Genomic DNA, 57671 nt, shown 5'->3' with positions numbered 1-57671 from the left:
GTCCTCAGCAACCTGTCTTTTCAGCACAACTTTGTCGCCCAGCGGGACAATTTTCGTTCCGCCTGTCGATTTGGCCTTCTTCGCCATGAATGACCACTCCCATGATGGATGTCTAATTGCTTGTGCGGTGAGTCACCACGAAATGCTGTGCTCTCTCAACACACACTGTTCCTTAGTTTCCCCTCCCTGCTACAAATGGCGTGCCAAGACTCACAGTTCGACATATCACATTGTTGACAAAAGAGATACGCGATTCACTCATTTTTCGAACGCGCGATTTTGGCGGGGAAAGACTTGCCATCACAGCTTGTGCTGTCAAACTGGCAGCATGTGGTTCGGTCAATTTGAGATTTGCCATTTTTTGCCGGACTGTCAGATTTGATGAGTCCGAAACACGTCGATTTTCGTAAGCGAAGCTGACATTCCGGTGTGGGAATGAGTTCTGCATCCTCACTGAGGACAACGTTGGCCGGAGAGGTGGAGAGCATTCTTGACTCGACACAACGTTACTGATTCCGATTCAGGAGATTCTCGGATGAATTCCGCTATTGTGAGATTTCTGATCGCTGCGTTTGTGCTCGCCACTGCGTCACTTGGTGGCGCGAACACGACTTTCGCAGACGAAAAAGCAACGCCGAGCGTGATGGTCGACGCGAATGTCGTCGCCGACATCGTTGACTCGTGCGAAAATGGGTCGTTGCTTTTCAGTCAAGGTGATTGCCTGGCTGTTCGCTGTTACACAAACAGCCCGTATACGCATGTTGGTATCGTCATAGAAGAAGGTGATCAGAAGATCGCTTATGACAGTATGAATGGAGTCGGCGTCCGGAAGATGAGTCTCGAAGACTATCTGACGACTCAAGCTCCGGACACGGTGCACGTTTTTCATCCCATCCGCAAACTCACTGCGTCAGAAGCCGCAGAACTCAAGGGACATCTGGAATCACAGCTCGGTCGACCGTATTCGGTGAAACATCACATCACGGGAAAACGCAATGCCGGCCTTCACTGTTCTGAATACGTGACGGATGCTCTCGTCTCCATTGACTGGCTGAAAGTCAGCAATCCTCCGAGAGTTTCCCCAGCGAGCCTCGCTGAAGGAATCGAACTCAACGCGATCTATCTGGTTGGCCCGGTCTATGAAGTTCCCGGTGAGATTGAGCCCATTCCTGAACCAGATGGAGTCTGCGAGCGAATCTGGGTCGACGTGAAGTTATGCACGCTTCAATGTTGCTCGAAGCTGTCCGGCTGGATTCTCTGCCGGTAGGCGTCTTACTTGTCTACTGAGTATCCACAGAACTGTCAGGCTTCACGGACTTGACGCTGAGCGAACACTCTCTGCAGTGGAGCGAATGGGATCATTAGCGCGATCCAGACAATTCCCAAGACAGCGACGTAGTGCATCGGCAAGAGCACCGGCACGAGGAATCTGCCTTCGACGGACCATGTCGCGCCGATGGCGATTGCGTTAATCGCAAGCAAGGCCAAGCAAACTCTTCCGCTCGAAGTCCAGAGTGCTGGCCAGATCCCGAGCAGAAACAGGCACAGGATGACTGCCTCTGTCAGGTTTCTCGGCCGAAACTCCTCTTTGATCTTCATCGGAATCAGAGCGATCGCACGACCCGGTTGATGGAAGATCCATTCTTTCGCTTGTGTTCGACTCCACTTTGCTTTGGCGACTTCTCTTTCGACTGGCGTCTGATCATCGCTGACGACTTCATCGAAGAATCCGGAGTGCTCAAGGTTTCGCCAGACACCGCCGGATTCCCAAACTTCATCGCCAAACGACGCGGAAAGTTGAACGAGCCCTTGAGTTCCCATGGGCATGAATTCTCCTGTGACTGCGATATTTCGAACGCACCAGGGAACGATGGCGAGAAGCACTCCAGACATCGCACAGGCGACCAGCAGGGCAGACCGCTTTGCTGAGAATCCCAGACGCATCCAGATGAGCAGGAGGAGCAGACAGATTCCCGGAAGCCAGAGAATCATCAGCGTCCTGACCAGCACGGCGAACCCAATGAGCAGACCGATGGCAACGGAAAAGAGAATGTCATCGATGCGGGATCGAAATTTGTGGAAGCGTAACTTCAGGATCACGACGCAAATCAATGAGACGAAAAACATCGCCATGGCTTCAGTCAGAATGGCCCGTCCGTAGAGTCGCGTGCGAACATCGACTCCTAGAAACAGGATGATCGAGAGCCCCGCAGCGGTCATTCCGAAATCCTGCCGCACACACACCGCCAACAATGCCCCCGTCGCTGCGACGAATGCTGCGTCCAGAATACGCGTCCCCCAAAATTGTCGACCAACCAACCGGTTGATGTAGCTGATGGCCCATGGATAGAACGGAGGTCTCGTCGTACTGATCTCGCTTTCCCGATGAGGGAGCCGAAATCGTTCGCTAGTTTGGGCTGCGACGTCATATGGCTCTCGGAATTCCGGGTCGTTGAGATCGACTCGAAACCCGCGTCCGTGTGCAAGTTCCCAACCCAATGAATCGTAGTCGACTTCATCGCCGGAAGTTGAAGGAGGGATGTTCAGATCAAATTTGAACTGATAATAAGCGATCAGTGTTGCCCACATGATCACGAAGACCGCTCCGCCAAACAACCAGTTGGACTGACCGAGACTTATTCGAGTCGGCCTTTCGATCTGATCATCGACCACTCGAGTTTCCTCGTTCGAGAATGCAACGCAATGAATGATTGAATGCTGAGTTCGATTCGACCACGACGCGTGTTCCGCCCATGGCTCCCACGATTCTGCCTAGCTGATGTTGAAACTGTTCGAACTCTGCCAGATACCCGGACCGAATGGCATCGACGACTGCAATCTGATCGCCTCCACCTTCGAGATCCCGAAACATGACACTCCCTTCGAATGGGAACGTTGCTTCGGCGGGGTCGATCACCTGAACAAGCCGCACATCACACTTAAGTTGTCGAAGCCTCGCAAGAATTCGATTCAGCGAATTGAGATCCCCGAAAGCATCCGTCAACAGAATCACAACGGACTGTCGGCTAATGCGCTCGACCGCTTTTCCTAAGCCGATCCAGTTTTCGTCATCTTCAGAATTCTGATCGCTGCTACCTGTAGCTGACTCCAGAATGTCCTCAAGTGCATCAAACCCTCGCTGTAAGCCAGCACGTCCGAAGATTGAGCCAAGATGCTGTTCTCCGTCGAATGTCATCAGCCGTGACACGTCACGCTGCTCCGACGTGACCCACATTAATGCAGCAGCCAGAGTGATTGCATATTCAAGCTTTGACATCTCCGAGCTCTGCGAGCAATACGTCATCGAGCCACTGTTGTCGATCACAATCGACACTGCCAGTTGATTCTCGTCCTCGAACTGCCGGACATAATATCGGTCACGTCGACCCGAGAGCTTCCAATCCAGAAATCGGACATCATCTCCGGGGGAATAGTCTCGGTGTTCGGCGAAGTCGACGGAGAATCCTCGATCCTGTCCGCGATGACTCCCGCTGAGAAGTCCCTCGACGACGATTTTCGTCCGCAGCTTCAGCGACTCGATTCCTGAAAGCGTCTCGGGAGTGATTCGTCGCTGTTCCATTTGAGTCTTCTTTTGAAGCCACTCAAAGCTTCGTGATTGAGAAGTCTTTCACACCGTTGAGGAGTCACAAGCCATTACAAGACGAAAGATGCGACCGGAAGCGAAAGCAATCAAGTTCTCAGCGTTCTGATTTCGAGAGATATTTTTGAAAGACTTTCTGAACCGGCCCCTGCGTCGGTGGCGGAACTTGTTCGATCAGTTGGGCCAGAACGTCGTCGATGCTGACTCCATCTGCTTCGGCGTTGTAGCTGAGGACGATTCGGTGCCGCATAACCGGCCTGAAGACTGCTTGAATATTCTCATACGAAGCAAAACTCTGACCGTGAATCGCAGCGTGCCCTTTGGCTGCTGCTACGAGACACTCCGAACCTCTGGGACCTGCTCCCCATTGAATGTAGTTTTGCGTGGCGGAGACAGCTTCTGCGTTTGATGGTCGCGAAGCACGGACGAGTGCGATCGCATAGCGGACGTCGTGATCGGCGATCGGCATCGCATCGACTGTCTCGGCGAACCTTAGAAGATCTTCAGTCGAGAGCACCTGCTTGAGATGGACGGCCTTTCGTCGCGACTGCTGACGAACGATTTCCAGCTCCTCGTTCTCGCTGGGATAGTCGACTCGAATCTCCATCATGAATCGATCGAGTTGAGCCTCGGGAAGTGGATAAGTCCCTTCCTGTTCGATTGGGTTCTGTGTCGCCAGCACAAAAAACGGCGAGGGAAGAAGATGTTTGTGTCCCCCCGCTGTGACCTGCCGCTCCTGCATTGCTTCGAGTAGAGCGGCTTGTGTTTTCGGAGGAGTTCGATTGATCTCGTCGGCGAGGACGACTTGGGCGAAAATCGGTCCTTCGATGAATCGAAATTCGCGGTGTCCGGTTTCCCGATCTTCTTGAAGAACTTCAGTCCCGGTGATATCAGCTGGCATTAAGTCGGGGGTGAATTGAACGCGATTAAAAGTCAGCCCGAGTGTCTCGGCTAACGCTTTCACAACGAGCGTTTTCGCCAGCCCGGGGACGCCGACGAGAAGCGAGTGCCCCCCGCATAGAATCGAGAGCAGAATCTGGTCGATGACCTCACTTTGCCCAACGACAACCTGCCGCAGTTCGTCCCGAAGTTCACTCATTGACTCGCGCAGCGACACCAAAGAATCGAAAGTCGCTGAATCGGGCTGTTCTGCAGGCATTTGAAATCCATCGTCGATGAATTGAAACGAATCGGCTTCAGCGAGAGTCAATCTACTGTTCACTTCGACAATCGAATTCGGAAACTGCCTCTCGAATTCTGGGAGTTCCCGGTCAGTTCACAACCGGGCTGTCTGAATTCTCGCTCCGTAGAGCATGGTCCATTGACGACCTTCTCGCAAGGTGCCAGACTCCTCGAAGGGCATTATTGTCGTCGATCAAAACCGCAAAACACAATGCTGTTTGAGTACCAACGACAGCCCCTGACTGCCACAATTTTCCACCCGACGAATCACCACAACTCAACACAATTCGGCTTGTAAACCTTCCATATGTTGGGGCACTATTGATCATTGGGATAACCAATTGATCACATCCTCCAAGTGCTGCAACCGTCAATCCGAGTAGCGATCACAATCAGACTGGACTGAAGCAATGGCGAAAATTTGCCCCTATCTCCTTGTTCTTGTTTGTTCGGTTGCTGTAGGTGAAAACTGGCCGCAATGGCGGGGACCTCAGAACGACGGGGTTTCAACAGCGACCGGTATTCCAATGGAGTGGTCACAGACGGAAAACGTCGTGTGGCGTACTCCTCTTCCCGGTCCGGCTGGAGCAACTCCAGTCGTTTGGGATGACAAAATCTTCGTCAGCTCGATTGAAGGCAACGATCTCGTTTTGCTCGGACTCTCGACAGACGGAGAGATTCTTTGGAAGCGCAAGGTTGGAACTGGTAACAAAGATGCTCGAGGAGGAGAGGGGAACTCAGCATCGCCCTCCCCTTGTACTGACGGCGAACTGGTCTGGATCTTCTTCGGGACCGGACACCTCGCATGCTTCACAGTCGATGGTGAACCGGTCTGGGACTTCAACGTTCAGGATCGTTATGGCAGGTTTGATATCCAGTTCGGAATGACATCAACGCCCGTTCTGCACGATGACGCACTCTTCCTGCAACTGATCCACGGGACAATGCGTGACGACTACACCGTCGGCAAGATCATCAAACTCAACAAAAGAACCGGTGAGGAAATCTGGGCTGTCGATCGTCCCAGCGATGCAAAATTTGAATGCAAGCACTCTTACGCGTCACCGTTTCTGTATGACGACGGAGAGACACAGTTCCTGGTCACTCATGGAGCTGACTACACAGCTGGTCACAGCCTCGAAGATGGAAAAGAGCTTTGGAGATTTGAGGGACTGAACGGCCCGTCACCCTACAACACTGGCAAATTCGACCCAACGTTCCGATTCGTTTCATCCCCCGGCATCAGCAACGGCTCGATTGTGATTCCCACTGCGAAAGCGGGTCCGACAATTGCCTTGAAAGTGTCAGACGCGCTGCAGGGCGATGTCACCGAAGAACCCGCAGCCTTGCGATGGTTTCTCGACAAGACGCCGGATGTTTCCATTCCGCTGATTCACGATGGCCTCGTCTATTTCTTCCGCAAAGACGGTCGAGTTTTCTGTTGCGACTTGGAAACCGGCAAAGAGCACTACTACGAACGCACGCATACCGCTCAGCATCGATCCAGCCCCATCTACGTGGATGGACATTTGATCTGGTGTGCGAAAGATGGACATTGTACGGTCCTCAAAGCTGGTCCGGAATTCGAGATCGTTTCGGAGATCGAGATGAACGAACCGATCACAGCCTCCCCGATTGTCGCCAATGGAACTCTTTATTTGCGGACGTACGACGCCCTTTATGCAATCAGGTCGCGTGATTCACAGTAACTGCGTACTCAAATCATCAACCTGATTCGACTTTCTATGACTGACTGTTCCGTGCAACTCGACTCAAAATCCGAGTGCGACCACCATTCTCACTCTGCAAGCGATCAGACGCGTCGACTGTCCGTGACGATGTCTCTGGTTTTCATCTACTTCCTTGCAGAGCTGTTTGGAGGTCTGTGGACCGGGTCACTTGCGCTGCTTGCAGATGCGGGGCATATGTTTTCGGACATGACCGCTCTGGCCATCAGCCTGTTCGCAGCTTGGATGGTGAGTCGAACCTCAACCGCTCAGCAGACATTTGGTCATCTGAGAGCCGAGATTCTCGCAGCGGCATTTAATGGATCGCTGCTGTTCCTCGTGGCGGGCGGCATTATGCACGAAGCCTGGGAACGATTCATGGACCCGCAACCGATTCTCGGTGGCCCGATGCTTTGGATCGCAATCGGGGGTCTCGTCGTCAATCTCATTTCACTCAAAGTTCTTCATGGCGGACACACGCACGATCTCAACATGCGAGGAGCATGGCTGCACGTGATGGGAGACACTCTCGGTAGTGTCGCGGTGATCCTGGCAGCTGTCCTCATCTACTTCTTTCAATGGAACTGGGTCGACCCACTGATTTCGGTCATTGTCTGCCTGCTGATCCTCGTCTCATCATGGAATCTCGTTCGTGAAGCAATCCGAGTGCTGATGGAATACGCTCCCAATGATATCGACGTGAGCGATATAGAATCTCATTTGCAGTCACTTTCGAATATCCACGGCGTCCACTGTCTTCATGTCTGGACAATCTCAAGTGGCCTCACTGCCTTGTCAGCACACGTTGTTGTCGATTCTCAATGTTCGCATCGAGAAATGCTCCGCGAGATCACCGAGCTACTGAAGTCCCGATATCGGATTCACCACCTTACTCTCCAGATTGAATCCGTTGATGACCCGATCTGCAGTGAAAGCAGCCTCGTCGATTGCACCACAAATGGCAGATCGAACGGCAATTGAAGTCACCGTGGCGTATCCTCATCTTTAAAGACTGAGAACGAATTGCGAAGGAGATATTCTTCATTGTCAATTTGCTGATTTTGCAGCTTTCAGCAAATCTTTGTTCGCCCTGACGTGAGTCCGCTTCGATACGATCATCCTCCGAGCTGTATCAGTTGATACGTGCCTGTGAGGAATGCCCTGCTCACCCAATAAGAGCATTTTCTGATCTTGTATGCACGATCTCGCACGAGAAAGCTCAGCATCTTAATCTATGAAACAGTGCAAGCGAGTGCATAGGTAAGAGCAACTTGCTCTAGGTGGACGATCTGCGGCAGAAACTGGTCGATTCTTTCGTTTTTGGACCGCTTTCTGTACGGTTTGATGCAGCTTCGAGCAATCTTGACTCATGCGAATTTGCAAAAGAGAGCTTCACAAGCTCAGATAATATTCATTCGTGCCACGATCCATTGGATCGACGATTTCAACCAAGGAGAACGCCGTGAAGGCCATGCTGCTCACTGAATACAAACACCTCGAAGTCACCGAAATGCCTGAACCAGAAATCGGGGATCGTGACGTACTGGTTGAAGTTCGGGCTTGTGGAATCTGCGGAAGTGATATCCACGGATACGATGGCAGCAGCGGCAGGCGCATTCCGCCGCTAATCATGGGGCATGAAGCAGCTGGCGTGATCACGAAACTCGGACCGGAAGTCGAAGGATTCAACATCGGCGATCGTGTCACTTTCGACTCGACAGTTTCGTGCGGACAGTGCCAGTTCTGTCGATCAGGTTCCATCAACCTGTGTGACAACCGCACCGTGCTGGGTGTCTCTTGTGGAGAGTACCGTCGGCACGGTGCGTTTGCTCAATACGTCGCTGTTCCGCAAAACATCCTCTACAAGATTCCAGAGAACCTGCCATTCGAACACGCAGCGATGATCGAAGCGGTTTCCATCGCTGTGCATGCCGCAAATCGCACTCCAATCTCCCTCGGCGATACTGCATTGGTTGTCGGGAGTGGAATGATTGGCCTGTTGGTCATTCAAGCAATTCGACTCAAAGGCTGCGCGAAAGTCGTCGCTGTCGATCTCGATGACAATCGATTGAAGCTGGCGAAAGAACTCGGAGCAGACGTCACCATCAACGCTAAAGATGGCAACGTGGTCGAGCAGGTTCAGAACCTCACTCATGGAAAGGGCGCTGACGCGGCGATTGAAGTTGTCGGCGCATCTGCCACGATTGATACCGCCATTCAAGCCACACGTAAGGGCGGATCAATCACTCTCGTCGGAAATCTGGCTCCCAAAGTTGAAATGCCGCTGCAAGCCATTGTAACACGAGAGCTTTCGATTTATGGAAGCTGTGCCTCGAATGGCGAATACCCGGCATGTATCGATCTCCTCGAACGGGGTGACATTAAAGTCGAACCGCTCATCACAGCGAAAGCATCGCTGGAAGAAGGCCCCGGCTATTTCGATCGTCTCTATCAGGGAGAACCCGGAGCGATGAAAGTCATCATTCAACCCAACGGGGCTGAGTAATCGTTGATTCGGTGACCACGTCAGGACGAATTGCTCGAGCCCGTTGGCAATTTAGATTGTGCAACTGAATCTCAAAACAAAAGAAGCCGGAGGAATTTCCTCCGGCTTCTTCTTTACGCATTGATGTCACGACCGAAGTCGTGTGACATCATCGGAAATCAGGCAGCAGCGTGGCGGTCTGCGTATTCCGACATCAATTGCAGGAACTGACGTCGTCGCTGCTTACGGACGGTCAGCCCCCAAGCCACGATTCCAAGGACCAGCAAACCAATGCCGCCTGACATCAGGATGGTACGAAACTCGGAAATCCAGTCCATGGTTGACAATGCAACCACAAAACCGGCAACGGCTGCAAACACATGGGAAGTCATCTCAACACCTCTTCGAAGCAGTAGAATAAGAGAAAAATAAGGAGGGAATTCGGTCGAGCAAGGAGTGCTCGTCAGCAACATCAAGCGAACAGATCAATTCAATAGATCAACGTCTCTCTGTGCGAGGTTGCTGAAGCTGTGTATTAAAAGCTCTATGGTGATATACGTATTTCGCCCCGATTTATCCCAATCTTTTCCGGCACTTTCTCACAAGAGAACGGAAATTCTTAACTCTGAACATTCGAACATGAACGAATCAACATAGCTCCACACGTACCCTTCTCCCGACAGGAAACAGATCAACCGTGGTGAGCGCGTACCTTCAGCGCAACTGGTCGCGTTTACGGTTTCTCAAACCTTGCAAAAAACAGACTTCTTCCGAGCAATGCTTCGTTCGCAAATGCAAATTTGCGAAGTCACATCGGGAAGTTTTCTGGCATCAAAGAAGTTTCAACTGAATGAGTTGTTCGGGGCGAAAACTAACCCTGTTGCCGGGGAGCGATTCCGCCTTTGATCTCTTCGATCTTTTCATCAGGAGTGACCCCGAGAACAAGATCGAAGTTCGCGCTCAGCTCGCCAATTGTGGAGTCGGGAATCGGATTGAAGTCAACGAGAATGGATTCTCGCTGGAATGGATCACGGATCGCTCGGAAGAGACCATCTTGCTGATTTTGAGGATGGCCATTGATTAACAGCTGTGTGGTGAGTTCACGTTTGCCGTTTCGACTGACAGCAACATGAATGTGTGGTGTTCTGCCCGGATACGGAACCGGCTTAACGGTCCGGAAGTAGTACCGCCCGGTGGAATCCGTCAGAAACCGGCCGTAGCCCTGAAAGTTGGTGTCTCGGTTGGTTCCGTTGTCGCTTCCGGAGTGCAGATAGACTCCGTTGTTATCGACCTGCCAGATTTCGACAAAAGCATTACGCAGTGGCGACCCCGAGGGCGTCATCACTTTTCCGGTCAGGTGAACAATTTCACCAACTGCCGGTGTGATTGAGTTGTTCAAAACCAGCAGATCGTTGTCTGTATCAAGCGGAAGTTTATCCGGGTAGAAGGGACCTTCCGTCATCTTGGGAGTCTGGATCAGCTCTTCGGCGAAAGCACCGGGCTGCCAAAGACTTGGGAGACACAAGCCGCCGATTGAAAGGGAAGCTGTTTGGAGGAAGAAACGTCGATTCAATGAGGACGGCACACCAAACTCCATGTTGGGGGAAGGAAGCTTGTACCTGTCTTTGAACCCCGAATGATGCAGAAAGTTCCGATCACATTCGGTGAATTCGATTACAGACGGGTCAATTCCGCAATCTTCAAGGGGAGGGTCAAAACGTATCGACGGATTTCTGGTCATGCTCAGCAGAAATCGGCCGACTAATTTCCGATCAGGAGGATGGAAGATCGTCAAGAAAGCGGAAGTCGCAGTCCATCATAAGCGAGTTCAACATTCTCCGGAAGCTGAGAATTCGTCGTTTCATGATCCAGCGAATGCGAAATATGAGTCAGATAGGCAAATTTCGGGCGGATCTTTTCGATCACCTCAAGTGCCTGTTCGACATTAAAATGTGTCGGATGTGATTCGTACCGAATTGCGTCGAGCACGAGAAATTTGAGCCCTTCCAGAAGAGGCCAGGTCTCCGGCGGAATCTCGCTCACGTCTGTACAGAACGCGACGTCATTGATTCGATAGCCAAGAATCGGAAGCCGTCCATGAATCAATCGCAGCGGCTGGATTTTGAGGCCGCAAACCTCGATTGGGTCGAGACCAATGCGTTCGAATCGGAGTTTCGGCTTTGAGTGCCACGTCTTCGCGAGTTCCTCGTCGAAGGCATACGAAAACGAACGTCGGAGTGTCTTTTCGACAATCTCTTCACAGTGCAGCGGGACAGCCTTCTTACTCTTGAATCCAAAGATCCTCAGATCATCCAGCCCCATAATGTGATCAGCATGCGCGTGCGTGAACAGGACCGCTTCGATCATTTTGATCCGAGCTTGTACCAGTTGCTCGCGAAGCTCAGGCGGAGTGTCGATCAAAAATGATCCCTCAATGGTCTCCACCAGCACGCCCGTGCGAGTTCGCGTGTTCCGCGGGTCGGTCGATGTGCAGACCGCACAATCACACCCAATCATCGGGACCCCCATGCTTGTGCCGGTCCCCAGAAGTGTCATCCATGACTTTGATGCGTCAGTCATCATTCTCAGCTTCGCCAATCAACTCAGAAACACCATCCGCTGTCACAAGCAGCATTTTGTCCGTCAGCGGATGATCGGTTCTCTGGTAGTCGAGTTCAACCTGATGACGAATCTTACTGACGATCTCCGGACTCTTCATCGACACTGCAACAAACAAATCCCGACCCGGAACACCGACTGCGAGATCACTCTGTGCAACGTCGCGTAAACGCGTGAGAAACCGATCACTCAACAGACGGACTGTATTATAGGTGTCCGGCTTATCGGGAATCATCATCGTGGCGCCCCCTTCATCCGATTCGGCGACCGCCATTTTCATGGGTGATTCTTCGAAATAATCATCGAGGTTTTCGATCGCCATCGAATGCAGTTCATCAACGCTCAGATTCCACTGTTCGCGTAGATCAGTCCGGACATACCAGTAAGCATTGGCTTCATCGATCACATATAAAACGGCGAGTCCAGCAATCCACGGATTCCCGACGATCCCGGGAAGGTTCTTTCTCCAGGAGGATTCCGAATACAGAATCGGCATGATTCGATCGCGCACCACTTCCAGCGGCGGCGACGATTCGCTGTCACCCCAGCCCTGCACTTGTACAGCTGTCGTCAAAGCAGGCAGAAGTATCTTCTGGAAGTCTTCCGGGTGACTCAAATATGCACGATAGAAATTTGAGAGGCTCAAAATCGACGAACCGATTCGAATTTGAAAATCGTCGCTGAGCTCAATCTCAAGAAGCGGAAACTTGGACTGGGCCAGCTCCAATGCACGCTTGGCGAAGATTTCGGGCGGATCACTCGGTTCATCGGAGACTTCCAGCGAGTTCAGTACCATCCGTGCGAGGTTTTCGAGTTCCGGATCACGTTGCCCATCGTGAAGCAGTGTGATCACGAGCATGAGGCTCGGACGACGGATCGACCACATCGACCAGCTCCGCCAGTTTCTGGTCGCAAAAAGACCTTGCTTCCACCCCGTCGGCGTTTCCAGCGACGCGTCTCCGGAAAGTGCTTCGTCAGCATCAAACTCAAAATCGGCCCCTGCCCTCACTCCTCGAACTTTTGGAAACTGATCGACGATGTCGCGAAGTGCGGGAAACTGCCGCGATGTCTCTTCGTCAATCCAAATCGAATTGATCGCGAGAAAAGCATCAGTGTCTGGGGGACGTAACGCAAAGACTCCGTCGTTTTCATCCAGTTCCCACTGCGGCGGGTAGTACATCCGAAACCAGTTCGCAGGCCCCAGCAGCGTCGACCAATGTTGAGGGGGATTACTCAAAACCGATGATTCCCGTAGTTGGCGAGAAATCTTCAAACTGTCATTTATCGAGTTTCGACGACAGACACACTGCAACCGCTCGAATGAACGTGCCTGCCCGAATCGATGAAAAGGAACCGTCTTGTTTCAAGCAGACGGCTTTTGCCCCGACGAGGAAGCACTGACATAAATCATACGCAATTCGTGAAGTGCTTGTTCGAGAAGTTGCCCTTCTTCGTCGTCCAGTTGGCCTTCCGTCTTCTTCTCCAGAACTCCGAGAAGATCGATCAGGTGCTTTGCGATACGAAGATCTTTGCTCGGCTTGCCGTCCGGTCCGGGGATCATTCCCATCGCTGCGAATGCTTGCGTCGCGAACATCTGCACAAGTGTCGTGAACGTCGCTGGTGGAAAGTCTGCTTCGTCGATTTCATCTCCATCAGCAGCGGCCGCGCTTGCTTCAACTTCAGCGGTCTCATCTCGGCCAGCATCGAGTTTCGCATCCTCAGCTTTCACTCGATCTTTCCAATCCTCGTCAGAAACCACTTCGATCTGCGGCTTGTCGGTTTGAGGCTTATCAGAATCAGAAGGGTTTGACATGTCATCACTCTCAAGTTGTTCGCCGCTCGTGCGGCACAGGTTCAATGACTGGTGATTGCCAGTCGGCTGAGGGACTTCCGGATCGATCAGCGAGGATCGTCGCCTTGGCCTTCATTACTCACCGAAACGAGTAATCCCATTCGCGACCGGTGCATCTTCTCGCTGTTGGAATTCGCTGGCAGTTTACAGGATTGCGTTGACCGTCAGGTGTTCAAACACTCTCTGTTTCAGATTGCCTGAAAGCCAGCAAATTTCGCAACACGATTCATACAGGATAGAAGTCCAACACCTCACTCACAAGGAGGTTTGTTGATCGAGACGCTTGACCCGTCTCTCCTTACAAATCATTCTCGGTCGACTTTTCAATCATCACGTCAGAGACATTTCGCTCTCCTGGAAAGATGAACGGCTTCATGATTCACAAACTTCCCGCCGGACAGACGGTTTATGTTGGCTTCCTTGTTGCCAGCCAGTTTCTGATCAGTTCATTTGTGAGTGTCTCGCTCGCAGATGGCCCGCAAGACAATTCAGTCGAATCCGTCCGTCCTGTCCCTCCGCCAGGAATTGAGCTTTCGGAGGAACAACGTCAAGCACTGGCCACTCAGTTGTCAAAAGTCAAAGTAGCCTTCAGTGAGTTGCAAAGCTCTAAGAATACGCGGACTCAAGAACTTCTTCCCGACGTTGAAGTCTTAATTCGTGCTGTTCATGAAGCTTTATCGCTGAACTCATTCTATCAGGAACGAGACCTCAAGAACGCCCACCAGCTCCTCGATCTCGCATCCGAGCGCATTGTCGAACTTCAAAACGGAACCGCAAGTTGGACCACCGCCAAAGGACAGGTCATTCGCGGATTTCGCTCCGGTCTCGACGGAACTGTTCAGCCTTATGGGCTGGAAATCGCTGACAACTACGATACGCAGCACATTGTTCCGGCACGCTGCGATATCTGGTTTCACGGTCGCGGAGAACGATCACTGGAATTGCAGTTCCTCTCTCAACGCCTTCGACAACCGGGACAATATCCTCCGGAAACCGGAATCGTTCTGCACCCGTTCGGACGTTACTCCAATGCGTTCAAGTTCGCTGGAGAGGTCGATGTCCTTGAGGCTCTCGAACATGTCAAACAAGAATACTCCATCGACCCCGACCGGATTTCTGTTCGAGGTTTCTCCATGGGAGGAGCAGCTTGCTGGCAATTCGCAGTCCATTACGCTGACCAATGGTTCGCTGCCAATCCCGGAGCTGGCTTCTCAGAAACGCCAGACTTTCTCAAGACCTTTCAAGGGGAAACGCTAAATCCACCCTGGTATGAAGAGAAGCTTTGGAGAATGTACGACTGTAACCTCGTCGCGAAAAATCTCATGCAGGTTCCGACGATTGCTTACAGCGGTGAGATCGATCGACAAAAGCAAGCGGCAGACATCATGGAAGCGGCTTGCGAAGCGGTCGGGATCGATCTTGTTCACGTGATCGGACCGGACACCGAGCACAAGATTCATCCGGACTCCAACCAATTGATGCGCGTCGCTCTGGATTCACTTGCTGAACATGGACGGGAACGATTTCCCAATCAGGTGCATTTGACAACATATACGTTGAAGTACAACCGCATGGGGTGGCTCTCTTTGCTTGGACTGAAGGAGCACTGGGAAAAGAGCACGATCGACGGGCAGTACGAAATCGACAGCAAACAGAATGCGTCGCAGATCAACATCGAGACATCGGGAGTCACGGAGTTTCAAATCGACTTTCCGCCCGGATGGTCCCCGTTCCAACAGGGGAGCGAGGTCTCGATTGTCATTGATGGGCAATCCCTCCCAACGACTCACCCGCGATCCGACTGGTCGTTCTCAAGTTGCTATCGGCTTGACGGCGATCAATGGACGAACGTCACACCCGATGAAACTTCTTCTGCTAAACATTCGACAACCATCAGCAAACAACCCGGACTGCAAGGCCCCATCGACGATGCCTTCATGAGTCCATTCCTGTTCGTCCTGCCAACCGGAACGGATGAGAACGCGTCGGTCGAAGAGTGGGTGAAAGAAGAATCAGAACATGCGATTCACGAATGGCGAAGACAGATGCGTGGGGATGTTCGAATTCGGAAAGATGTCGACGTCACCGAAGAAGACTACGCTCAGTACAACCTCATTCTCTGGGGAACGCCAAATTCAAATTCCCTCATCAGCGAGTTGATGCCGCAACTTCCGATCGGATGGGGAGAGTCAGGAATTCAGATCGGCGACGAAAGCTACGCCGCAGCTGAACACGCACTGACGATGATTGCCCCCAATCCGAAGAACCCCAGCAGATACATCGTCTTGAACAGTGGATTCACGTATCGGGAATACGACTATCTCAACAATGCCCGTCAAACTCCGAAACTCCCGGACTGGGCTGTGATCGATACACGTACGAAGCCGAATGCACGCTGGCCGGGACAAATTGTCGCTGCTGACTTTTTCGACGAACAGTGGTCATTGAAGAAAGGCGACTAAGTCCCTCGATCTAAATGCTTAGTTATTCACGAGGAAGTCGTGACAGTGCAGAGTTATTCACGAGGCAGTCGTGAAAGCGCTTCATCGCTTCCAACGACAACGAGAATGTCCTCAGCCTGCAAAGCTTCATCGGGACGAGGAAAGACTGTTCGGAATTTCTTCTCTTCACCTTCCTCCGTCGATGAAGAAATGAGTCGGCGGATGACAACCAGGTTAACGTGATACTTATTACGAAGCGCGAGTTCAGCGATCGTCTTTCCTTGAAACTGCTTCGGAACAGGAAACTCCAGGAGAGTGAACTGGTCTGCCAGCTGAATGAAATCAATCAGCTGCGGGTTGGCAAGTTGCCGAGCGAGATGTTCGCCAGCTTGCTGTTCCGGCTGAATGACGCGGTCCGCTCCGATCTTCTTGAAGATCTCTGCATGGAACGTCGTTTGCGCTCGACAGATCACTTCGGGAATTCCGAATTGCTTGGCGATGACGGTCGCGAGCAGAGCTGCTTCAAATTGCTCGCCGATCGCTACCACGCACACATCGACTTTGTCGATTTCCTGGCTTTGAAGGACAGCTTGATCGGTCCCATCCGCACGGACGGCGAGATCGACGAAGTCTTTCACTTCGTTGACGAGCCTCCCGTCGCGGTCGAGAGCAATCACCTGCACACCTGAGGCAGCCAGATCTTTCGCCAGCGCCATTCCAAATCGTCCGAGTCCAATGACGGCTGCTTTTCGCATCGCAGTTGCTTTCTACTCTTTAAACCAATTGGTGTGTTGGGGTCTCGCCTGAACTCAGATTTAATTGTTCGCTGAACGTCGATAAGTACTGAGTGCTTTAACCTAAAGTCACCCGCTCGACGGGATAGTCGTATCGTGCACTCTTACCCTCACCAGCGAGTGCGAGGAGTAACGTAAGCGGTCCAATTCGGCCGAGAAACATTGCGACGACAATGACGAATCGCGACGGATAAGACAGCGACTGGGTAGTTGAAGTGACTTCCCCGTATTCCCCTGTCACGGTTGTCGAGACTCCCACCGTCCCGACGGCACTGGTCGCTTCGAACAGGTGATCCAGGAACAATTCCGGTTTGCGTTCAAAGATCACCAGCAAGATTGTTGCTGTCATGACCGTCAGCATGAACACAAAGACAATCACGAGAGCGCGATTCACAGTTGTCGAGGAGAGAGTTCTGCCGAACGCTTCGACCTTCTCTCGTCCGCGCAGCACGGTCAGCAACCCGACGACTGCGACCGCAAAGACGATCGTTTTGATTCCGCCGCCAGTAGATCCAGGAGAAGCTCCGATAATCATCAGCAGAACGGCGATCAGCTTCGTGGATGTTTGAAGTTCCCCCAAATCGACCGTATTGAAACCAGCTGTTCGAAACGTCACCGATTGAAACCAGGCATCAGCCACAGAGAAACTTTCATCGGAAATGCTGCCTGTTCTTTCAAGAAGCAAAATCATCACCGTGCCGCCGAAGAGCAGCCAGAATGTCGTCCCGACAACTAACTTCGTATCCAGCCGCAGCCGAATTGGTGGTTGTGTGGGACGATTGATTCCGTTCTTCCTAACCCGACGCAACTTGGAAGCTCCCACAGCGACAAGGTTGTAAAGAATGGAAAATCCGAGACCGCCGACGATGATCAACGTACAAATGATCCCGCTGACCTCCCATCGATCACTCATCCCGACGAAGCTGTCTTCAGTGAGGGCAAACCCTGCATTGCAAAACGCACTCACTGAATGGAACAAGCTCATGAAGCATCGTTCGCCGAACGGGAGATGATCCCACAACGGCATCAGCAGAATCGCGCCGAGCAATTCGACGCCGAAAGTTGTGCCGAGGACAGCGAAGACGAGTCGTCTGAAGTTGCCCACATTTCCCGAAGCAAGTAGGTCCCGCATCGTCGCGAATTCGCTCAGTCGAACGTTTCGTCCAGCGATCACAGCGAAGAACGCCCCGAAGGACATAATGCCCAAGCCACCGACTTGAAACAGATTGAGAATGACAATCTGACCGAATCGGCTCCAATACGTCGGTGTATCAACAACGATCAACCCGGTCACACAACTCGCACTCGTCGCTGTGAACAGGGCCACACTAAACGGAGCGCCGGAGTCATCGGTGCCGGGGATCGGATTTCGAGCGATTGGTAGCATGAGCGCTACCGTTCCCACGGTGATCAACACGAGGAAAGATCCAATCAGCAGAAACGTCGGTTGCACTCCATTCCCAGCGAGTCGACGGATTCCCTGAACCATGCCGGCAATCGAGTAAAGCCCAAGCACGATCTCCGACAGGTGAACCATCCCCCACCAGCGGCCACCGCCTAATCCTGTCCCGTTGGTATCGGGAAGAATTGGGCCCAGGATGATGGCCAGGATCATCCCCAGTCCCCAAACACCTGCGGCTGCCACCGTCGGGAGATGTCTTCGGGAAAAGCTTTGTTGAGCAAGGCTCCAGCGAAAGCGAACGGCGATTCCGAAGGAAATCAGCGCCATTGCGAAAATCACGACAGCTCCGAATTCAGGAGATGTCTGCCCTGAACGTCTCAGCCCATGGCCGACCAGAATCGCAGCCACGCCGACGACCTGAGCAAGTGAATCGCATCGCCTAAGAAATTGCGCACGTTGTGGATGTCGAGTCGGTCGCGAATTCCACGCTTGTGACAGCGGGTGATTTGATTTCATTGTCTTGCTGAATCCTCAGGGCTTGCCAATTCCCGTCCAATGTATCAGGCCAAATTCAGGAATTCGAAGGCAGCGAGTCTCGAATTCGTCACGAACTCATCTCAGATGCAGGTTCGGTGCAACAGGGGTTCAAAATCCATTTGTCAGGACAATTCTGAAAATTTTCCCAATTCTCACAGGCACAATTTGCCTGCCCGAATTTCTGACCTAGGTTTCCGTGTCTCGCGAAATTGTCAGTTGCTGACCAGATCGACTGAGAACTTTCTATTGGGAAACGGGATTGGCTGACTGTTCCTCGTCAGTTCGAGGACGGGCTAATCCACCTGCTAATCGGATGTGAGAGCCCGATTGGTAATAACTGAGAGAGGACGAAAAATGACTAACTTGGCTCAAAGCGTAAAGAAATTCCTGGTTTCTGAAGACGGTCCAACTGCTGTTGAATACGCAGTCATGCTCGCACTGATCGTCATCGTTTGTCTGACTGCAATTCGTGCAGTTGGTACCAACGCTGCTTCGAAGTTCAACCAAATCAAAGACCAACTCACATAGTCTTTGACGAGGCCGCTTCTCTGCGAAGCAATCGTACATGGATGGCCGCCCGGTCGACACACAACAGACCGGGCGGCTTCCTGTCACTCTAGCGAAACCTGAAGAAACACCACGCTCATCGCCTGATCGCAACACTGCAGGATCGAATTATGATTCCTTTCTGGATTGAATTGGACGCAATCAAGTTGTTGGAAGTCATTCCATTCGTGATTGGAGGATTCATTGTATTCCTTTCCGTTGTGACCAGTCCCGGAGGACAAACTTAACCCCTCATAATTACTGAAAGGCCGGCAAACATGGATTGGCAAACACTTCTCCTCGAAAACTGGCATGTGAAGCTGGTTTGCGTCATTCTGATCGTTGCTGCATACATTGATGGAAAACAACTGAAGGTCCCAAACTGGATCACCTTCCCAATGGTCTTCACCGGATTGGCCTACAGCGCCTGGGTCGGTGGAATCGATGGCCTCGGAGCCGGACTGTGGGGAATGACAGTGGGACTCTTGACCTTGCTGCCACTCTATGCCGTGGGCGGGATGGGAGCCGGCGATGTTAAGCTGATGGCCGGAATCGGAGCCTGGTTGGGCGCGACGGTCACCTGGCATGTCTTCATCGCGACCGTGGTCGTCGGAGCTGTGATGGCGATCATCATGGTTCTGTGGAAACGAGCCTGGGACAAGCACTACGGAAACTTCCTGATGATCATCATGGAATTTCTGACAGTCAAAGACCCTCGCAAGTTGTCTGAGATCGCTGCTGAGCGAAAGCCACGCATGCTTCTTTTGCCTTACGGAATTCCGATCTGCATCGGATCAATCGGGTACTTCGTGTACGCCGGAATGATTTACTAACACATCAAGATGCGGCTTTCCGTTCCTGGAAAGTCGCCTTTTTCTGTTTGCCGACTGTCAACCTGCGTAGTTTGAGCAGAGTTTCCCGGCCGTGCGGACAATCGCTGTCACCAAATTAACCCTCATAACCGTCATAGATTGAAGCAGACTATCTCATCCTGCCGATTGACACACTGACGTGTCAGATTCGGAGCGCTGGCATAGTCGCAACAGTTCGGGGAGCTCCGAAATGAAACCCAAGACACTCATGTTACTGACCGTGGCAGGAGGATGCGGCTTAGTCGCCATGTTGGCCGTTCAACAGGCGATGCAAGGTGGCAAGACCGAACAGGTCGAAACCATTGACGTCCTCGTTGCCCTGGAAGCCGTTGAAACCGGGGCGGTTCTGACCGAAGACAAAGTGACATTCCAAGCACGTAGTATTGATACTGTTCCTGAAGACGCCATTTTGACTCGGGAACAATTCGCCGAACGAGGAGCACGTGTTCCGCTCTTCGCCGGGGATATTGTGACTATGTCCAAACTGACTGAACCGGGTGGCGTCGGCAACTCAATGAAGATTCCGAAGGGAATGCGAGTTGTCACGATTCCTGTGACCGAAACCAACACCCACAGTAACCTTGTGTCTCCCGGAGACCGTGTTGACGTTCTCGTGACCTACCAGGCACGTAATTCACGCGGCCCAGCACAAACCAAAACCAAAACTCTGCTCGAATACGTCGAAGTCTTCGCGACTGGCGCCAAGACTCAGGATCGTGCAGAAGTCAACGAACAAGGCGGACGGACGAACCACGTTTCGCTCCTGTTGATGCCACAACAAGTCAACTATGTGAAGCTGGCGGAAAGCAAAGGGAACCTGAGCTTGTCCTGGCGACACCGACTCGATGACGAATTCGTGCAGATCAAAGACATTGACGAAGACCTGCTGGAAGAGCTCGAAGGCACGATGGGGATCAACGAACGGCCACTTTATGCCGATCAGTACCTGTCCAATGCCGACGAGAACCTGTTTGATATTGACGAAGTCGTCGAACCTGTTCATGAAGTCGAAGAAGTCAACAATCTCTTAGCCGCCGTAGAAGAACCTGCTGTCGTTGCACCAGTGATTGAAGAGCCAGAAGTCGTTCCACCAGTCAAAGAGACTCCTAAGTGGACGCTTCATGTTTATAACGGAAGAGATGCGATTCCTCATGAGTTTGAACTCCCTGAGGAAGCAGTGGAAGTCGCTCCAGAATCCGGATCACTCGCTGACGCGGTGCGATCACTCTGGGGGGGGCAACCTAACGGAACGGATGCGGGACAGGAGACAACTCCGCCAGCAGCTCAAACAACCAACTAGGTTGATCTGAGTTATCTGGGTCGAAGTTGAGACTCCATAACTGACTCGACTTTGTCGAGGAATAATTTCGAGTACATGGATGATTTTTGCCGGTCCAGGCGGGGTGGTTCACTCGTGAGCCACTCCGCCAACCAGCAGGCGTCTACAATCCCGAGGTGCATGGATGCGCAAGCTTACAGCCAATTCAGTTCAATGGATCCGAAAGCTTTCGGTCCTCGTCGCACTATCGTGCTTGGCCACTCCTGTGTTGGCTCAGCCAGAGCCGGGGATCCCTGGTGATCAGTCGGTGCAACCGGGAGAGGAAATCTTTCAGGTCACCGCTCCTGACTCCAACATCAAGCTCGTTCATCTTGACACACGTGTCATTGAACTGAGCAATCGGATTCTCGTCGTTGACGGTTTCAATGCCGACGTGTTGAGTGTCAACGCTCTTTCACCAAACCGGATTCGCGTCCATGCTGAGCAGCCCGGTGTCACAACACTGAAGCTCATCGACGAATTCGATTCGATCTTCAAGATTGAAGTCTTCGTCGAGCCAGATACTCGCGAACTTCAGGCTTATCTGAAGCGACTCTTCCCGGAATCAGCGATTGAAGCCATCGGCCTTCGCGACGGCGTTGTCCTTCGTGGCTGGGTGACTGATCCAACGCACATCCCGCAAATCATCGAAGTTGCCGAACAGTTCTATCCAACTGTGCATCCTCAAATGAACGTCGGCGGTGTCAGCCAGGTTCAGCTGCACGTCAAAGTGATGGAAATTCAGCGTTCGAAGATGCGAGACCTCGGGTTCAACTTCGCAATCCTCGGACAGGATTTCGCACTCGCCAGCACGGTCGGGGGCATTGCAAACCTCGCTTCTCTGGAAACACCATTCGGTGGTCCACCGACCATCGGAATCAACGGAGCTGAGAGTGATCTCACCTTCGCTGTGACTGGCAGCAACACAGTTTTCCAGGGATTCTTGAAAGCACTTCAAACAGAAGCCCTCGCGAAAGTTCTGGCAGAACCGGTACTTGTGACAACAAGTGGACGCCCTGCTTCGATGCTCTCCGGTGGTGAATTCCCGATCCTGGTTCCTCAAGGTGTCGGTGCTGTTTCGATCGACTTCAAAGAGTTCGGTATCAAAATGGAAGCAGTTCCGATCGTTCTCGGCAACGGCCGCCTGCGACTCGACATTGCTCCTGAAGTCAGTGACCGCGACGTGAGCAACTCAATTGTCGTCGATGGAATCAGCGTCCCAGGATTGTCTGTTCGCCGCGTGAACACTCAAGTGGAAATGCGATTCGGCGAAACCCTGATGATCGGTGGTCTCATTTCGACGACACGCATCGGATCGACTCAGAAGATTCCGTTCCTCGGCGAACTTCCATGGATCGGTGCTGCCTTCAGCCGCAAAGACTACCGCTTCGGTGAAACAGAACTGTTGATCCTCGTGACACCACAAATGGTCTCACCAATGGGACCACATCAGGTGCCATCACACGGACCTGGACAGCACACAGACATCCCAACGGACAAAGAATTGTACTTCGACGGACTCCTCGAAGTTCCTCTGTACGGTCCTGAATGTCCCGATTGTGGCCCATATCCTGGAGGACTCATCACTCCCGGCCACTATCAGGAAGTGACTCCAAGCGACAACACTCCAATTCCTGCCCTCGAGCCAGAAACTGCTCAAAGCACACAATCCAAACGATTTCTGCAACTGGTTGGTGCTGAAAGCGATGGATCGGCAGCTCGATCTGTCGACCGGGCAGAGTATCAATTTTCTGTCGAAGCGGATCGTTCTGGTCGTATCCATCATGCAGGGGCAGAATCAGCAATTCATTCCAACTCCTCAGCCAGTCAGCAGAAAGCATATGCAACACTACCTGAGGGGCCAGAATCGCATGGTCTAATCCAGCCAAAGAAGTAACGATGTCGAAATGATGTCGGAACAGACGATGCGTGAATCCTGGTTGGAACTGATTGCCATGCAACGGGTCCAACCAGGACAAGGAGTGAAGTCATGAACAATGTTGTCAGATTGGCGATTGTCGATCCCAGAGATGGATCGAGAACGACAATCAAGAACCTGCTGTTAGGAATTGATTCGGTCTGGCTTGAGGCTGAGTGCTCCCGCTACGAGTTCTTTTCAGACATCATCACCCAAACGCAACCTGACATCGCTTTGATCGCACTCGACGCTGATCCCCAACAGGGGCTGGCGACGATCGCGGAAGTGCGACAAGAGTCGCCCGAGTGTCATGTGCTGGTGGTGAGCAGTTCTCAAGAAGGCAGCCTGATTCTGCAGGCGATGAGAAATGGAGCTAAAGAGTTTCTCCATTCTCCTCTCAATCTCGACGACTTCATGGCGGCTCTGGACCGGATTCAGAACGTTAGTGGAAACCGAGATGGAAAATCGAAGTCAACTCGCGTTTTGACCGTCATTGGAGCGAGCGGTGGAGTGGGCTGTACCTCTCTCGCTGTCAATCTGGGATGTGCACTGGCGAGCAACGTTGAAAACAGTGTCGCGATTATCGATCTCGATCTCGCACTCGGCGATGCTGACGTCTGGCTCGATATTATTCCCGATTACACAATCCTCGACGTCGCCGAAAACATCAGCCGTCTCGATTTTTCCATGTTGAAGCGGTCGCTGACACAACATGCGAGCGGAGCGTTCTTGCTCCCACGTCCTGTGCATATGGATCACAGTGCTCCACTGACTCCGGACGAACTGCGCCGAGTGATCGCGCTGCTGAAAGCAACGTTCACACACCTCATCATCGACGTCAGCAAATCATTCTCGCAGCTAGACATGGCTGCTATGGAGATTGCCGATCAGATCATGGTGGTGACACAGCTCGACCTGCCCTGCCTTCGCAACGTGGTGCGGATCAACCAGTTTCTCGACGAGCATGAACTCTCTTCAAAGGTCCAAATTGTCGTCAATCGCGTGGGGCTCGGGGAATCTCAGATCAGTCTGAACAAAGCCCTCGACACCATCGGACGCGAAGTCTTCTGGCAGATTCCCAACGAATACGCCGCGATTATTGAGTCGCGAAACAACGGCGTACCGCTTATGACCGAGTTTCCGAAAGCCAAAATCACCAAGGCCATCGAGCAACTGGCTCAGAAGATCGATGAATCGCTCAACGGTGACGGGGCTCCGAAACCACCCGAGAAGAAAAAGAGCGGCCTGTTTAGCTTCCTCAAATAGAGCAAGTCGACATTCGCTGCAGGGAATTGCTCAGGGACCGACGCTCGGACGCTTGACGATCTCGCGGAAAAATCTCGGTCGATCGACGGGGGAAAGAGCGCGAACTAAGACAAATTGCGTTAGATTACAAACATCGATCGTTCCATAATTCAAGACAGCGAGTTGAAGAACTCGCTGTTTCCATTCCATGATTTGAATTGGCAGACATGTCTGAAAAACCGCACTTTCACCGAGTGATTCTCAAGCTGTCCGGAGAAAGCTTTTGCCGCGAGCGCGAAAGCGGAATCAGCATGACCGAAGTCAGCGAGATTTCGGAAGAGATCAAATCCGTTCACGAGACCGGCACTCAAGTCGCCATCGTTTGTGGTGGAGGCAACATCCTCCGTGGAAAACAATTCTCTGAAGTCAGCGCTGCGATCCATGCTTCGACCGCCCATTACATGGGAATGCTGGCGACCGTCATCAACGCTCTCGCATTGCAGGATGCACTCGAAAACATCGGCGTTCCGACTCGTGTCCAGTCAGCGATCCGCATGGAAGGCGTTGCCGAACCCTTTATTCGCCGACGCTGTTTGCGCCACCTCGAAAAAGGACGCGTGGTCATCCTGGCAGCCGGCACCGGAAGTCCGTTCGTTACTACAGACACAGCCGCCGCACTTCGAGCTCGTGAGCTTGGAGCAGACATTCTCATGAAAGCGACCAAGGTCGACGGCGTCTACTCAGAAGATCCGGAGAAGAACGAGCACGCCGTTCGATATTCCGAAATCACGTTCCAAAACGTGCTGAATCAAAATTTGCAGGTGATGGATGCACAAGCCATTCACCACTGCATGGAACACAACATCCCGATTCTCGTCTTCAACTTCGGTCAGTCGGGTAACATCCTGCGAGCGGTCCAAGGCAAAAAGATCGGAACCATCGTCGAGAACGGCTAACACGCTGCTTCGAAAGAGTTCAATTCGCATGCAATCGCCGTTGGCCTCAACGGCGATCTTGCGAAGCGTACAGGTCTAACTGACGAATTGTGCTTTCAAGAATCTTCGAAGCATAAGGAGCAGCCACTGTTCCGCCCGATTGCGTCTCCGAAGTCGGCTCGTCGACGCACACTAGCACCAGCGCTCTCGGGTTGTCGGCGGGGGCTCCACAGATGAAGGAGCTGACGTGCCTGTCGTCGAAATAGCCGCCTTCAGGATTATACTTCTGTGCGGTTCCTGTCTTTCCGAAGACTGAAAGACCTTCGATCTTCGCACGGTGTCCCGTCCCCTCTTCGATCACGCCGACGAGAGCCGTTTCCACGATCCATTTCGCTATCTCAGGTCGAATCATTTCAGACACCAAAACCTGTTGCGGCGAGCTAGTCTCGGTCACGTAGTCTCGAATCAAATGCGGGCTGACCCGCTGACCTCGATTGGCGAGCATCGCGTGGGCTGCGATCATCTGAACTGGAGTCACCGAAAGTTCGTGCCCCATCGGAATTGATCCAGTTGAGTAATCATCCCATCGATCGAGTGGTCGCAAGATTCCGCCCGCTTCTCCGGGCAGTTCGATCCCGGTTCGGCGACCGAAGCCAAGCTTGATTGCCAGCTGATGAAGCTCGTCGTTGCCGAGGCGTTCTCCGATTTTGGCCATGCCAATGTTGCTCGACTTGATGAGGATTTCATCGAGACCAAGGACTCCGTAGCTGTGATGATCACGGAGCACGCGAGTCCCCATTCGATACGCGCCCCATTCGCAGTGAAAGTTCTCGTTCAGCTCAATGGCGTTTTGCTCAAGAGCCCAGGCAGCTACCAGCGGTTTGAACGTCGATCCCGCCTCGTAAGCGGATGCAATCGCGTGATTCGTCCACGCATTCGATGGCATTTCGTCTTCCGAATCGAGCACGAGATTCGGGCGTGAAGCCATCGCCAGAATCTCGCCGCTTCGTGGATCAAGAACAATTGTGCTCGCACTGAATGGTTGAACTCTTTCCACAAGCTCGTCGAGTGCCTGTTCGGCATACAACTGAATGACCGAATCGAGAGTCAGAACAATAGATGTCCCCATTTCCGGGGCGATCGTCACTTCTTCGAGCATCTCAAGCATCTGCCCACGGGCATCCCGAACATAGCGTCGGACACCTGATCGGCCCTTCAGATCCTTGTCGAAGAACTGCTCAATCCCGCCTCGCCCTTTACCATCGATATCGCGAATTCCCAGAACATGGCGAGCCAATGTTTGCTGTGGGTAGAATCGTTTGAATTCATCTCGGAGCCCCAAGACATTCCAATCGAGATCGCTTTCCTTAATTGAGAGCACTTCCTCTTCAGAAAGCTGTCGTTTGACCCACAGAAACTTCTTCGTTCGATAAGCGTTCAACAGACGCAACAACCGATCGGTCTTGATGTCGATGATCTGACTCAAATCGGAAATTGTCGTTTCCGGATCGTCAAGACGAGATGGATCGATGAAGAGGCTCGGGACCTTCAACGTTGTCGCCAGCAACCGACCACGTCGATCGAGGATATCTCCCGGTCGCGCTGAAATCGTGACTTCATCAATCTGCTGACGCGAAGCCTGTGATGTGAACTGATCTCCAGAAGCGACCTGAATCTGGACCAGCCGACCGACCAGGACTCCCCAGATGATAATCATCAACCCCGACACGAAACGCTGTCGCCGCTTCGTGATGAGATCTGAATCCGTGAGATTGCTGCCAGCACCACTCATCTTCGTCTCTGATGTTGCGGAAGTCGGCTGGCGGAAGCGGTTCCTTGATCCCGGGAAGATCGGTCCAGTTCAGAGTGAAGAATCGGGGCTGCCCCCAATTCTTGTGTGACCAAAAAGAGTTTGGCCCGTTCAGTATCGAGTACGTCGAGCTGTTGATAGAGCTGGCTGACTTGCCGTTTTCGAGCGAGCGTTCGTTTCTGAAGCGAGATCTCTGCCACAGACACAACTGTCAAAACGACAACCAGCGCTAGCAGACGAAAAAACAAGCTGTCCTCCAGAGTTGATAGCTCCTTCCCTGGAGAATGAAACGATTCAAATTGAACGATGAAAAACGACGAAACGAAAACGCGTCACACATCAATTGAACTCCGACAGTCAGAACCGCCGGAGTTCATGAAGAGTGTTTGAATTTTCTGGCACGTCAAAGCAGCAGGTTTTTGATTCGCTGCTTATTCTTCTATCGGTAATTGCCGACTGGAGGTGCGAGGGTGACTTGGCAAGCATCGGGAGGAAGTCGCAGGACCATACCGATTTTCAGGATTCCGCGAGCCCCGAGGACGTCCTGATTCAGATTGTGAATCTCTGTCCAACGAGTCATTCGCCCCAAATGGTTTTGAGCGATGTCCGTGAGCGTGTCACCTTTTCCGATCCGGTAAGCTGGGCGCCCGGATTCGTCGATGAAAAATCCTCCGGGGAGTTTCGCTCGCTCTTCACTCTCTTTGTTGATCCAAGCCATTTCTGGAAATCGTTCTTCGAGAATGCTGACATCCGGAATTAGAACGTACATCCCCGGTTTCATCCGGTCAGGATGCGGAATTCGATGCCGGTTGTATTCTGCCAGAGCAGCGAAGTATCTCGCAGCCCCGTAATACTTCCTCGACAGCGTCCAATAGTTCTCGCCTGATTGAATTTCGTGGACTTCTTCCGTTCTAACTTTGGCTGCTTCGACCTGAAGCGCGGGAGGATTCCCGCCGTAGTTTCCGGGACTCGGAACCATTTGCGGCGCTGGATCAAAAGAGTTGGAGAAGTTGTCAGCAGGCGGCGAATAGACTTCGCGACTGTTTGACATCTGTTGAAATTCACTCCCCTGCCCTGTTGAGTTTGGATACTGCTGAACAGGAGGAAGGCTGTCGATTTCCCCTGCAGGCATGAGTGGTCTCTGTGTTGAGTTCGGAGCCTGAAGCGGAAGTGCTCCGGGTGCCTGTTTAGCTCCATTCGAAACGGCCGGAGCCGATGGATTGATCGGCGAAGTTGGCGGCTGCGTCTGCTGGACATTTTCAAACGGGTCACCGGCTGGAAGTGGCTGCGGTGTTGGTGTTTTCGGAGGAAGAAACGCGTCGCGCGATGGTTGTTCGGACGCTTGTCCTTCCCAGTCATTAAGCAGAACTGGCTCGGGAAGCGGATCATTCTGAGGAATTAAACCGGGCGATGCACTGTTCCCTGCTGGTGTCAGTTTGACGGGCTGAGGAGCAGGCGATGAGGACGTGGCTGACCCGCTCGAAAGATCCTCCGGAAACCCAAACGGCGGAACGGATTGCTGAGCTTCTACAACCACGGGAAACAGCAGGCTCGTCGAAGTTGTGACAACAACGACCAAGCTGAGGATGACTCTCCTCGATTCCGTCTTTGAGTTGATTATTGAGTGTTTTTTCTGGCTATTCATCGCTCAATCCTTTCAGCGACGCGCAGCTTTGCGGAACGGGCGCGCGGATTCATGCGGACTTCCGATGGCGTGGGAGCCAACGGCTTGGGTGTGATTAACTTCAAGACTTCTGACTCTCGAAACGCCTGCTTCACTCGTCGATCTTCGAGCGAGTGAAAGGTAATAATGACAATCCGCCCACCCGGCCGAAGGACGTGTGGAAGGACGGTGTCCAGAAAGCGGTCGAGTTGTTTCAATTCTTCATTGACGGCAATTCGCATTGCCTGAAAGACCCGCACAACGCTTGGGGACCTGCGATCTCCTAAGTTTCCGCCCGTAGCTGCGAGAACAGCGTCGATCAACTGATCGACAGTTTCAACGGGCTGACCACTCTTTCGCTGCGCGACAATCTGTTTCGCGATATTTCCGGCTTGCCGATCTTCTCCGAATTCCTGAATGACCTCTGCGATCTGACTTTCCGAGGCGGAAGCGAGCAGCTCTGCGACGGACTGTCCGGTGCGGACGTCGAATCGCATGTCCAGAGTTCCGGATGTGTCGAAACCGAATCCTCGATCAGGGCTGGCAAGTTGATCTGATGAAAGTCCGAGGTCGAGCAGAATTCTGTCGACGTCGTTGAGGCCACACTTTTCAAGCACCTCCGACAACTGAAGATAGCTCGCCTGCTCGAGCACAACTTGAGGTCCGGAGACGACTTGCGCAGCCCGGTCTAACATTTCGCGATCGCGGTCGATTCCGATGAGTCGTCCCGAATCGCCGATTATGGGAAGGATTTTCTGGCTGTGCCCGCCTGCGCCGACAGTGCCGTCGACGACGACAAGCCCGTCTCGCAACTCAAGTTGCGCAAGGACTTCCCGCAACATCACCGGGATGTGCACGGTTCGCCGGGATGGCGAGCGACGCGGCATTTGTGAGACCTGGGGTGTGAAAAGTTGGAAGTGGAATTGGGGAAGCAGCGGATGCTGCGAGACCGGCGGAGCGGTTGGGGAAGGGAGTTTCTTGAGTCTTTTTTACCGGAATCGCCGATTTTCGGAAAGACCAATTATCACTCGCAAAACGGGAGCTTCCCTGACTGTCAATTTTCTCCTGAGCGACATAACTGGCAACCTTGGAATTGCCTGAATGACCTGCGTTGACCCGATGAAAGATTGAAATCCGACCAACTTTCACATTGGGAGTTTCGCGAACAAATCCGATTGATCCACTAACTCATATGCCACGGAACACAGGCATCAATCTACGGAGAGAATTATGAAACGTGTCGGACTGCTCGTGGTCGGAGCGGGCGCACTCATTGGGGCGGGCTGCGGAAACTTGCACTGTTTTCGGACTCAATGTGATACTCCGTGCCTGCAGGCATGTGCCCACGAGTCTTGTGCTCCCTGCGTTTCCGGAGGAACACACCAACCGATTCAATCTCCTTCCATCAGCGAACCTCAGGAAGTGATTCAGGAAGAAGAAGGAACTCCTTCGCCGGAAAAACTCCAGGAAGCGAATGAGTACTCTCCTGAAGCTGAGTTCGATGCCCCATTGCCTCCGCCGGTCAAGCGGGTCAGCCATGACCTGAACGCGGAAGCTGAGAGTCGATTCCTCGAGCAGCAGTTGATTTACCATCCGCCTGCAAGAAAACCAATTCTAGCTCCGCTCAACGAAGCTCTTTCCAACGACTGATCATGATTCGTGACGGTCGGTCGTTTCACTCTGTCGACTGGTGGAGCGCGGCTCCATCACCAGTCGTCGCAAGTGCGGATCGATGGCCAGTAGGACGGCGAAGTAAGCAGCCGCTCCCGCGAACAAACCGACGACAGATGAAAACGGGAATTCGATTGCGTTGAGTGCCCCACCGATCACACTGGCAGCAATCGCTGCCACAGCAGCAACGAGAGCCCCTGAAGCAGCCCCGCGTACGATTTGCATTCCGTATCGGAAAGCCAGAATCGCCCACAGGATCAGCCCGCAACTCAGGAAAACGACTGACGTAATCATCGCCAGTGAAGCGACATCTTGAGCGATGTCAGTCGTCAGTTTCGCGGTAATCCCCAAACCGACGCCGATGCTCCCGACGATGTTGGGCGTCCAGGTATCGTGATCGCTGACGAGAACTTTTCCGGCAATCTCGCACAGACCTGCACCAATTAGGAACCCGCTGAGTACCTTCATCAGCGAAGTCACTTCCAATGTATCGGACGGCTGAAATTCTCCTCGCTCGTAAAGATCAGCGATCAGAGAAGGGGCAAACAGAAAAATGACCACGAGGCTTGGCACCAGCAGTTGTACGAGCGTACGCAGCGCCATCGCAGCATCTCGGAGAAACAACGGACGATCTGACGCAGCACTGATGGCGAGCTTTGGAAAAACGAGGGTTGAAAGAGTTCCCGATCCAAGCACGACAAAGATCGTCATTAACTGCGTCGCATACCGCAGATGACCGATTGATCCCGGTTCCATCGCTGCTGCCAATGCGGGATCAACAACCGAATCCGCCTTCAGCACGAGCGTTCCAATCAGGATTGGAACGCCTGCCCAGATCAGTGAAGTGAACAGAGCCATCTGGTTCTTTGCGATGATCCAGTGAACGCGATGCGACAAAGTTCGCAGTTGAATCAACAAGTTGCAGACTGCCCCCGCCAAAGTGCCATAAGCGACAGCTTCGATTCCGGAATTCGGAGCGAAGATCGCCACCACGAGAACGGTCACCAGCGGCCCCAATCCTCCAGCGATGGCAGGAATTCGAAACTCAAGCGATTGCTGAAGCACAGCCTGGAAGAGCCCGATCGCAGTGTTTGCAGGAATCAGCCAGACGAGAATTGCAAAGAGCCTCGCGGAAAGCTCTTTCAGCTCCGATTGGTCTCCTTGCAAATACCACTGCATCAGTGGGGATCGAACAGCCACCCCGATCAGGGCGAGGCCGAGACACACAATTCCAATTACAACCAATACTGTCCCGGCGAAGTCCCGACGGTCTTTCGGATCGCTGATTCGATTCATGAAGGTCATGAGAGGAGCACTGATCGTGCCAGCAATGACTGCACTGACAGCGATCGGAATCGTCAAAGCGACAGTGTAGGCCTCGAACTCAATCCTTGTCCCGAAGAATTTCGCCAACAAAATCTGCAACACAAATTGCAACAGGATCTGAACGATCGTCCCGAGAAAGATGATCAGGAACGTCGAGGAGAATCGGGGATGGCTGCGATTTTCTGAACCAGAATCTTCGATCGAATCGATGGAATTCCGGTTGGATTCAGACATGGAAGAACTTTCGATTCAGTCCTCGAATGGTCAGTGCAACGGTCAGTGCAACGGTCAGTGCAACGGTCAGTGCAACGGTCAGTGCAACGGTCAGTGCAACGGTCAGTGCAACGGTCAGTGCAACGGTCAGTGCAACGGTCAGTGCAACGGTCAGTGCAACGGTCAAGGATGAGTGGTTCGGGAAAGAGACTGCTCACGAAGTGCCGTCAACTTTCCGGTAGAGAAACGGTCGACCGAATTTCAACGAACGACGCTGGTTTTGACTGAAAACTCCACGAAAGTCTATCGCAGTCGTCTCGAATTCTGGGAATTCTCGCAGCGAGTTTGAACACTTCCGCCCATGAAAGAGCACTTGAGTTGGTGCCAATTCGAACTGTTGTTTCTTACAGTCTCGGAGTTCTCAGTTTACTGAGAGTCGTTGTTCCCTCTTTCCCGTCGAGAGTCACCGAAGAGATTTCCCAGTGCGTCAACCGCGACTTCTTTTTCTCGTTTCTGGACGGAACGTTCCCTCGACGGAATATCGAATTCTCCCGTTCATCCCCGGCCTGAGAAAAGCTGGCTTTCGATGTGTTGTGGCGTCAGGATATCCTGGGAAATATGACTCCAGCGACCTGCTCGGATGGCGACTCAGCCAGAAAATGAAACGGCTGAGCATTTGGTCACACTTACAGCGTGCGAAACTCTTTCGACCCGATATCGTGGTCATCGAGCGTGAACTCTTCGACAATCCAACGTTCGATCTCGAGCAGCAGTTTCGTCACATCGCGAAGCAGATGGTGCTGGACGTCGACGATGCTATTTTCCTCAGGTATCCCGAGAAGTTTGCCTGGCTGTGCCGTGAAAGTGATGTTGTCCTCGCAGGCAATCCCAACCTCGTCGAGTACGCACAGCAGTATTCGTCGGCCGTTCAATTGTTCCCGACAGTCGTCGACACGGAACTTTACCCGCTCGACGCCGCAGCTCCAACCGATGACATTCCAATTGTGGGGTGGATCGGAACAGACTCGAATGTCGCTTACCTTCAGCAGATTCTTCCAGCTCTGTGCCGTGCCCACGAACGCATCCCGTTCCGTCTTCGCATCGTCACTGGAAAAGAAAGCTCCGTCGCCGAACTCAAGAAGTCTGCTCCCTTCAGTGAGTTTCGCCCTTGGGATTCGGACACGGCAACTCGGGAAATTGCTGGTTTCTCGATTGGAATCATGCCCCTGCCGGATGAGGAGTGGGCTCGCTACAAATGTGGCTTCAAGCTGCTGCAGTACATGGCTGCCGGACGTGCTTCGATCGCCTCACCGGTGGGCGTGAATCAGGAAATCATACAACACGGTGAAAACGGGTTTCTCGCCACAACCGAACCGGAATGGGCGGATACATTGTTGAAATTGCTGACGGATGTCCAACTGCGGGCTCGTATTGGAGAGGCTGCCAGAAAACGCGTTGAATTGAATTTTTCTGTGCAGTCCGCACTCCCAAAACTGATTGGAATCTTCCGCAAACTACTGGATGATGCGAAGTCACGCTGATCCGGAATCGAGATTCGTGACCGAAAAAGACAACAAATCCGAAGAAGTCGATCAGTCAGAATGGATTTCCTTGCGAAGACTCATGACATGCAGATTTCTCGTCTGCTATAATTGGGACTCTCTTCTAACTCATTTCACTTCCCAGTATTGCAGACATTTGCCTCATGAAATTGATCGTGTCGCTCATCGTCATCGGCCTGTTTTCGTCGAATCTTCTCGCTGCCGATCCGGCTGCTGTGAAGAAAGCGATTGCTCAAGGTTCGGGATACCTTCAGGGAGTCTTCGATAAAACATCCGGCGGAAAGCGAACTGTCACCGCTCTCGCCCTTTACAAAGCTGGAGCTTCTCCCGATTCCGGAATCGTGGGAGGGACGGTTAACGAAATTCTTGAGCGATTCAAAGACGGGAAGTACCGCCCGGCCAGCGAACACATCTACGAAGCAGGTGTCGAAGCAACTCTTCTCGCGGACATTTCGACGGAAAAGTACAAGCCGCAGTTGAAGATGATCGCTGACTATATTGTCGGTCAGCAGAAGGAAAATGGGGGATGGGACTATCCAACGGGACGAAGTGATGCCAAATACAACGGGGACACCAGCGTCATTCAGTATGCTTGCCTCGCCCTGTGGGCAGCGGAACGGGCTGAGATTGAGATCGACGACAAGGTCTGGGAAAAAGTCCTTGCCTGGCATGTGAGATTCAAAAACAAAGACAGCGGATTCGCATACTGCCCGGGCACAACAACCGGTCACTTCAAAGATGCGTCCACACTCAACATGACCGCAGCTGCCGTGGCGAACATTCACATTGCCATGCTGCACATCGATCCGGAATTTCTCCCGCTGAAGGATCGTCGGCCGAAAAAACGTGAAGAAGACACTGAGCCAACTGGTCCCAAATTCGGCATTCTGCAACAGGTCGATCTCGATAACGAAGAAACGCGGAGCGAGTCTGTTCGCATCTCAAGTGCTTCAGTCGAAACGGTCAAAAACGCCTTCGGTTGGCTCGGAACGCGTTTTCGTGTCGAGAACAAAGAGAGTCCACACGCAACGTATTACTACTACACGCTCGAACGTATGGCTGCTCTGGCTGACGTTGAGAATGTGGGTAGTCATGCCTGGTTCGATGAGTGTGCGGATTATCTGATCGGCAAACAACTCGATGACGGGTCATGGAATGAGTCGAGCTTCTTCGACGAAGGTCTCGACACTGCGTTCGCAATCCTCTTTTTGACACGCTCCACAGGCAAACTCCTCAAACGCGTCAGTGAGCCTGGGTTTGGAGACGGCCTGCTGGCCGGCGGTCGAGGACTTCCTGACGATTTGAGTTCTGTCGACTTCAATGGACGAACGATTCAGCAGAAAGAAAAGCCGACAGAACCTCTTGACGTTTTACTCGCCTCACTGTCGAACACTGGCAATCTGGACATGCTTGATGTTCAGGAGCAGATCATTGAACAGGTTCAGATCGGGAATCGTGAGGATTTGATCGGACAAGTTGATCAACTTGTCAAACTGGTCGATCATCCCGATCCACAAATCCGACAAACGGTGGTCTGGGCACTCGGTCGGACCGGGAATATGAACCTAACTCAATACCTCATTGATCGTTTGAGCGACTCTGATTTAGGAGTCATGATTGAGGCTCGAAATGCTCTCTGTTGGATTTCCCGGCGTCCCACCGGATTTGGGTTCCCGGAAGATCCACTCGATGGGCTTTCTCCTTCTGCATCGGATGATCAGAAAGCGGCTGCGATCGCACAGTGGCACAAAAATCTGGTGCTGACGTGGGGCGAGTGGTATCTCAAGAACCGGCCATTCGAAGATCGTGGAGATGCGTTCGAAGCACGGCTGAGAAAGAAGATGGAGAACCTCAAATACGGGTTCGAGTGACCATTTTCGTATCGTAGTAAGCTCGCGTTTCGAGGTACTTCGTTACTGTCACAAGCTCGCCAGCCGCGTGATTCACCGCGCTGAAAGTCAATGTCAGTTGTTGTTCCTTAGCAGTTTGACTGAGATATTCCGTCACTTCTTCGGTTTTTGAGTGGCGAAACGTGATGCGTCCACTAAAACGGGCAGTTCATTCACGAATCGGTCAAGCCTGATGAAAGGGTCGGCATGCTGACATTGTTGTCGTTTGTATTTTTCACTGCGCTGGTGGGTTTCATCACCTGGCGTTTGACCCGTCATGACAACCACGACAGTTCCGCAGGATACTTTCTGGCTGGAAGAAGCCTGACCGGCGGATTCATTGCCGGCTCACTCCTGTTGACCAATCTGTCGACCGAACAGCTTGTCGGATTGAACGGCGACGCTTACCGCGACGGAATCTGTGTGATGGCCTGGGAAGTCGTCGCAGCTGTCTCTCTGGTGATTCTCGCCCTGTTTTACCTTCCACGGTACTTGAAGAGCGGGATCGCGACCGTTCCACAGTTCCTCGAAAATCGCTTCGATCATGTAACTCGTAACATTACGACGCTCATTTTCCTTGTTGCTTATGCAGGAATTCTGCTCCCCATTATTCTCTATACCGGGGCTCGGGGAGTTACCGGAATGCTGCAGCTCGGAGCACTGACGGGCATTCAGGATGAGTTCACGCTAATCGCTTTGACGGTCTGGCTGATTGGGACCATTGGCTCCATTTACGCAATTTGGGGAGGACTTCGAACCGTTGCTGTTTCCGATACGCTCAACGGATTCGGCCTTCTTGTCGGTGGACTGTTGATTGCCTACTTCGGCCTGACAGCTGTGAATCCCGAAGGACCAATCGCTGGTCTGCAAACACTTCGAGAGGCAGCTCCTGAGAAGTTCAATTCGATCGGAGCCCCCGATCAATCTGTTCCGTTCTTCACCCTGTTTACCGGTGTTCTCCTGCTGAACCTGTTCTACTGGACTACGAATCAGCAGATCATCCAGCGAACGTTCGGTGCCAAGAATCTGGCAGAGGGACAGAAAGGTGTTCTGCTTGCCGGGTCTTTGAAAGTTCTCGCCCCGATGATCCTAGTGTTGCCAGGGCTGGTCGCTTTCCATCAATACGGACGCGTCGAGACCGACAACGGCGCCTATGCTGTGAAAGACAAAACGACCGATGCTCCCGCAGTCGTCGTCAATTCAAAGTCTGGGAAGAGAATCCTTCATGGAAGCGAAGCTCGCGAGCTTCTGAAAGTCGAAACAGACGAAGAGATCCTGGCGTTCGCAGAACGGACGGTGAATGATTCCGTCGGCGAAGAGTTGGCGATCGAAAAACTCCTCCCGGTCGGCGTCGTCATTGTTGAAGACGAAAATGGAGAACATGTCTATCTCGACGAACTCTCTGAAACTCAACTCGCTCGCGTGATTCCGCCTCGAAATGCTGACAAGAGCTATGGGAGACTCGTTCAGGACGTCCTGCCGGATTACCTCGTTGGCTTCTTCGCGGCAGCTGTGATTGGAGCGATTCTCAGCTCGTTCAACTCCGCCCTGAACAGTACTGCTACCCTCTTCAGCTTGGGCGTCTATCAGGGAATGCTTCGACCGAATGCCAGTGAGACCGAGGTCATTCGATCCGGAAAAATCTTCGGAACAATCATCGCGGTAGTGACGATGCTGGTGGCGCCGCTACTACTCGGTCAGGACAGCATTTTCGGTTACCTCCAGAAGATGAACGGTTTGTACTTCATCCCGATCTTCTCTGTGATGCTGGTCGGAATGTTGTCGAAGAAGGTTCCTGCACTGGCTGCGAAAGTGACGCTCATCGCGAGCTTCATCGCCATTTGCCTTGGGTACTTCACTCCTCAGGGCGACGCGTTCGTCGAATCTCTTCACACGTTCCACTTCCTCGGCCTCGTCTTTGCCGGTTCGGTCGCATTGATGCTTGTGATTGGAGCTCTCAAGCCGCGTGAGACACCGTGGGAGCAACAGTATTCAGGAGACGTGGACCTGACCCCTTGGCCACTCGCCAAGCCGGTGGGGATCGCGTTGATTCTCTTCGTCGCAGCGGTTTACGCTTACTTCGCTGACTTGTCAGTCCTGACCGGAAGCTAGAGCAAGTTGCTCTATCCTGTGCACTCGCATGCGCCGTTTCACAAGATAAAAAGCTGTGCTTGCTCGTGCGAGATCGCGCACGCTAATTCAAAATATGCTTGAGCGCAAAGAACTCTTTGCTGTTCACCGTTTTCGACATGGTTTTCGACCAGATTCGCTTTGCGGATTGGTGAAGGCCATGTCGAAATTGCTTTTGTGAACCTTCAAAATCCACGCCAGACAGCTTTTTAGCGCAACTCAACTGGGGATGAACGTTCGTGAACATGCTTGCGGCGGAAAGTTGCCATCTACTGGGAAACTGCCTAATTCGATTATTAAGAAACAAAGAAAACCCAACGGAATGTGGAGAATTCGTCGTAGAATTGTCATCGAAGCCTGTTTCGAGTTTCGATAATTGGATTGGCTTGGTAATTTTGCACAGTTATTCAAGGATTGACGTTTTATTCCTCAAAACTTAACACTTCTCGCTCCACGAAGCGAAGTGGCATCAAATAAGGAAGTCCGATGAAGTTGGCAGATGACATTGTGCGTGTCTCATTTCGACGCGAAGACTTCCGGATCTCCTTCAGCCAGCCCTTCCTGCTCGTCTTCGTTGTGGCACTTCTCACGACCGAATGTGTCTTTGTGCTGAACGGCGAGGCAAACTTTCAGCTGCTCGCATTCGTGCTTCCGCTGCTCGTCACGGTGTTGTGTACGAGTGCCATTCTTCTCCTGAAGTACCGTTTTCCATTTCAGGTGAGCCGTGACGGCATCGCCTGCTACGACTTCTGGTGCCGTCCGCAGCGCACGTCCTGGGACGCGGTTTCGGACTGCGAGATCGTCACGACTGCTGGATTGCGGTACTTGAAAGTGCGTGCAAAAGGGAACTCCCGAGACATCTGGATTCCGCTTTTCGTGACGCGATCCGCCACACTTCGCGACCTGCTGTCGCTTTATCTGTCATGCGAATCGAGAGACTGTTCGCGCAACATTGCGGAACTGCTCGAAGGGGCAGAGTGAACTCAACTCTATGAGTGTAGCTTTGAGGAGTCGGTCAATCGCGGGAGCTGTTCGTCGTCGGCTTTCGATAGTCGAGCGGAGGTCCCTGATCGGGCGGGATCAATGAGCGATAGCCGTTCTTACCACGTCGCCGTTCGAATTCCATCTTGGCAGATTTGATCAATTCGGGCTGGTTGAACAAGTCGATGGCGGTCGCTGTCAACACTCGACTTGCGAGCGTCATCCCGGAGCGGGCCATTTCCCGACCTCCGCATGCGACCGCCTGCCACGAATGACCGGGAGTGCCTGGCACCCAGCACGCGGTATTGAATCCCGTCGTCGGCACAACCCAGGAAACGTCGCCGACGTCCGTCGATCCGCTGCTTGTCTCACCGCTGCGATTGATGACTTCACGAACAGACATCAATGGTTTGGGATTGGAAAGCGTGGACTGAAGCTTTAACGCGAACGTGACATCCTCGCTTGTGTACTCAAGATCGTTGAGTTGCTTCAGATTCTCCAATGTGATTTCGGCGAGAGTGTTGTTGGGGAGAATGTCGAGAATCCCGCCTTCGTTGACCACTTCAAGTTCAGTCTCTGTTGCGAGTGCACCTGCTTGAGCGCACTTGACAACACGCTCGTAAATCTCAGAGAGCGTAGAAGCATCGGGATGACGGACGTAGTAGTAAACTTCTGCAAAGTCCGGAACGACGTTGGGTGCGCTGCCTCCGGAAGTGATGACATGATGAATTCTTGTCTCTTCGGGAACATGTTCTCTGAGCATCTGCGTGGCGATATTCGTCAGCTCGACCGCATCGAGTGCCGATCGTGCCTGCTCTGGTGCAGCTGCGGCATGAGCACTGATCCCATGGAAGCGGAATTTCACCGCGATTCTGGCAAGAGACGATCGGTCACCAGCTGCGTTGATACTGCTGGGATGCCAATGCAAAGCGACGTCGACATCATCAAAGAGCCCTTCACGGACCAGAAACACCTTCGCGCTGCCACCTTCCTCAGCTGGACATCCGTAGTAACGAACCGTTCCCTCAATGTTTCGGTTAAGAATCTCCCGACCAACGGCAATCGCAGCCGTTGCAGATGCCACACCGAAAAGATGATGACCGCAGCCGTGACCGTAGTCTTTTCCTTCAGGAGTCTCTTTGTAGGGAACTGATTTCTGTGCCAGACCCGGAAGTGCGTCGAACTCGCCCAAGATCGCAATGACCGGCGATCCTTCACCGACGGTGGCTGTGAATGCCGTCGGAATCCCCGCGACTCCACGTTCGATCTCGAACCCTTCAGAAGCGAGCCAAGAGGAAAGGAGTTCCGAGGAATTGACTTCCTGGTAACCGGGCTCGGCCCATTCCCAAATCTGTTTTGCATTCGTCCAAGCGACCTCCTCGAGAGCTGTCACCGTTTCGTTGGCTCGTTTTCGTGGAGGTGCTGACTGCAGATTGCCGCTGGAGAAGCAAAGCGAGAAAACGATCGCCAACAAGAGACCGGCAGTCCGACTGCAAAGCGGGAAAGAGAGAGATGGAAACGAACGGGCGTCGAGAATTGGCATCCGGCAACTTTCCTTGAATCACGAAGTCTTCCTGAGCAGTCAGGTCTTGGCCGTCAATGTCTCAAGTCGCTTCGATGTCTTGCGAATTACCCGGAATTGTACCAGTTCACGAAACGATCATCGATCCGCAGAGCGCATTCACAGAAATTTGGCTCCCAGTTGGCGGAGTCATTCCCTCGAAGTCAGCCTGCACGCCGTAACCTCTGTGGATGTGACTTCCAGCCAGCGGGATTTCTCTTTCACGGTGGCTTTCACCCAAGTCGCGACTGCGTCACAATAGAATGGTGACTGGCTCCCGAATCCGACTGTGAAACGGTCTCGATGCAGGGCTGAAATATGCTACGATCACGATTTTCGAACTTAAGAGTGACCTCCATTCAATTGGTGGAGGATGGGTACAAATGGCACCACGGAAGAAACGAGCTGACGATTCCGATAACCTCGGACCTTCAAAGGACTTCAGCAGCCTGCAACACATCCTCGGATATCTCAACTATTCAGGGGGGACGTCGGATCCAAAGTTTCTGGACCAACTGAATCAGCTTTGGAAACGGGAGATTTCGACCTCGGAGACCAGTCCATCTGAGACGCTTGAGAGCGTCTTTCAGACACTGCATACCGGTCTCATTGAAATGGCTGCCACGGATTCTGCCTTCGAAGAGTCGAAACAGGCTCACGCTGTCCTGGAACTGGCTGTCCGGAACACACTTCCCGCCTATCAAACCTATCACTCCGACCTGCTCTTCCATCAAAGTCTTGAGACCTTTTGCCAACCCTTTTTCCTGGGAAAGATTTTCGAGGCTGTCCTGCAACAAGGTGGTCCGTGGAATGAAGAAAGGCGAATCGTCGACGGGGCGATTGCCACTCTCAACGACTTCGTCGGTTACCGTCCTGTCGCCGTGCTCGAGAATGGCCGCAAGATGGACGTGTATGCCCACGAACGCCATCGACCGCTTCCGCTGTTCATTCCGGGAGCTGGAGCTGCAGAATGTCGATACGCTCCGCTGATCGAACGGGCGATGCAGTTTCTGGAAGAAGCTCCGCAAGATCTTTTGCAGGAGTCGTTTTTCTCCCTCGATCATCTGGACGAGTTGGCGTGCGACTTACGTGCTTACGATCACTTGAATCCCATCTTCAAACGCACCAACTACATGTTCGGGGAGTGGGACCCGCACCAGATTGATTCGAAAGGTTTCTATCGACGGTTCGTCATCCGACAGATCATTCTCGATTCGCTCTGCGACTGGATTGAAGAAGCTGGCGAAAAATCCCCTCAGGAAGAACGTCTCTTCGATGCATCCGCTGCGCTCTGCGGAACGATGTTGATGGCTTCTTCCATCAGCGGAGCGGGACCGGGAATGCATGATTCCACAGTGTCGCTCACGACGCTTCTCCCGATCGTTGCCGAACGTCGAGATGCCTTTTACACGCGAATTCTGACGCAACTGACCGGAAGCCGAGCCAAACGATTGCATCAGGAAGCGGTCAAACACCAACAACCTTTCGGCCATGTTCGGCAGTACCTGAACATGAAACTCGCTGGGTACGGAGCCCGGCAAGTTCAGCACCGTGAGTTGGCTCACTTGTACGCTGTGATGGGATATGCCCCGGCCAGCCGCCAACAGGCCAATGCCATCCCTGCGAGTTCAATTCGAATCGAAACCGAGATCGAATGCACGATCGCATCCGCTCATCAGGCTCTCGATCTTGAAGATGTAACCGAAGCTGTCGAATTCGCCAGTTCGATTCCCGATCTTCTCGAACGTGGAGTGCAGTGCGGCGCTCTCGTCGATCCATGGAATATCCTCGGATTCCAGGGGCAGTTTCCCCTGTTCACAGCCCGGGAAGACTCGATCCCAGACAGCCGCATCGAAATCCTGATGGGATTGATGGAAGCAACCTTCAACGTCTTTTCCCGAACTTTGGGAGAAGCGGGTGCGAAAGGATTGCAGACCCAGCGAGAAGAAATATCCGTCGTCTTTGAACGGCTGGCCCACTGGTGGGACAAGTTTGGAAGCGACGTCATCGAAGATTTGCCGGATGTCGACGGTCACGAAAGTTGGGAATCCGCGACACACGTCGCAGAAGCGCTGAAAGCCTGGCGCAGTGCTGGGGAATCCGCCGGCGACATCTCCTTCTGGCGCGAACGTGTCGACCAGTTTCAGTCGGCTCAGTCATACGCTCTTGTGGTCGATGCTCTCCTGTCGAAGAAAGACAGCGTCGCTGCCATGGGCTTGCTCATGCAATGGCTGAGCCAAATGGAAGAAGTCGGTTTTGAGTCTCCACAGCACTCGATTTTCTCACTTCTCATCCGATGGATGAAACTCGCGACGGGCGATGATGATGCCCCTGTCCCACCCGATCAGTCGGCAGCTTCGATCCGAAGGATGTTCGCATTCCTGGAAGCCAACGCTGAGGAATGGTGGTCCGTTCCGATCATTCGTCGAACGTCGACCGATGATCAACAGATCATGCCGGGTGAACTTGAGTTTGGTGAACTCGACGACGAAGAAGACTTTGAAGAAGCAGACGGGGAAGATGAACTCTTCAGCGCTGCGTATGACGGAATGGTCTTCCGCGACAGCGCCGAAGATGGCCAGTGGAGCGACACTGTCGATGACGATTCCGGCTCCAATCAGGGTGAGTTCGAAGCCCTCAACCGTGAGTTGGAACCACGACTCAAATTTCTGAATGCGGTTGGGCAACTGTGGCAGATGGCCGCTGCTTCATTCGCTCGTGCCAGCTTTGAATCCGAAGAGAACTATCAGTTTGATGAACAAACCGTCGATGCCTTGATCAGTTGGCACCGCCAGTCGCAGCGTTGGCAAATTGATCTCGCAGAGCTGATGGAGAGCGTCTGGGATCGGGAAGTCGAATCGCCGATCGGAGATCACGACGGAAACGTTGAATACGACATCCAGCTGCAGGTCAAGTTTTATCTGCTTCATCAGATCATCAATACATTGATCTGTCTGAGAAACTCCGAGCGACTGTTAAACGGTATCATTCCTGAATCCGTGACGGTCCCTCGTGGAACGGAACAGGATCGGCGACTCGCGTTGATTTACCGTGCCGTCGTCCAGCGTGACGAATCGACAGTACGAGAGTTACTCCCATCTCTCTTGTCGCGACTGGCTCGAAATCCGTTGCTCTATATCCCCTTCGAAAGTGGGGGAGATCCGGGTCAGATCTTACGGACCCAAGCTCTACAATCTGTTGTCAGGTTCCTGCTTCGCGAGTTGCCCAAACTCGGCATGCTGCGTGAAACATGGCATCTGCTCTACACAGCTTTTCGGATGGAACGAAAGTGGCGTCCGAAAGGTCAGGCGATTACCGAATTCGATCGGCTGTTCACCATCGCCCTGAGAGGGTCACTGAACGCACTCGTCAACAGCGTTCACACCTGGGCGCATGGAAAACTCGACACTGAAGATCTCATCGACGCCATCAGCAGAGTCCTCGATCCGTACCAATGGCTGTGGTCTGAACACAGCCGCACAATGCGAATTTCTGCGGTCGATGTGATGCGGAAGGAAGAGGAATGGGAAGATCTCGCCGAGTTCATTCAGGACTACGGACGCGAACTCTTCCATGCGAGTCATCTTACGCTAGGTAACGTTCGGGCCATTCTTCACAACGGAGTCGACTGGTTTCTTGACTACCTTGAAGAAGAACAAGATCCGATTCATCCGATGAAGCTCTTGGATGATATCGATACCGGAATCATCGATCGCGAGCACGCAGAATGGTGTTTGGAACAAGTCTATTCCATCATCGTCGACCGGTTTGATCGGTTCCTGGAATACAACACGACGACCACACAATCCGACTATGGCGAGATGATTTACTGTCTGCTGGAATTCCTTCGCCTCGAAGCCAGATACGATCGCGATGCTTGGAACCTCACGCCGCTGACGCTCGTGCACGAAGTTCTTGTCCGGAACTCGCTCCTCGAAGCTGCGGAAGTCTGGGAATCAACTTTTGAGATGCAGACCGCGGACCTTGCGGACCAGCACCTTCAGGATTTGCGACGCTTGCAGAAGCTGTTCGGAATGCGGATGCCGACGATCACCGATCATCTGCGAGAGCGCTTCGTGAAACCACTCGCTGTGAACAGAATGCTCTCGCTCGTCGAACCTGCTGTCAGTGACGCTCGATCAGCAAAGCTCAACTCGGACGCCTTCGAGATGCTTCAGGAAGAAGTCGATGAGTATCTCGACGACTGCTGGGGCTCGGGAGTCGACATTCCGGATTGGCTCCAGGCACTCGAACGTGAAGTTAGCGACGCTTCTCAGCCCGACGAAGGTGGTCGTCCCGGAACTGAGGCAGACCTCAATCTGCCGACAATCAGCATTTCGCGGAAGGATTTCCTGGGACAGGCCCGTCGCTGGAAGGAAAACCTGGGGGCAAAGAACCGTCCGAAATCCAGCAAACCAGATCCGGAGCAGTCATCTCAAGTCGACGACAAGACCACTCCAGATGCGACTGACGAACAAGAAGACTGATCGAAAAGAAGCAGTGACATCATCGTGCTGAGCTGTAAAATTCGATTCAGAGGTTCCCTGAATTCAATTGACGGATCGAAATGTCGTTTTTGAATCCTGCAATATTGCTCGGACTCGGTTTTGTTTCGCTTCCGATCATTATCCATCTGCTTCTGAAACAAAAACCGAAGCGGCTCATTTTTCCTGCTCTACGACTCATTCAACAGCGTCGGAAGCAGAGTATGCGGAGGATGCGTCTCAAGCACTTCTGGCTGCTGCTGCTTCGCGTTCTGGTTCTGGGACTGATCGTTTTCGCCATCGCTCGCCCTTCTCTTCCTCCCGCAAACTATGGGCTGACCCGGTTTGAAATTGGATTGCTCTGCGCGGTCGCAGCCATTGCTGTCGCGGTCTACTTTTTCCTCCGCTATCGCATCCAGCACGAACCACTCCGAGCTCACCATCGTGAGGAACGCCAAAATCGACTCCGCAACTGGACGACCGTCGGAACGCTCGCGTGCATTGCGCTCTTTGTCGGCTGTCCTTATCAGCAACGGATTTCCGGTGAACTGACAGACCCGAAACCGTTCCGCACAGTCGACCTTCCCGTCGCAGGCGTGATGCTTTTCGATTCGAGTCTCAGCATGTCTTACCTGCAGGAAGGCAAGACGTCGCTCGATCGAGCCCGGCGAATTGCTCGCGACCACTTGGAGACACTCCCGGCTGGGAGTCGGGTCGCGGTGGCTGATTCGGCAAATGACAACCCCGTGCTGTTTCAATCGACGATGCTATCCGCTCAGAATCGCATTGAAGGATTGCAGCCCAGCCCATCTACTCTTTCACTGGATCGGCGTCTGGAGTCCGCCTTTCGAGCACATCGCGACGACCGTTCTCGAACTCTAGCAGACCAAGACAACATCGCTCCCGATTCGCGAAAAGACCGTTACATTCGCAGAGTTTATCTGTTCACGGATCTCGCTGAATCGGCGTGGCGAGAGCGAGGCTCGTCGTCGCTGTTGGCCGCACTCAAGGACCAGCCAGACGTAAACGTCTATCTGATCGACGTCGGGAATGAAGACCCTCAAAATGTCGCCGTCACTGAAATTGACCTGTCGCGAGAGCTTGTTCCCGTTGGTGGCGACCTGACAGTCTCAACAACAGTCACCGCGACTGGAGCAGACGCTGGCGAAGAGGGTGTCGATCTTCTGCTGAAGAACATGAAGAACCAGACCGCGAGAGTTGGTCAGCTTCAAATGGATATCGATGCTGGCGTTCCTGTGCGGATGCCTTTCCCAACATTGAGTGCACTCGAACAGAAAAACCTGCAAGGCGAAGTGCGTCTGGCGACCAGTGACCCGCTGATGTTTGACAACACCCGCTACTTCTCCGCCGAAGCGATTCCGGCTCCGAAAGTACTTGTTGTGGGTCAAGAGTTTGATGATGTCAACGAATGGATGATCGCCCTCGCACCTTACGAGGGAGTCAACGCCGGCAAGAATCGATTTCTCCCGGTGTTCGAGTCGGTCAGTCGACTCACAGAACTCAACCTGGCGGATTACGCTGCGATTACAATGATCAATTGCCGCCGACTCAGCGACGATGCGTGGTTTCAACTAAGCCGATACGTCGAGAATGGCGGAGGCTTAATCATCGTTCTGGGAGATCCGGACATCGAATCTCCGTGGTACAACCGTGCTCAGGCGGCGAAGTTTCTTCCAGCCCGTCTGGATTCGTGGATGCCGGAAAACGACTGGCGAATCCTCGTCAAGAATCGAAATCATCCTCTGTTTTGGAAGTTCCGTCAGCTCGAAAGTTATGGAGCGTTCAGCATTCTGGAGAGTTTGGTGCGGATCAAACGGTTCTGGAAAATCGAACCGGCCGAACAATCAAACGTGCTCGCCTACTTCACTGATAAAGAGAGTTCACCCGCCCTCGTTGAGCGGAGCTATGGAAAAGGCCGCACGGTCATCTTCGCTACAGATGCCAGTAATCCCGAAGACCGAAGCGCATGGAACAATATCGCATCACCAGTTGGCGACTGGAGTTGGCTATTTCTCCCGTTCACAGAACAGTTGACCGAGTACGTTTCCCGGTTGACTGACATTCAACACAACTTCGAAGCTGGCTCCACTCCGGTCATTCCGATTCAGCCTTCGGAGACCGAATCGACTTATTTGCTTCGTGATCCGGACTTGAAGCAGACACAATGGACCGCAGCCCCAGGTCAATCCACGATCGCGTTCGAGTCATTAGATGCACTTGGCCACTACGAACTCTATGCAGCTGGATCTCGTGTTCCGGTCCGAGGGTTCAGTATCAATGCTCCCGCACGTGAAAGCGAATTGACTCGCCTGACGAACCTACAGCTTGATGCCTTATTGGGCGAAGACAGGTACAAAGTCTCGCGAAGCATTGACGAGCTGAAAGACGACATCAATGCAGCAGATTTAGGCCAGGAAGTTTATCCGGTCTTGCTGATGCTCGTCGTTGTCTTCTTTGTGGCAGAACATCTCGTCGCAGGCTACTTCTACGGAAAGGGTGAGCCTGTCGAAGAACCCGCCGCAATGCCAACCTCTCCGAAGACCTCCGATTCGACGCCGCCATTGAATCCAGAAGAAGCTTCTTGAGAGTCCGTCCAATCGATATCGATACGCGGACCGCATCACTCAAGGTTTTGGAGTTGCAGAGCGGATTCGGAATGCTGACCCAAGGTGCGCAATGCACTTGCTGCGAAGCTTGCTAGAAAATTGATCGCACGCACTTTTGAGCACTTAATCACGGATGCTTTGAGCGTTCATACGGGACACGAATTCAGAACGTCCCGCTGAACTGCGAATCGAAGCGCATGCTCAAAAAAAAAACACTCCCAAGTGGCTACTTGAGAGTGTTGGATTGTCTACTCGGTCTTCATTGCGGTTTGTGCAGAGAGCTGTTCGAAGTCGCCGAATGCTGTTCGAAGCGCTTTCAGATAGACTCGATCCCAAGAGTCAGCAGTCCGTGGATCAAGTCCGTCCTGAAACGCTTGAATGTACTGGTTTCGGGCGCTATCGAGCTGCTTGATCTGGAGATAGGCGTACGCCAGGTGAATTCGTCGAATCGGCGTCGATCCCAACTGGATCGCCTTTTCGAAACTCACTGCAGCTTCCTGATTCTTCCCTGCCGCCAATTGCACGATCCCCTTGGTATCGATCAGGTTGGCTTTCTCCCCAGAGATCTCCAGAGCATGGTCAATCATTTTGGTTGCAAGTTGAACGTTCTTGCGATGGACAGCTTCGATCATGGCAAGGTTGTTCAATGCGACTTCATTGTCGCCATCAATCTCCAGGATCTTTTCGTAGCTTGTCGCTGCTCGATCATACTCTTCCTGAACCACATAAAGACCAGCTTCGACTTGCAGGATTCGGATGACCTCGAGACCGCTTGCGTTTTCCTCAGCGTAAGTCACAAGAGCCATCAACCGGTCATGATCGTTCCCGGCAGGTTGAGCTGCCATTGCGAATGATGTGAAATCGATGAGTCGATCAATCGCAATCTGTTCCTTAGCACCCTCAACGAGATCCAGAGCAGACGAGATCCTTCCATCGCGTGCCAGGAAACCAGCCAGATCAACGGCAGCTGCCGGATTCAGTTGAACGAGGTCCTGATAAAACCCTTCAGCAGTCTTTAGAAGTTCCTTCGATGCTTCCTGACTTGCTTCATCCTTAGCAGCGGCCAGTTGCTTTCCGTAGACCTCTGAAATCTCGGCCGCCCAGCGAATGCGACCTTGAGATTCTGCGTCTGACGGACTCGCGGGACGACTTCGAGCAACCAGAGTCAAGTGTTCGAGAAGTCCATCGAAATCCTTTCGAGCGAAGTGCAATTTCGCACGACGTGAATGCCAGATCGTCGAGTCTTCCTCCATCGATTGCAGAATCACGAGTGAACGTTGAGCCTCATCGAAGGCTTGATCCTGAATTGGACCAGGTCCCTGTTGAACTCCGTAAGCACTCAGCAAATCGATCAGGGTCACATAATAAAATGCCCGCTGCTCATCTGTACCACCGAGTTCCGTCAGTCCTCGAACGAGAGCAATGGCGTTGAGCAGATCGCCTTTTGATTTGTCGTTCCGAGACCCGTAGAGTCGAGCGAGATTCATTTTATCATCAGGACTCAACTCATTTCCGGAATCGAGGATTTTGGAGAAGTAGCCAATGGCTGCTTCCTGCGATGCTCGATCTCCCCGCATCATGTAAACGTACGCCAGTACTCGCCAGTTTTGAAGTTCAGCAGCCTCAAGTAAAGCGTCACCTTTCTTGAACAGTGGCACATTCTCTTCAAGCAAGCGAGTGGCACGCAAGAATCCCGGATTGCCATGATGTTGGGCTTCGAGCACTGCTGCTGACTGTCGAGCCTGAATTAAGACGGACGGTTGAATGTCTTCCGTCGAAGCGAGGTCAATCAATTGTCCGTAAGCGGCGATGGCTTCGTCGTACTGCATCATGCCGAGCAACAGTTGAGCGAGCATTCGAATGCGGACCACGAGTTTCTCTGGATCCTCGCTACTTTCGATCGACTTTCGAAGATGTTCTTCGGTCTTTTCCTGATCTCCGACAATGAGATAGCATCGTGCTAAAGTCAGATCGCGTTCGTCTGGAGCTGCATTGTCGGCCGCACTGGCGATCGCCTTCTCGACTCCTTCCTGATCACCTTTGAGGTGGTGATACAGCACGTCGAGTCTTCGGAGAGTCTCGTCATTGGGATTCATTTGAAGGGCAGTGTCGAGATGCTCTCGAGCAATGTTCAGGCTGTTCGTTCCTGCCGTTCCGGCTCCTGATTCCATCTCTTCACGAGCTAACTCCATGAAGACCTTTGCCAGCCAGGCGGCGTCATCTTCCTGATCAGAAAATGTTCGGGCTGATTGTGCCAGATTGCCTGCTCGATCGTAATTTTTCGTAAGGATCGACAACTCTGTTGCGAATTGCAGAGCATTCGTGTTTCGTGTTGAACCGTAGAGGTCCAGCGCCTCTTTGAGAGCTGCGTCTGCCTCGTTGATTCGACCTGCCTGCTGCAGCAGTTGAGCAAGGGTGTAGAGAACTTCTGCGTCAGCTTCGTTGCGGTCTCTGATGGTCTGGTAGATGGTGATTGCAACATCGGAATTCCCACCTAGAACTTCCAGACGGGCAATCATCGATTCGGCCAATCGCCATTCAGGTCTAAGTTCGAGTGCTTTATCGAGATGTTGAATTGCTTCTATAAGTCGTGGATCTTCAGCGATCGAGTCGCCAGACTCCTGGCTCTCCACAAAGGCTAATGATCCCAGTCGCATTGCTTCACCGTACTCCAGGAGTGGATCGAGATTTTCCTGTCCTTGAGCAACTCTGTCTCGCAGGACTTGAAGTCGACTCTCTAGAGTCTCAGGCGAATTTGCATCGACAGCGTACTGGAAGACTTCCAGTTCCAATTGTTCCTGCGAGAAGGAGTTCCGATCGGTCCTCAGATCTGCGAGTTGAATCGCGCTCTCCAACAGCTGTTTCTCGATTTCCTCGTTGCGAGGATACAGCTGATGCAAGCTATCCAATTGTTTGACTAATCCGCGTTCCAGGAGTTCCTGATCGTCAATTGTGTAAGAATCAGGAGCTTCTCCGAGTGTTCGAATCTCCGCAAGAACGGAGTGAATCGACGCTTTTTGTTCATCCTCGGTGGAAGCTTCTTCCGATTTGCCGGTAGCATCGGCAAGTTTGCTGATGGCGAGTTGGGCCTGTAACATTCGCCAAGACGGTTGATCTCCGAATTCTTCGATAGCTTCTTCGATCGCTTTTTCAGCTTGCTCGATGCGATCCGGTTCCGTTGATTGCAGCAGGAGCAGCACTCGCGTTGAGACTAAAAGCTTCGAATCTGGATGCTCTTCAATTGCGGAATTAATTTCCGCATACGCATTTGCAAAGTCTCCCATTGCACCTAGCAGGTTGACCTTGAGCATGACGACATCAAGATTGTCGGGATAATTTCTCTCCAACATCGAGACAATACGAGCAGCTTCGTTCCAGTTTCTGCGTGCTGGTGGCAGCTGTAAATTGTCGTTGATGAGTTGAGCCAGATAGACTCGATTCGCCATGAACGAATTTGGCTGCTGCAGGATGATTCGCCGTGTTTCGTTCTTGGCCTGCTGCGTCTTGCCTCCTCGCTGCAAGATGCTTACGTACTGCTGTCGGAGGTTGAGATTTCCCGGATTCCGAAGCAGAGCCGTTTCAATTGTCGACTGTGCTTTCTTCCAATTGCCGAGTCGCTCGTAGCAGTAAATCAGTTCCCCGATTACGTCGGCCGTGGTCAGACTGGGAAATGCTTCATGCAAGAAGAGGAGCGGTTCAAATTGTTGGGCTGCAGACTGGTAATCCTGATCGAGCCACAAGTCTTTTCGGGCTTGCAAGACTGCGATCAACCCAGAGAAACCGTATTTTGAGAACTCTTGAGGGACACTTGCACTGCGATAACGCTGCTCCTCAAAACTTGGTGAGTTCTGAAATTCTTCGATTGCAGCGATTTGCTCGTCGACTCGTTTCGCGACCTCAGCTTTCGCTTCTTCCGTCGCTGTTGCCGCATTGTTGCTGCCAAAATTCTTGATTTCCTGCTCAGCCAGAAGGTAACGGTAGTATTCCTTCTGAAAGGTCTCGTTCGGAATTCGATTGACCGTCTCTCGCATCCAGTTGATGAACCCTGGCTGGTCATTGCTCAAGTTCGCCAAGTCTGCCCGGAGGGCTGTCAGCTGAAACGAGTCTGGGTGTTCTTCAATCCGCTCTTCCAGACTGGCAATGACATCGTTCATGTCCTCTGGGTTGAATTGTTCGGACTCTGAAGTCCGCATTGCGACGAAGCAGTTGTACTCGATACTGACTGCTCTTAAGAATCGCTCTAGATTGTCTGTCGATGCTTCTCGTGCTCGTTCCGCATCTTCCAATGCGAGAGTTCCAAGTCGCTTGGAGATCTCAGCAGCTGATGAAGGATCGGCTTCGGGGTCAGCAGTCTGACCGTCTTCGAGGTACCATTTCTGTTGAGCGATCACACTCCTCAACGTTCCATCATTGAATCGATCCACATTCTGAAATGCCAGAATGGCGCGGAACAACCCGCGATTCAGCCAGCTTTCCGTCAGATTATCGGCAGATTCTCCGTCCGCAAACCGCTCAACGCTATCTTCCAAACTCTGAAGCGCCTCGATGACTTGATTTTGTTCGTACAACACACCGGAGAGCAGCCGGTAAGCCTTTGGAGTCGCATCGTCTTTAGAGATTGCCTCCTGGAGGAGCAATATTGCATCTTCCTGTTCATCGAGACCGATTTGTGCCTGAGCCAACTCGACCAGAATTTCACTTTCGTCCGGAAAATCGTCCTTGAGCTCAGTCGCGTGTTGGCGGGCTGTTCGAAAGTATCCGACAGCTTGTTCTGTGAGGCGGATGTCGCCTCTCCCCGAAATACTTTGTCCGAGTTGAAGTGCAAGCTTCGTTCTCTTGCGACGGATCTCGTCGCGTGATGTGTCAAGACGCAGCACTTTTCCCATATTGAGATAGGCACGGTTATAGAAAGTGAATCCCAACCCGAGATTCCCCAGCCCTTCCAGAATCAGAGAACACTCTTCGATTGCTTTAGGATCAGAACCATTGATTCCGAGGTACCGTTGATAGTAGCTGAGCGATTCCCCAAGCGTTTCGACGAGTTGCAGTTTCTCCTCGTCGGACAACTCTTGAGCAGCCTCTAAATCTGGAATGTCGACCTGCTCAGTCAGCTTTCTGGCTTCTCTAAGGTAGCCATCCGCCTGACGATCGATCTGAAAGGCATGTACGGAGACAATCGCGATCCCACAAATCAGGAGCGTCGCAAAGCTCAGCAAGAGGAATCGAGTATTGACCCTTTTCATTTTCCTGCACCATATATATTAATAGAGTTCAAGCTATGACCGAACTTCAGCCCAGCCGATCATGACTCAGCAGATGTTAAAGCACTGGTGTCTTGTGTTGGCTGATCAAGTCGAGAGGTCCAGCCAAAAACCTCTTTGATGAGATCATCAAGAACGAGTTTTCCGTCCTGGAGACTCGACTTCGAGATCTGCATCAACACTTTGACCGTCGCAGGCCATTCACTCGATCCCCACAGTGACTGGTGCACTTTGCGGCCTTCGTTCTTATTGACGATGACATCTTTGCCGATTTGAAACCAATGTGCGGTCACAACCTTCGCTCCATTCAAGTCGAGGAGAAGGTACTCGACACGCACAGCTCCGTGCGGAGTTTCCAGATCTTCGATGAAGCGATCTTCAACTTTATATCCAGCCCCCGTATAGCAGGTTTCCGGATGGTGCGGAGCAGGATCGACAACGTCATCGATTGATGACCAGACAGCCAGATGCACACTGGCCTGCTCCCCATCCGTCGAGGAATAGGTTCTTCCAAGTGTTTGGTCTGCCCCCAAGACCCCGGCAGTCCGCTCGTCGAGTTCATCCTGATCCACGCCCGTCCACTTCCCGAGTACAGTCGGAAGTTCGGAGACCGGTTGCGCAATGGGTCGGATTGAATGTTCGTATCCTCGACTGACGAGTTGCACACACACGAAACAAATGAGCAACAACGCCCCCACAAGGATGAAGCGTGATTTGGGGGCTTGTGCTGCTTGCTCTTGAGATGGCTCCTCAGTCGACTCGGTGGGGGCCGTTTTTTCTTTAGTTGTAGAGGTCATAACGTCCCCTTACCGGATGCCCAGAAACAATTGTACCAATCACAGTGGCTCCATGAGATCGAAGGATGTCTCTCGCTGAAATTGCATCGGGAACGACACTCACATCCCGAGTCAAAGCGAGGATCACTCCATCAACATACTCTGAAACGATTCGAGCATCCACCACTGGCAACACCGGGCAACAGTCAACAATCACGAAATCATATTGTTCTTGCAGCGTTGCGAAGAATTCTGCAAGCATTCCGGAATACGATTCCAAGTAAACTTCGGAGTCAACATTCCCTGCCGGAATGATGGTGAGCTTGTCTTCTTCGATATACTTAGAAGCACCTTCGAGCGTCTCCTTGCCTGTCAGGATATCATAGACTCCAGATGCGCCATCGACTTCGAAGATCTCGTGAACTCGTGGACGACGGAGGTCGAAATCAATCAGGACTGTCTTTTGTCCGGATCGCGCGAGCATTCGGGAGATTTCCACTGAAGCGGTTGTCTTGCCCTCACCCGCCGTGGCACTGGAGACCATGATGCAGTTCTGATTCTCGGAAGCTTTTCTCCGGATCAATTGCGCAACAATTCCACGCACGGACTCCGATAAGGCTCGCTGGAGCTTCATGTCCTTTTTGTCGTCTTTGCCGTTTTTGCCGCCGAGCTGTTTCATCGGCAATCGCGGGATTCCTCCCATGTGCTCGAGGCCAATGGCGAGCCGCATGGTCTTCAGGTCATCAACGTGCTGTTTTGTTATGTCTCTCCACATCAAGAGAATGAGCGGAGCAAAGAGACCTGCTAGGCCCACGCCAATCGTGAGAGCAAGTTGCTTCTTCGGATCGTCTTTTTGAGCACGGTCGGCAAGGGCCATGACTTCAATTCGTTTCGATTGACTCTTTGACTCGACGCGAGTTCGTTCCAATTCTCCTGCCAGGTTTGAAACAACCTGTTCAAGAGATGCGATGTCACCTCTCAACATTTCGACGTCAGTTGAACTTTCGCCCAAATTTTTGAATCTCGCCGTGAGTGCTTTAATCTCCTCCAGAAGCAAACCTTCTTGTTCCACTATTTTCGAAATACGAGATTGAAGATCGATTTCGTTAAACTGTGCCAGCAATTGATCCTGATTCTGACCCGAATCACCGACAACCAATGTTCCAGTTCCCTGTGCTTTCAGGGCTCGCAAACGTTCTGCTTCAATGCGACGCCAGTCCAACTCGTAAGCCAATTGGTCTTGTTCGAATTGTTCTTGCAGACGGCGATTTTCGCGTTCGTATTCTTTTTTGAAGCTGCGTTTTATGAGCGACTTTCGAAAGTTCAGATCGTCATCAATCTTCGCGAGATCGCTCTCGTATTGTTGTCGACTCTTTTCGAGCCCGCTGCCTTGCAAGCGTTTTGCTAGCGCCTGGAACTTCTCTTCAAGTTCTTCTTTCTGCTCGTTCAACCGGCGGATTTCCGGATCAAACGCATACTCCTCTTCAAGAATTTCCTCAGTCAGTACCCATTGATTGGATGACTGGCCGACTGGAAGCGGAGGCAGAGGAGCCCTGAGAGATGGATCAACAGGTTCTTGAGTGACGACCGGTTGTCCGTCTTCACCCGGGACAGCTTCTCCGGTTGATTGGCGGTGCTTTTGTGTCTCGAGCAATGCGAACAACTGTGCTTCGAGTTCCATTCTTTTGAATCGAAGCTCGTGTCGTTGCTTTTCGAGAGTTTCACGCTCACTCAAAGTTGACTGTTGAGTCAGAGTCAACGACTCGGAGCTTCCTGATCCAGCCGTCTGGGCCATTCGGACGAGCTCATCTCGAGCGGCTTTCAACTCTTTCGTCTTTTCCAAGTACAGACTCTGTAAATCCTCGAGTCGCTTCTCGTCTTTCTTCTCGTCCGCCGTCACGTATTTTTCGTAGTAGTTTTCAACGACCGAATTGACGATCAGCATTGCAGCTGCTGGATCAGGATCACGGAACGAGACGTTCAAGAGTTCCGTGTCAGGAAGCTGCATCACGTTGAGATTTTCGCGAATCCATTCAATCGGATCGGGTTCGGACTGAATCTGGGGAAGTTGAGCAACTTTCTCATAATGGCCGAGAACTTGATCGATGTTGAGGTCGCTCCGAATCAACTGAGCCTGCGTTTGCAGAAACAGCTTGTAGGTAATCGCACTTGTCTGCACCTGGTCCGCTGTGTTGAAGATCAACATCGGATCGTCTTGATGGATATGAAGTTGAACAACTGCCGTACTCTGAGGCTTCATGAGAAGCCACGGAATAATCGCTAAAGGCGTCAGCAAGATTCCCAGCAGCAGGCCCAACGCCCAACGGCGACGGAATGCGTGCCAGATTGCACTGAGTTGAATTCCACTTCCCTCTTCAGCTGGGGCCGAGGAGACCGTGTTCTGAACGAGGTACGGCGCTTGTGGGTTGTTCAGGCCACGACTAGAACGCCCATTCGCAGCGAGAGGTTTTCCGACATCCGTCGACATATCGTCAGTCCAAAATCCAAAACTAGGTCACACGAATACCGCTCGATCACGGCACATCAGTACGTCAGTTGTCAGTCTTAAGCAGTCCGAGGTGAATCCTCGATGAACACTCTTGAGAGGAACTGAAGTTCCAGCCACAAAAGGATCATTGCCAGCGGCATCATCATCCAGCCGGCGAAGTCGTGGAACAATTTCTCGGCAAACTCCGGATCACCGTACTCGTAGGCAAGTGCTGTCACCACGATTCGGAACAGATTTGCCAGGACGGCGATGACGCCTGCACTGAGACAGAGCACAATTCGTTCCCAAATCGGTCGATCAATGACCAGGCACAGTCCGACAGAGAGTGCAAAGAACGAATAAAGCATTCGGATCCCACTACAAGCTTCGGCAACACCCACCACTTGATCTGACAGTGTAATGATATTTCCGTTGGAAACTGCCGGGACCCCGAAGGTCTGAAGCGCGTAAGTCGCACAGATCGTTGCCAGACTCTGGAGTTGGCCGCTCATCATGCTGGAAACCATACGCGGCAGTGGAATCATGAAGACGAGAAATAGTATCGCAGGAGCCGCCCAGTAGAGCGCCTTGAATCCTGCACACAACACAACGATGCCCAAAAGCAGCGGAATCAGAGAAAACGCTTCAAGCGTGATGATCGGAGAATAGATTCCGAACAGCTTCATCATCAAAGCCAGCACAATCAGAACAATCCCGGTGATCGTTGCTCCGAGGGAATTGCGGCCCATGTCTGCTCCGTTCAGAAGCTCGCGTCGATGGTAAAGCAGATACATCGAGATCAGGGGAACGAAGAATCCGTGCGAATAATCGGGATTGGAATTCCAGATCCCGACCAGCCAAACCATCGTGGAATAATTGATGAGAACTGCAAAGACACTGAATACGGCAGCCCATGTCAAAGCAGATCGCTGAGTCACCGAAAGCCCACCTTCGGCGAAGTCTGTTGATCCAGAACTCGTGCGCAGATTCATAGAAGTATTCGTTCGTTAGGGAATTCTACTTAGATTTCAGCGAGTGAAGATCAGTACGACAGCAGACCAGCGGCAAAAGGATTGGTCAGCAGCTTACTGGATTCGTCGTGGTTCGCGAGTTGTCTGATCGTAAGACAAGTCACACTCATCAGTCGTCAACAGTCGTGCGATCGGAGATCTTCGCGATCGCGGCGTGGGGTTCACCGGGTTGGTTGATGACACGTCTTGCGTCATTGATCGACAAACAATGGCCCGAGATGGGGGGAATCGGCGCAATGCCTTTGCTCATCATCGTAAACGCGACGATACGAGAATACAATCACCGTTTTCTGGATCAATGTCGAATTTGAGAGTTTAGGCATTGCAGTAACGCTAGGAGGCCATTGAGGCCGGTTAGACCGGTTCGTTGGAACATCACTTCACAGTCTCCAGTCAAACTCCTTATCGATCTTGCTCTGTAAAGTTCTCGATTCGCCATGCATTGAGAAATTTTGATTGGGAAAACCGTCACAATCCGGTAGCCCTGGTAATCTCGAGCAACAGCGAGCTTGTGGATCATTCAGGTAGAATTCAATCATTTTTCAGCAGCAAGAATTCATGACCCGTTCCTGTTTTCATAGAAGACATCTCAGCAGCAGCAAACTGCTCAATCACACCCATGCGACGCGTGTTGTCGTCTACCGAATCTGACCGGAGTCGACGTTCTCAGATTCTGCCAGAGGAAGTCGAGTTTTCAATTTAAGAGTCTCGAATTGAAAGAAAT

Annotated in this window: 40 protein-coding genes (1 of these 40 running past the window's edge); 18 read left to right on the top strand and 22 right to left on the bottom strand. The window is 52.4% G+C overall.

Going from position 1 to position 57671, the window contains the following annotated elements; genetic code table 11:
* Window positions 1-87 carry the 5' end (the start) of a co-chaperone GroES gene (groES, locus tag AB1L42_RS22445; protein WP_367061904.1) on the bottom strand. Its footprint begins 228 nt before the window's first position, so the window shows 87 of its 315 coding nt (coding positions 1-87); it begins with the start codon at window positions 85-87; the stop codon falls past the left edge of the window.
* 448 nt (window positions 88-535) lie between these two features.
* Here groES and AB1L42_RS22440 point away from each other — a divergent pair, with 448 nt between their 5' ends.
* Window positions 536-1267, top strand: a complete 732-nt coding sequence (locus tag AB1L42_RS22440; protein ID WP_367061901.1) for a YiiX/YebB-like N1pC/P60 family cysteine hydrolase — start codon at window positions 536-538, stop codon at window positions 1265-1267.
* Window positions 1268-1302: 35 nt separating this feature from the next.
* On the opposite strand, the gene AB1L42_RS22435 is transcribed toward AB1L42_RS22440, so the two are convergent.
* The 3 genes from AB1L42_RS22435 to AB1L42_RS22425 form a co-directional block, all read right to left on the bottom strand.
* A complete protein-coding gene (locus AB1L42_RS22435) occupies window positions 1303-2673 on the bottom strand; it encodes a glycosyltransferase family 39 protein (RefSeq protein WP_367061898.1) in 1371 nt (456 codons plus the stop codon).
* Window positions 2663-3580, bottom strand: a complete 918-nt coding sequence (locus AB1L42_RS22430; protein WP_367061895.1) for a DUF58 domain-containing protein — start codon at window positions 3578-3580, stop codon at window positions 2663-2665. The genes AB1L42_RS22435 and AB1L42_RS22430 overlap by 11 nt, the downstream gene beginning before the upstream one ends.
* Window positions 3581-3698: 118 nt before the next feature.
* Complete coding sequence (locus tag AB1L42_RS22425) at window positions 3699-4823, bottom strand: MoxR family ATPase (RefSeq protein ID WP_367061892.1); 1125 nt, start codon at window positions 4821-4823, stop codon at window positions 3699-3701.
* 370 nt (window positions 4824-5193) lie between these two features.
* Between AB1L42_RS22425 and AB1L42_RS22420 the strand changes: the two genes are divergently transcribed.
* The 3 genes from AB1L42_RS22420 to AB1L42_RS22410 all read left to right on the top strand — a co-directional run bounded on the left by AB1L42_RS22420 (window position 5194) and on the right by AB1L42_RS22410 (window position 9016).
* Window positions 5194-6492 carry a PQQ-binding-like beta-propeller repeat protein gene (locus AB1L42_RS22420; protein WP_367061889.1) on the top strand — a complete coding sequence of 433 codons (1299 nt, stop codon included), beginning with the start codon at window positions 5194-5196 and terminating at the stop codon, window positions 6490-6492.
* Window positions 6493-6528: 36 nt separating this feature from the next.
* Entirely contained in the window at window positions 6529-7491 is a 963-nt protein-coding gene (locus AB1L42_RS22415; protein ID WP_367061886.1) for a cation diffusion facilitator family transporter, read from the top strand.
* 481 nt (window positions 7492-7972) lie between these two features.
* A complete protein-coding gene (locus AB1L42_RS22410; protein WP_367061943.1) occupies window positions 7973-9016 on the top strand; it encodes a galactitol-1-phosphate 5-dehydrogenase in 1044 nt (347 codons plus the stop codon).
* Window positions 9017-9174: 158 nt separating this feature from the next.
* Here the strand turns inward: AB1L42_RS22410 and AB1L42_RS22405 are convergent, their stop codons facing one another.
* The 5 genes from AB1L42_RS22405 to AB1L42_RS22385 all read right to left on the bottom strand — a co-directional run bounded on the left by AB1L42_RS22405 (window position 9175) and on the right by AB1L42_RS22385 (window position 13427).
* Window positions 9175-9387 (bottom strand): hypothetical protein, encoded by a 213-nt coding sequence (locus AB1L42_RS22405; protein WP_367061883.1) that lies wholly within the window; start codon window positions 9385-9387, stop codon window positions 9175-9177.
* A 479-nt stretch (window positions 9388-9866) separates the two neighbouring features.
* On the bottom strand, window positions 9867-10580 hold the full coding sequence (locus AB1L42_RS22400; RefSeq protein WP_367061880.1) for a protocatechuate 3,4-dioxygenase: 714 nt from the start codon (window positions 10578-10580) through the stop codon (window positions 9867-9869).
* A gap of 206 nt (window positions 10581-10786) precedes the next feature.
* Complete coding sequence (locus tag AB1L42_RS22395) at window positions 10787-11578, bottom strand: MBL fold metallo-hydrolase (RefSeq protein ID WP_367061877.1); 792 nt, start codon at window positions 11576-11578, stop codon at window positions 10787-10789.
* Entirely contained in the window at window positions 11568-12851 is a 1284-nt protein-coding gene (locus AB1L42_RS22390) for a DUF1444 family protein (protein WP_367061874.1), read from the bottom strand. Before AB1L42_RS22390 ends, AB1L42_RS22395 begins: the two co-directional genes overlap by 11 nt.
* Window positions 12852-12977: 126 nt before the next feature.
* Window positions 12978-13427: a DUF1844 domain-containing protein gene (locus tag AB1L42_RS22385; protein WP_367061871.1), complete on the bottom strand. Its 450-nt coding sequence runs from the start codon at window positions 13425-13427 to the stop codon at window positions 12978-12980.
* 413 nt (window positions 13428-13840) lie between these two features.
* Here AB1L42_RS22385 and AB1L42_RS22380 point away from each other — a divergent pair, with 413 nt between their 5' ends.
* On the top strand, window positions 13841-15928 hold the full coding sequence (locus tag AB1L42_RS22380; RefSeq protein ID WP_367061869.1) for a prolyl oligopeptidase family serine peptidase: 2088 nt from the start codon (window positions 13841-13843) through the stop codon (window positions 15926-15928).
* Window positions 15929-15981: 53 nt separating this feature from the next.
* Here the strand turns inward: AB1L42_RS22380 and AB1L42_RS22375 are convergent, their stop codons facing one another.
* Together AB1L42_RS22375 and AB1L42_RS22370 are read right to left on the bottom strand one after the other, a co-directional pair.
* On the bottom strand, window positions 15982-16662 hold the full coding sequence (locus AB1L42_RS22375) for a TrkA family potassium uptake protein (RefSeq protein WP_367061866.1): 681 nt from the start codon (window positions 16660-16662) through the stop codon (window positions 15982-15984).
* Window positions 16663-16759: 97 nt separating this feature from the next.
* A complete protein-coding gene (locus AB1L42_RS22370) occupies window positions 16760-18619 on the bottom strand; it encodes a potassium transporter TrkG (RefSeq protein ID WP_367061863.1) in 1860 nt (619 codons plus the stop codon).
* Between the two features lie 375 nt (window positions 18620-18994).
* Between AB1L42_RS22370 and AB1L42_RS22365 the strand changes: the two genes are divergently transcribed.
* From AB1L42_RS22365 to pyrH, 6 genes are all read left to right on the top strand, one after another.
* Window positions 18995-19168: a Flp family type IVb pilin gene (locus AB1L42_RS22365; RefSeq protein ID WP_146507670.1), complete on the top strand. Its 174-nt coding sequence runs from the start codon at window positions 18995-18997 to the stop codon at window positions 19166-19168.
* A gap of 296 nt (window positions 19169-19464) precedes the next feature.
* A complete protein-coding gene (locus AB1L42_RS22360; RefSeq protein ID WP_367061860.1) occupies window positions 19465-20019 on the top strand; it encodes a prepilin peptidase in 555 nt (184 codons plus the stop codon).
* A 229-nt stretch (window positions 20020-20248) separates the two neighbouring features.
* Complete coding sequence (cpaB, locus tag AB1L42_RS22355) at window positions 20249-21358, top strand: Flp pilus assembly protein CpaB (protein ID WP_367061857.1); 1110 nt, start codon at window positions 20249-20251, stop codon at window positions 21356-21358.
* A 163-nt stretch (window positions 21359-21521) separates the two neighbouring features.
* On the top strand, window positions 21522-23273 hold the full coding sequence (locus AB1L42_RS22350) for a pilus assembly protein N-terminal domain-containing protein (protein ID WP_367061854.1): 1752 nt from the start codon (window positions 21522-21524) through the stop codon (window positions 23271-23273).
* A gap of 93 nt (window positions 23274-23366) precedes the next feature.
* On the top strand, window positions 23367-24560 hold the full coding sequence (locus tag AB1L42_RS22345; RefSeq protein WP_367061851.1) for a response regulator: 1194 nt from the start codon (window positions 23367-23369) through the stop codon (window positions 24558-24560).
* Between the two features lie 206 nt (window positions 24561-24766).
* A complete protein-coding gene (gene pyrH, locus AB1L42_RS22340) occupies window positions 24767-25495 on the top strand; it encodes a UMP kinase (RefSeq protein ID WP_367061848.1) in 729 nt (242 codons plus the stop codon).
* Window positions 25496-25541: 46 nt separating this feature from the next.
* Here the strand turns inward: pyrH and AB1L42_RS22335 are convergent, their stop codons facing one another.
* The 4 genes from AB1L42_RS22335 to rsmH form a co-directional block, all read right to left on the bottom strand.
* Window positions 25542-27266 (bottom strand): penicillin-binding protein 2, encoded by a 1725-nt coding sequence (locus AB1L42_RS22335; RefSeq protein WP_367061845.1) that lies wholly within the window; start codon window positions 27264-27266, stop codon window positions 25542-25544.
* Complete coding sequence (locus AB1L42_RS22330; protein WP_367061842.1) at window positions 27263-27532, bottom strand: hypothetical protein; 270 nt, start codon at window positions 27530-27532, stop codon at window positions 27263-27265. The genes AB1L42_RS22335 and AB1L42_RS22330 overlap by 4 nt, the downstream gene beginning before the upstream one ends.
* A 191-nt stretch (window positions 27533-27723) precedes the next feature.
* Window positions 27724-28929 (bottom strand): LysM peptidoglycan-binding domain-containing protein, encoded by a 1206-nt coding sequence (locus tag AB1L42_RS22325; RefSeq protein ID WP_367061839.1) that lies wholly within the window; start codon window positions 28927-28929, stop codon window positions 27724-27726.
* Window positions 28926-29834, bottom strand: coding sequence for a 16S rRNA (cytosine(1402)-N(4))-methyltransferase RsmH (rsmH, locus tag AB1L42_RS22320; protein WP_367061836.1), 909 nt, complete (start codon window positions 29832-29834; stop codon window positions 28926-28928). The genes AB1L42_RS22325 and rsmH overlap by 4 nt, the downstream gene beginning before the upstream one ends.
* Before the next feature lie 343 nt (window positions 29835-30177).
* Here rsmH and AB1L42_RS22315 point away from each other — a divergent pair, with 343 nt between their 5' ends.
* Window positions 30178-30597, top strand: coding sequence for a hypothetical protein (locus tag AB1L42_RS22315; protein WP_367061833.1), 420 nt, complete (start codon window positions 30178-30180; stop codon window positions 30595-30597).
* On the opposite strand, the gene AB1L42_RS22310 is transcribed toward AB1L42_RS22315, so the two are convergent.
* On the bottom strand, window positions 30598-32178 hold the full coding sequence (locus AB1L42_RS22310; protein ID WP_367061830.1) for a lipid II flippase MurJ: 1581 nt from the start codon (window positions 32176-32178) through the stop codon (window positions 30598-30600). It lies immediately after the preceding gene.
* Entirely contained in the window at window positions 32171-32344 is a 174-nt protein-coding gene (locus tag AB1L42_RS22305) for a hypothetical protein (protein ID WP_367061827.1), read from the bottom strand. Before AB1L42_RS22305 ends, AB1L42_RS22310 begins: the two co-directional genes overlap by 8 nt.
* Before the next feature lie 295 nt (window positions 32345-32639).
* Here AB1L42_RS22305 and AB1L42_RS22300 point away from each other — a divergent pair, with 295 nt between their 5' ends.
* The 4 genes from AB1L42_RS22300 (at window position 32640) to AB1L42_RS22285 (ending at window position 38719) form a co-directional block, all read left to right on the top strand.
* Window positions 32640-33698 (top strand): glycosyltransferase family 4 protein, encoded by a 1059-nt coding sequence (locus AB1L42_RS22300; protein ID WP_367061824.1) that lies wholly within the window; start codon window positions 32640-32642, stop codon window positions 33696-33698.
* Window positions 33699-33862: 164 nt separating this feature from the next.
* Window positions 33863-35590, top strand: coding sequence for a HEAT repeat domain-containing protein (locus tag AB1L42_RS22295; RefSeq protein WP_367061821.1), 1728 nt, complete (start codon window positions 33863-33865; stop codon window positions 35588-35590).
* Between the two features lie 225 nt (window positions 35591-35815).
* Window positions 35816-37720 (top strand): solute:sodium symporter family transporter, encoded by a 1905-nt coding sequence (locus tag AB1L42_RS22290; protein ID WP_367061818.1) that lies wholly within the window; start codon window positions 35816-35818, stop codon window positions 37718-37720.
* A gap of 504 nt (window positions 37721-38224) precedes the next feature.
* Window positions 38225-38719, top strand: coding sequence for a hypothetical protein (locus AB1L42_RS22285; protein ID WP_367061815.1), 495 nt, complete (start codon window positions 38225-38227; stop codon window positions 38717-38719).
* Between the two features lie 34 nt (window positions 38720-38753).
* Here the strand turns inward: AB1L42_RS22285 and AB1L42_RS22280 are convergent, their stop codons facing one another.
* Entirely contained in the window at window positions 38754-40262 is a 1509-nt protein-coding gene (locus AB1L42_RS22280; RefSeq protein ID WP_367061812.1) for an amidohydrolase, read from the bottom strand.
* Window positions 40263-40663: 401 nt separating this feature from the next.
* Here AB1L42_RS22280 and AB1L42_RS22275 point away from each other — a divergent pair, with 401 nt between their 5' ends.
* Together AB1L42_RS22275 and AB1L42_RS22270 are read left to right on the top strand one after the other, a co-directional pair.
* A complete protein-coding gene (locus tag AB1L42_RS22275; protein WP_367061809.1) occupies window positions 40664-44767 on the top strand; it encodes a hypothetical protein in 4104 nt (1367 codons plus the stop codon).
* Between the two features lie 80 nt (window positions 44768-44847).
* Complete coding sequence (locus AB1L42_RS22270) at window positions 44848-47370, top strand: BatA domain-containing protein (protein ID WP_367061806.1); 2523 nt, start codon at window positions 44848-44850, stop codon at window positions 47368-47370.
* A 269-nt stretch (window positions 47371-47639) separates the two neighbouring features.
* Here AB1L42_RS22270 and AB1L42_RS22265 read toward each other — a convergent pair whose 3' ends face one another.
* The 4 genes from AB1L42_RS22265 to AB1L42_RS22250 form a co-directional block, all read right to left on the bottom strand.
* Window positions 47640-52634 carry a hypothetical protein gene (locus tag AB1L42_RS22265; RefSeq protein ID WP_367061803.1) on the bottom strand — a complete coding sequence of 1665 codons (4995 nt, stop codon included), beginning with the start codon at window positions 52632-52634 and terminating at the stop codon, window positions 47640-47642.
* A 59-nt stretch (window positions 52635-52693) separates the two neighbouring features.
* On the bottom strand, window positions 52694-53449 hold the full coding sequence (locus tag AB1L42_RS22260; RefSeq protein WP_367061799.1) for an exosortase C-terminal domain/associated protein EpsI: 756 nt from the start codon (window positions 53447-53449) through the stop codon (window positions 52694-52696).
* Entirely contained in the window at window positions 53433-55916 is a 2484-nt protein-coding gene (locus tag AB1L42_RS22255) for an AAA family ATPase (protein WP_367061796.1), read from the bottom strand. The genes AB1L42_RS22260 and AB1L42_RS22255 overlap by 17 nt, the downstream gene beginning before the upstream one ends.
* Before the next feature lie 77 nt (window positions 55917-55993).
* Window positions 55994-56908, bottom strand: coding sequence for an exosortase/archaeosortase family protein (locus AB1L42_RS22250; RefSeq protein WP_367061793.1), 915 nt, complete (start codon window positions 56906-56908; stop codon window positions 55994-55996).
* Window positions 56909-57671 lie beyond the last annotated feature (763 nt).

The sequence above is a fragment of the Thalassoglobus sp. JC818 genome, assembly GCF_040717535.1.
GTDB lineage: Bacteria > Planctomycetota > Planctomycetia > Planctomycetales > Planctomycetaceae > Thalassoglobus.
This window is presented reverse-complemented; position numbering and strand designations above follow the sequence as displayed.

Excerpts from the sequence above, each read along its gene's own strand:
- AB1L42_RS22440 (WP_367061901.1), top strand. The coding sequence starts at position 536 with ATGAATTCCGCTATTGTGAGATTTCTGATCGCTGCGTTTGTGCTCGCC.
- AB1L42_RS22430 (WP_367061895.1), bottom strand. The coding sequence starts at position 3,580 with ATGGAACAGCGACGAATCACTCCCGAGACGCTTTCAGGAATCGAGTCG.
- AB1L42_RS22420 (WP_367061889.1), top strand. The coding sequence starts at position 5,194 with ATGGCGAAAATTTGCCCCTATCTCCTTGTTCTTGTTTGTTCGGTTGCT.
- AB1L42_RS22415 (WP_367061886.1), top strand. The coding sequence starts at position 6,529 with ATGACTGACTGTTCCGTGCAACTCGACTCAAAATCCGAGTGCGACCAC.
- AB1L42_RS22405 (WP_367061883.1), bottom strand. The coding sequence starts at position 9,387 with ATGACTTCCCATGTGTTTGCAGCCGTTGCCGGTTTTGTGGTTGCATTG.
- AB1L42_RS22395 (WP_367061877.1), bottom strand. The coding sequence starts at position 11,578 with ATGATGACTGACGCATCAAAGTCATGGATGACACTTCTGGGGACCGGC.
- AB1L42_RS22385 (WP_367061871.1), bottom strand. The coding sequence starts at position 13,427 with ATGTCAAACCCTTCTGATTCTGATAAGCCTCAAACCGACAAGCCGCAG.
- AB1L42_RS22380 (WP_367061869.1), top strand. The coding sequence starts at position 13,841 with ATGATTCACAAACTTCCCGCCGGACAGACGGTTTATGTTGGCTTCCTT.
- AB1L42_RS22375 (WP_367061866.1), bottom strand. The coding sequence starts at position 16,662 with ATGCGAAAAGCAGCCGTCATTGGACTCGGACGATTTGGAATGGCGCTG.
- AB1L42_RS22370 (WP_367061863.1), bottom strand. The coding sequence starts at position 18,619 with ATGAAATCAAATCACCCGCTGTCACAAGCGTGGAATTCGCGACCGACT.
- AB1L42_RS22365 (WP_146507670.1), top strand. The coding sequence starts at position 18,995 with ATGACTAACTTGGCTCAAAGCGTAAAGAAATTCCTGGTTTCTGAAGAC.
- AB1L42_RS22360 (WP_367061860.1), top strand. The coding sequence starts at position 19,465 with ATGGATTGGCAAACACTTCTCCTCGAAAACTGGCATGTGAAGCTGGTT.
- cpaB (WP_367061857.1), top strand. The coding sequence starts at position 20,249 with ATGAAACCCAAGACACTCATGTTACTGACCGTGGCAGGAGGATGCGGC.
- AB1L42_RS22350 (WP_367061854.1), top strand. The coding sequence starts at position 21,522 with ATGCGCAAGCTTACAGCCAATTCAGTTCAATGGATCCGAAAGCTTTCG.
- AB1L42_RS22345 (WP_367061851.1), top strand. The coding sequence starts at position 23,367 with ATGAACAATGTTGTCAGATTGGCGATTGTCGATCCCAGAGATGGATCG.
- pyrH (WP_367061848.1), top strand. The coding sequence starts at position 24,767 with ATGTCTGAAAAACCGCACTTTCACCGAGTGATTCTCAAGCTGTCCGGA.
- AB1L42_RS22335 (WP_367061845.1), bottom strand. The coding sequence starts at position 27,266 with ATGAGTGGTGCTGGCAGCAATCTCACGGATTCAGATCTCATCACGAAG.
- AB1L42_RS22325 (WP_367061839.1), bottom strand. The coding sequence starts at position 28,929 with ATGAATAGCCAGAAAAAACACTCAATAATCAACTCAAAGACGGAATCG.
- rsmH (WP_367061836.1), bottom strand. The coding sequence starts at position 29,834 with ATGCCGCGTCGCTCGCCATCCCGGCGAACCGTGCACATCCCGGTGATG.
- AB1L42_RS22315 (WP_367061833.1), top strand. The coding sequence starts at position 30,178 with ATGAAACGTGTCGGACTGCTCGTGGTCGGAGCGGGCGCACTCATTGGG.
- AB1L42_RS22310 (WP_367061830.1), bottom strand. The coding sequence starts at position 32,178 with ATGTCTGAATCCAACCGGAATTCCATCGATTCGATCGAAGATTCTGGT.
- AB1L42_RS22295 (WP_367061821.1), top strand. The coding sequence starts at position 33,863 with ATGAAATTGATCGTGTCGCTCATCGTCATCGGCCTGTTTTCGTCGAAT.
- AB1L42_RS22290 (WP_367061818.1), top strand. The coding sequence starts at position 35,816 with ATGCTGACATTGTTGTCGTTTGTATTTTTCACTGCGCTGGTGGGTTTC.
- AB1L42_RS22285 (WP_367061815.1), top strand. The coding sequence starts at position 38,225 with ATGAAGTTGGCAGATGACATTGTGCGTGTCTCATTTCGACGCGAAGAC.
- AB1L42_RS22280 (WP_367061812.1), bottom strand. The coding sequence starts at position 40,262 with ATGCCAATTCTCGACGCCCGTTCGTTTCCATCTCTCTCTTTCCCGCTT.
- AB1L42_RS22275 (WP_367061809.1), top strand. The coding sequence starts at position 40,664 with ATGGCACCACGGAAGAAACGAGCTGACGATTCCGATAACCTCGGACCT.
- AB1L42_RS22270 (WP_367061806.1), top strand. The coding sequence starts at position 44,848 with ATGTCGTTTTTGAATCCTGCAATATTGCTCGGACTCGGTTTTGTTTCG.
- AB1L42_RS22265 (WP_367061803.1), bottom strand. The coding sequence starts at position 52,634 with ATGAAAAGGGTCAATACTCGATTCCTCTTGCTGAGCTTTGCGACGCTC.
- AB1L42_RS22260 (WP_367061799.1), bottom strand. The coding sequence starts at position 53,449 with ATGACCTCTACAACTAAAGAAAAAACGGCCCCCACCGAGTCGACTGAG.
- AB1L42_RS22255 (WP_367061796.1), bottom strand. The coding sequence starts at position 55,916 with ATGTCGACGGATGTCGGAAAACCTCTCGCTGCGAATGGGCGTTCTAGT.
- AB1L42_RS22250 (WP_367061793.1), bottom strand. The coding sequence starts at position 56,908 with ATGAATCTGCGCACGAGTTCTGGATCAACAGACTTCGCCGAAGGTGGG.